This is a genomic window from Arcobacter sp. ISO1 (assembly GCF_058105185.1).
The window spans coordinates 403,572-461,242 of record NZ_CM176573.1 but is presented as its reverse complement, the minus strand read 5'-3'; the positions used below and the strand labels follow the sequence as shown (position 1 = coordinate 461,242).

At 29.5% G+C, this 57,671-nt stretch carries 55 protein-coding genes and 1 pseudogene (2 of these 56 cut by a window edge); 27 read left to right on the top strand and 29 right to left on the bottom strand.

Annotated features, from left to right (window positions below):
* From AC2TY9_RS02260 to AC2TY9_RS02250, 3 genes are all read left to right on the top strand, one after another.
* Nucleotides 1-168, top strand: the end of a protein-coding gene (locus tag AC2TY9_RS02260; RefSeq protein ID WP_489779229.1) for an SAM-dependent methyltransferase. The gene continues 429 nt to the left of window position 1, outside the view; the window shows 168 of its 597 coding nt (coding positions 430-597); the start codon falls outside the window, past its left edge; it ends in the stop codon at nt 166-168.
* Nucleotides 169-258: 90 nt separating this feature from the next.
* Nucleotides 259-3,729 (top strand): methionine synthase, encoded by a 3,471-nt coding sequence (gene metH, locus AC2TY9_RS02255; RefSeq protein WP_489779227.1) that lies wholly within the window; start codon nt 259-261, stop codon nt 3,727-3,729.
* A 171-nt stretch (nt 3,730-3,900) separates the two neighbouring features.
* Nucleotides 3,901-4,752 (top strand): DMT family transporter, encoded by an 852-nt coding sequence (locus tag AC2TY9_RS02250; protein WP_489779225.1) that lies wholly within the window; start codon nt 3,901-3,903, stop codon nt 4,750-4,752.
* Here AC2TY9_RS02250 and AC2TY9_RS02245 read toward each other — a convergent pair.
* Nucleotides 4,726-5,334 (bottom strand): DUF2238 domain-containing protein, encoded by a 609-nt coding sequence (locus AC2TY9_RS02245; RefSeq protein WP_489779224.1) that lies wholly within the window; start codon nt 5,332-5,334, stop codon nt 4,726-4,728. The genes AC2TY9_RS02250 and AC2TY9_RS02245 overlap by 27 nt on opposite strands.
* A gap of 88 nt (nt 5,335-5,422) precedes the next feature.
* On the opposite strand from AC2TY9_RS02245, the gene AC2TY9_RS02240 reads away from it, so the two are divergent.
* The 4 genes from AC2TY9_RS02240 to AC2TY9_RS02225 all read left to right on the top strand — a co-directional run bounded on the left by AC2TY9_RS02240 (nt 5,423) and on the right by AC2TY9_RS02225 (nt 9,488).
* The gene (locus tag AC2TY9_RS02240; RefSeq protein ID WP_489779223.1) at nt 5,423-5,920 is read left to right on the top strand and encodes a hypothetical protein; all 498 of its coding nucleotides are present in this window, start codon (nt 5,423-5,425) and stop codon (nt 5,918-5,920) included.
* A gap of 73 nt (nt 5,921-5,993) precedes the next feature.
* Nucleotides 5,994-7,073 (top strand): carboxylate-amine ligase, encoded by a 1,080-nt coding sequence (locus tag AC2TY9_RS02235; RefSeq protein WP_489779222.1) that lies wholly within the window; start codon nt 5,994-5,996, stop codon nt 7,071-7,073.
* Nucleotides 7,070-8,587, top strand: a complete 1,518-nt coding sequence (gene ggt / locus AC2TY9_RS02230; RefSeq protein ID WP_489779221.1) for a gamma-glutamyltransferase — start codon at nt 7,070-7,072, stop codon at nt 8,585-8,587. The genes AC2TY9_RS02235 and ggt overlap by 4 nt, the downstream gene beginning before the upstream one ends.
* Nucleotides 8,588-8,666: 79 nt before the next feature.
* Nucleotides 8,667-9,488 (top strand): bacteriohemerythrin, encoded by an 822-nt coding sequence (locus tag AC2TY9_RS02225; RefSeq protein WP_489779219.1) that lies wholly within the window; start codon nt 8,667-8,669, stop codon nt 9,486-9,488.
* Here the strand turns inward: AC2TY9_RS02225 and AC2TY9_RS02220 are convergent.
* From AC2TY9_RS02220 to AC2TY9_RS02205, 4 genes are read right to left on the bottom strand one after another with little or no spacing between them, the layout of a single operon-like run.
* Complete coding sequence (locus AC2TY9_RS02220) at nt 9,457-10,290, bottom strand: hypothetical protein (RefSeq protein ID WP_489779217.1); 834 nt, start codon at nt 10,288-10,290, stop codon at nt 9,457-9,459. The genes AC2TY9_RS02225 and AC2TY9_RS02220 overlap by 32 nt on opposite strands.
* The gene (locus tag AC2TY9_RS02215) at nt 10,283-11,014 is read right to left on the bottom strand and encodes a tRNA (5-methylaminomethyl-2-thiouridine)(34)-methyltransferase MnmD (protein ID WP_489779216.1); all 732 of its coding nucleotides are present in this window, start codon (nt 11,012-11,014) and stop codon (nt 10,283-10,285) included. The genes AC2TY9_RS02220 and AC2TY9_RS02215 overlap by 8 nt, the downstream gene beginning before the upstream one ends.
* A gap of 11 nt (nt 11,015-11,025) precedes the next feature.
* Complete coding sequence (gene luxS / locus AC2TY9_RS02210; protein ID WP_489779215.1) at nt 11,026-11,541, bottom strand: S-ribosylhomocysteine lyase; 516 nt, start codon at nt 11,539-11,541, stop codon at nt 11,026-11,028.
* A 51-nt stretch (nt 11,542-11,592) separates the two neighbouring features.
* A complete protein-coding gene (locus AC2TY9_RS02205; protein ID WP_489779213.1) occupies nt 11,593-12,141 on the bottom strand; it encodes a DUF1439 domain-containing protein in 549 nt (182 codons plus the stop codon).
* Between the two features lie 201 nt (nt 12,142-12,342).
* Between AC2TY9_RS02205 and AC2TY9_RS02200 the strand changes: the two are divergent.
* Nucleotides 12,343-14,367: pseudogene (locus tag AC2TY9_RS02200) on the top strand (HAMP domain-containing methyl-accepting chemotaxis protein); the annotation flags it as partial.
* A 255-nt stretch (nt 14,368-14,622) separates the two neighbouring features.
* Here the strand turns inward: AC2TY9_RS02200 and AC2TY9_RS02195 are convergent.
* From AC2TY9_RS02195 to rpsT, 17 genes are all read right to left on the bottom strand, one after another.
* A complete protein-coding gene (locus tag AC2TY9_RS02195; protein WP_489779211.1) occupies nt 14,623-14,976 on the bottom strand; it encodes a hypothetical protein in 354 nt (117 codons plus the stop codon).
* A gap of 39 nt (nt 14,977-15,015) precedes the next feature.
* The gene (locus AC2TY9_RS02190) at nt 15,016-15,396 is read right to left on the bottom strand and encodes a hypothetical protein (protein ID WP_489779210.1); all 381 of its coding nucleotides are present in this window, start codon (nt 15,394-15,396) and stop codon (nt 15,016-15,018) included.
* A 137-nt stretch (nt 15,397-15,533) separates the two neighbouring features.
* Nucleotides 15,534-19,112 (bottom strand): pyruvate:ferredoxin (flavodoxin) oxidoreductase, encoded by a 3,579-nt coding sequence (gene nifJ, locus AC2TY9_RS02185; RefSeq protein ID WP_489779209.1) that lies wholly within the window; start codon nt 19,110-19,112, stop codon nt 15,534-15,536.
* A 238-nt stretch (nt 19,113-19,350) separates the two neighbouring features.
* The gene (locus AC2TY9_RS02180) at nt 19,351-20,004 is read right to left on the bottom strand and encodes an HAD family hydrolase (RefSeq protein ID WP_489779208.1); all 654 of its coding nucleotides are present in this window, start codon (nt 20,002-20,004) and stop codon (nt 19,351-19,353) included.
* Between the two features lie 38 nt (nt 20,005-20,042).
* The gene (locus AC2TY9_RS02175; protein ID WP_489779207.1) at nt 20,043-21,551 is read right to left on the bottom strand and encodes a peptide-binding protein; all 1,509 of its coding nucleotides are present in this window, start codon (nt 21,549-21,551) and stop codon (nt 20,043-20,045) included.
* 148 nt (nt 21,552-21,699) lie between these two features.
* Complete coding sequence (rpsI, locus tag AC2TY9_RS02170; protein WP_489779206.1) at nt 21,700-22,089, bottom strand: 30S ribosomal protein S9; 390 nt, start codon at nt 22,087-22,089, stop codon at nt 21,700-21,702.
* 5 nt (nt 22,090-22,094) lie between these two features.
* Nucleotides 22,095-22,514, bottom strand: a complete 420-nt coding sequence (rplM, locus tag AC2TY9_RS02165) for a 50S ribosomal protein L13 (protein WP_489779205.1) — start codon at nt 22,512-22,514, stop codon at nt 22,095-22,097.
* A gap of 76 nt (nt 22,515-22,590) precedes the next feature.
* Nucleotides 22,591-23,967 carry a sensor histidine kinase gene (locus AC2TY9_RS02160; RefSeq protein ID WP_489779203.1) on the bottom strand — a complete coding sequence of 459 codons (1,377 nt, stop codon included), beginning with the start codon at nt 23,965-23,967 and terminating at the stop codon, nt 22,591-22,593.
* A complete protein-coding gene (locus AC2TY9_RS02155; RefSeq protein WP_489779201.1) occupies nt 23,961-24,635 on the bottom strand; it encodes a response regulator transcription factor in 675 nt (224 codons plus the stop codon). Before AC2TY9_RS02155 ends, AC2TY9_RS02160 begins: the two co-directional genes overlap by 7 nt.
* 60 nt (nt 24,636-24,695) lie before the next feature.
* Entirely contained in the window at nt 24,696-25,364 is a 669-nt protein-coding gene (locus tag AC2TY9_RS02150; protein ID WP_489779199.1) for a phosphate signaling complex PhoU family protein, read from the bottom strand.
* Entirely contained in the window at nt 25,364-26,134 is a 771-nt protein-coding gene (gene pstB / locus AC2TY9_RS02145) for a phosphate ABC transporter ATP-binding protein PstB (protein WP_489779198.1), read from the bottom strand. Before pstB ends, AC2TY9_RS02150 begins: the two co-directional genes overlap by 1 nt.
* 20 nt (nt 26,135-26,154) lie before the next feature.
* Nucleotides 26,155-27,339: a phosphate ABC transporter permease PstA gene (pstA, locus tag AC2TY9_RS02140; protein WP_489779196.1), complete on the bottom strand. Its 1,185-nt coding sequence runs from the start codon at nt 27,337-27,339 to the stop codon at nt 26,155-26,157.
* Complete coding sequence (gene pstC, locus AC2TY9_RS02135) at nt 27,336-28,229, bottom strand: phosphate ABC transporter permease subunit PstC (protein WP_489780447.1); 894 nt, start codon at nt 28,227-28,229, stop codon at nt 27,336-27,338. The genes pstA and pstC overlap by 4 nt, the downstream gene beginning before the upstream one ends.
* Nucleotides 28,230-28,323: 94 nt before the next feature.
* Nucleotides 28,324-30,045 carry a GGDEF domain-containing protein gene (locus AC2TY9_RS02130; RefSeq protein ID WP_489779195.1) on the bottom strand — a complete coding sequence of 574 codons (1,722 nt, stop codon included), beginning with the start codon at nt 30,043-30,045 and terminating at the stop codon, nt 28,324-28,326.
* A 76-nt stretch (nt 30,046-30,121) separates the two neighbouring features.
* Nucleotides 30,122-31,174 (bottom strand): PstS family phosphate ABC transporter substrate-binding protein, encoded by a 1,053-nt coding sequence (locus AC2TY9_RS02125; RefSeq protein ID WP_489779193.1) that lies wholly within the window; start codon nt 31,172-31,174, stop codon nt 30,122-30,124.
* 168 nt (nt 31,175-31,342) lie between these two features.
* On the bottom strand, nt 31,343-32,410 hold the full coding sequence (gene prfA / locus AC2TY9_RS02120) for a peptide chain release factor 1 (RefSeq protein WP_489779192.1): 1,068 nt from the start codon (nt 32,408-32,410) through the stop codon (nt 31,343-31,345).
* A gap of 49 nt (nt 32,411-32,459) precedes the next feature.
* On the bottom strand, nt 32,460-32,720 hold the full coding sequence (rpsT, locus tag AC2TY9_RS02115; protein ID WP_489779190.1) for a 30S ribosomal protein S20: 261 nt from the start codon (nt 32,718-32,720) through the stop codon (nt 32,460-32,462).
* A gap of 107 nt (nt 32,721-32,827) precedes the next feature.
* Between rpsT and glmM the strand changes: the two genes are divergently transcribed.
* From glmM to AC2TY9_RS02050, 13 genes are all read left to right on the top strand, one after another.
* Nucleotides 32,828-34,162, top strand: coding sequence for a phosphoglucosamine mutase (gene glmM / locus AC2TY9_RS02110; protein ID WP_489779188.1), 1,335 nt, complete (start codon nt 32,828-32,830; stop codon nt 34,160-34,162).
* Nucleotides 34,163-34,165: 3 nt separating this feature from the next.
* A complete protein-coding gene (gene lspA, locus AC2TY9_RS02105; RefSeq protein WP_489779186.1) occupies nt 34,166-34,630 on the top strand; it encodes a signal peptidase II in 465 nt (154 codons plus the stop codon).
* A gap of 66 nt (nt 34,631-34,696) precedes the next feature.
* Nucleotides 34,697-35,977 carry a 3-isopropylmalate dehydratase large subunit gene (locus tag AC2TY9_RS02100; RefSeq protein ID WP_489779185.1) on the top strand — a complete coding sequence of 427 codons (1,281 nt, stop codon included), beginning with the start codon at nt 34,697-34,699 and terminating at the stop codon, nt 35,975-35,977.
* Nucleotides 35,978-35,979: 2 nt separating this feature from the next.
* Nucleotides 35,980-36,546, top strand: a complete 567-nt coding sequence (mobA, locus tag AC2TY9_RS02095; protein WP_489779183.1) for a molybdenum cofactor guanylyltransferase MobA — start codon at nt 35,980-35,982, stop codon at nt 36,544-36,546.
* Nucleotides 36,547-36,644: 98 nt separating this feature from the next.
* Nucleotides 36,645-38,129 carry an NAD(P)/FAD-dependent oxidoreductase gene (locus AC2TY9_RS02090; protein WP_489779182.1) on the top strand — a complete coding sequence of 495 codons (1,485 nt, stop codon included), beginning with the start codon at nt 36,645-36,647 and terminating at the stop codon, nt 38,127-38,129.
* An 11-nt stretch (nt 38,130-38,140) separates the two neighbouring features.
* Nucleotides 38,141-38,710 carry a c-type heme family protein gene (locus AC2TY9_RS02085; RefSeq protein WP_489779181.1) on the top strand — a complete coding sequence of 190 codons (570 nt, stop codon included), beginning with the start codon at nt 38,141-38,143 and terminating at the stop codon, nt 38,708-38,710.
* Between the two features lie 16 nt (nt 38,711-38,726).
* On the top strand, nt 38,727-39,389 hold the full coding sequence (locus tag AC2TY9_RS02080; RefSeq protein WP_489779180.1) for a c-type cytochrome: 663 nt from the start codon (nt 38,727-38,729) through the stop codon (nt 39,387-39,389).
* 47 nt (nt 39,390-39,436) lie between these two features.
* Nucleotides 39,437-39,664: a hypothetical protein gene (locus tag AC2TY9_RS02075; protein WP_489779178.1), complete on the top strand. Its 228-nt coding sequence runs from the start codon at nt 39,437-39,439 to the stop codon at nt 39,662-39,664.
* A gap of 50 nt (nt 39,665-39,714) precedes the next feature.
* Complete coding sequence (locus tag AC2TY9_RS02070) at nt 39,715-40,836, top strand: cytochrome b/b6 domain-containing protein (RefSeq protein ID WP_489779176.1); 1,122 nt, start codon at nt 39,715-39,717, stop codon at nt 40,834-40,836.
* 168 nt (nt 40,837-41,004) lie between these two features.
* Nucleotides 41,005-43,458, top strand: a complete 2,454-nt coding sequence (locus AC2TY9_RS02065; RefSeq protein WP_489779175.1) for a molybdopterin-dependent oxidoreductase — start codon at nt 41,005-41,007, stop codon at nt 43,456-43,458.
* Complete coding sequence (locus AC2TY9_RS02060; RefSeq protein WP_489779173.1) at nt 43,455-44,108, top strand: 4Fe-4S dicluster domain-containing protein; 654 nt, start codon at nt 43,455-43,457, stop codon at nt 44,106-44,108. Before AC2TY9_RS02065 ends, AC2TY9_RS02060 begins: the two co-directional genes overlap by 4 nt.
* Before the next feature lie 2 nt (nt 44,109-44,110).
* The gene (gene nrfD, locus AC2TY9_RS02055; protein ID WP_489779172.1) at nt 44,111-45,373 is read left to right on the top strand and encodes an NrfD/PsrC family molybdoenzyme membrane anchor subunit; all 1,263 of its coding nucleotides are present in this window, start codon (nt 44,111-44,113) and stop codon (nt 45,371-45,373) included.
* Nucleotides 45,374-45,386: 13 nt separating this feature from the next.
* Complete coding sequence (locus tag AC2TY9_RS02050) at nt 45,387-46,571, top strand: rhodanese-like domain-containing protein (protein ID WP_489779170.1); 1,185 nt, start codon at nt 45,387-45,389, stop codon at nt 46,569-46,571.
* 132 nt (nt 46,572-46,703) lie between these two features.
* Here the strand turns inward: AC2TY9_RS02050 and rplT are convergent, their stop codons facing one another.
* The 4 genes from rplT to thrS all read right to left on the bottom strand — a co-directional run bounded on the left by rplT (nt 46,704) and on the right by thrS (nt 49,866).
* On the bottom strand, nt 46,704-47,063 hold the full coding sequence (gene rplT / locus AC2TY9_RS02045) for a 50S ribosomal protein L20 (RefSeq protein WP_489779168.1): 360 nt from the start codon (nt 47,061-47,063) through the stop codon (nt 46,704-46,706).
* A gap of 105 nt (nt 47,064-47,168) precedes the next feature.
* Entirely contained in the window at nt 47,169-47,366 is a 198-nt protein-coding gene (rpmI, locus tag AC2TY9_RS02040) for a 50S ribosomal protein L35 (RefSeq protein ID WP_138152094.1), read from the bottom strand.
* A gap of 158 nt (nt 47,367-47,524) precedes the next feature.
* Nucleotides 47,525-48,031, bottom strand: coding sequence for a translation initiation factor IF-3 (infC, locus tag AC2TY9_RS02035; RefSeq protein ID WP_489780446.1), 507 nt, complete (start codon nt 48,029-48,031; stop codon nt 47,525-47,527).
* Nucleotides 48,032-48,057: 26 nt separating this feature from the next.
* Nucleotides 48,058-49,866 (bottom strand): threonine--tRNA ligase, encoded by a 1,809-nt coding sequence (gene thrS, locus AC2TY9_RS02030; protein WP_489779166.1) that lies wholly within the window; start codon nt 49,864-49,866, stop codon nt 48,058-48,060.
* A 111-nt stretch (nt 49,867-49,977) separates the two neighbouring features.
* On the opposite strand from thrS, the gene AC2TY9_RS02025 reads away from it, so the two are divergent.
* On the top strand, nt 49,978-50,490 hold the full coding sequence (locus AC2TY9_RS02025; protein WP_489779165.1) for a hypothetical protein: 513 nt from the start codon (nt 49,978-49,980) through the stop codon (nt 50,488-50,490).
* Nucleotides 50,491-50,544: 54 nt separating this feature from the next.
* On the opposite strand, the gene AC2TY9_RS02020 is transcribed toward AC2TY9_RS02025, so the two are convergent.
* The 3 genes from AC2TY9_RS02020 to AC2TY9_RS02010 form a co-directional block, all read right to left on the bottom strand.
* Nucleotides 50,545-52,080, bottom strand: coding sequence for a DUF3373 family protein (locus AC2TY9_RS02020; protein ID WP_489779163.1), 1,536 nt, complete (start codon nt 52,078-52,080; stop codon nt 50,545-50,547).
* 213 nt (nt 52,081-52,293) lie between these two features.
* Nucleotides 52,294-52,623: a cytochrome C gene (locus AC2TY9_RS02015; protein WP_489779161.1), complete on the bottom strand. Its 330-nt coding sequence runs from the start codon at nt 52,621-52,623 to the stop codon at nt 52,294-52,296.
* Nucleotides 52,624-52,790: 167 nt separating this feature from the next.
* Nucleotides 52,791-53,120 (bottom strand): cytochrome C, encoded by a 330-nt coding sequence (locus tag AC2TY9_RS02010; RefSeq protein ID WP_489779159.1) that lies wholly within the window; start codon nt 53,118-53,120, stop codon nt 52,791-52,793.
* A gap of 95 nt (nt 53,121-53,215) precedes the next feature.
* Between AC2TY9_RS02010 and AC2TY9_RS02005 the strand changes: the two genes are divergently transcribed.
* The 5 genes from AC2TY9_RS02005 to AC2TY9_RS01985 form a co-directional block, all read left to right on the top strand.
* The gene (locus AC2TY9_RS02005; RefSeq protein ID WP_489779157.1) at nt 53,216-54,544 is read left to right on the top strand and encodes an NFACT RNA binding domain-containing protein; all 1,329 of its coding nucleotides are present in this window, start codon (nt 53,216-53,218) and stop codon (nt 54,542-54,544) included.
* A 345-nt stretch (nt 54,545-54,889) separates the two neighbouring features.
* On the top strand, nt 54,890-55,423 hold the full coding sequence (locus tag AC2TY9_RS02000; RefSeq protein WP_489779155.1) for an REP-associated tyrosine transposase: 534 nt from the start codon (nt 54,890-54,892) through the stop codon (nt 55,421-55,423).
* A gap of 361 nt (nt 55,424-55,784) precedes the next feature.
* Nucleotides 55,785-56,543, top strand: coding sequence for a phosphatidate cytidylyltransferase (locus tag AC2TY9_RS01995; protein WP_489779154.1), 759 nt, complete (start codon nt 55,785-55,787; stop codon nt 56,541-56,543).
* The gene (gene dxr, locus AC2TY9_RS01990; RefSeq protein ID WP_489779152.1) at nt 56,540-57,607 is read left to right on the top strand and encodes a 1-deoxy-D-xylulose-5-phosphate reductoisomerase; all 1,068 of its coding nucleotides are present in this window, start codon (nt 56,540-56,542) and stop codon (nt 57,605-57,607) included. Before AC2TY9_RS01995 ends, dxr begins: the two co-directional genes overlap by 4 nt.
* Nucleotides 57,597-57,671, top strand: partial view of a hypothetical protein gene (locus AC2TY9_RS01985; protein ID WP_489779150.1) — the 5' portion only. It continues 204 nt past the right edge of the window; only the first 75 of its 279 coding nucleotides appear in the window; it begins with the start codon at nt 57,597-57,599; its stop codon lies beyond the right edge, outside the window. Before dxr ends, AC2TY9_RS01985 begins: the two co-directional genes overlap by 11 nt.

Below are 57,671 nucleotides of genomic sequence, written 5' to 3'. Positions count from 1 at the left end.
TATAATAGTGGAGGACCTAAAGATTTAGACCTTTTATACAAAGTTGAAGATTTTAAATCACACTATACTTTTAGTGATGGGGAAGTTAAAGAGCAAATTACAATTTTAGATGAGGGTAAAGGTCACCAAGGTGAGGCATGTGTGATAAGGGTATTTTTAGAAAAATAGCCTAACACCCCTTTACAAAATTTTAATCTAGTTTTAAATATACTATTAACCTTTTACAATAACAAATTTAATAAAATTTAAGAAGATTTAATGACAGAAAAAATAAAAAAATTAATTGAAGAAAAAGTTTTAATTATTGATGGAGCTATGGGAACACAGCTTCAACTTGCAGATATCAAAAATGAACAGTGGCAATATGAAGGTAATGATTTAGAAGGTTGTAATGAACTTTTAAATTTAACTGCTCCAAATATTCTACAAACTATTCATGACAATTATGCTAAAGCTGGTGCAAATTTTTTAACTACAAATACTTTTGGTTCAATGCCTTGGGTTTTGGATGAGTATGGGATTCCTGAAACCTCTTATGAATTATCAAAATTAGGTGCCCAAATTGCTAAAAAAGCTAAAGAAAAATATAGCACTCCTGAAGATCCAAAATTTGTTTTTGGCTCAATAGGTCCAGGAACAAAACTTCCATCATTGGGACATATAAAATATGATGAGATGTTTGAAGGGTATAAAATCATGGCTAAAGGATTAGCTGATGGTGGAACAGATGTATTCTTATTAGAGACTTGTCAAGATCCATTACAGATAAAAGCTGCCTTACATGCTTTAACTGAAGTAGCTCCTCATATACCTATTATGGTAAGTGTTACTATTGAGATGTCAGGAACTATGTTAATTGGAACTGATGCCATGACAATTGCAGCGATATTAGAGCCTTTTAATATTTTATCTTTAGGATTTAACTGTGGTACTGGGCCAAAACAAGTTCATAAACATGTTAAAGCTTTAAGTGAGGTTTGTAAATTTCCAATATCTGTTCATGCAAATGCAGGACTTCCTCAAAATAGAGGTGGACAAACTTATTATCCAATGGGACCAGATGAGTTTACAAAATTACAAAAAGAGTTTCTTGAGATAAATGGGGTTAGTTTTCTAGGTGGTTGTTGTGGTACAACACCAGAACATATCAAGGCTTTAAGTGATGGTGTTAAAGGAATGAAACCTTTAAAACCTTGTGGATTTTTAAAAGCATCATTGGCTTCATTATTTAATGTTGTTCCTTTAAAACAAGACCCAGCACCACTTTTAATTGGTGAGAGGTCAAATGCTACTGGATCTAAAGCCTTTAGAGAGCTTCTAAAAGCAAATGATTATGAAGGAACACTTTCAGTTGGTCAACAGCAAGTAAGAGCAGGTGCTCATGTTGTTGATGTAAGTGTTGGTTTTGCTGGACGTGATGAGACAGGTGATATGGATAAAGTAGTAGAGCTTTATTCTCAAAAAGTTTCACTACCACTTATGCCAGATTCTACTCAAGTTCCAGCCTTGGAAGCTGCATTAAAACAAATTGGTGGAAGATGTATAATTAACTCAGTAAACCTTGAAGATGGGGAAGAGAAATTTGATATAGTTTGTAAATTAGCAAAAAAATTTGGAGCTGCACTTGTTTGTTTAGTTATTGATGAAGTTGGAATGGCAAAAACAAAAGAGCGTAAGCTTGAAGTTGCTGAGAGAATCTATGACTTATGTGTAAATAGACATGGCTTTAAAGGTGAAGATTTAGTATTTGATATGCTTACCTTTACAATTGGTTCTGGTGATGATGAATATAGAACTGCAGGGATTGAGACACTTGAAGCTATTAGAGAGTTTCAAATTAGACACCCAGAAGTTGGAACTACCTTAGGACTTTCAAATATCTCATTTGGATTATCTATAAATGCAAGGATATATTTAAATTCTATTTATTTGGACCATTGTGTAAAAGCTGGATTAACATCTGCAATTGTAAATGTTAAGCACATCTTACCACTAAATAAGATTTCAGAAGAAGATAAAAAAGCTTGCGATGATTTAATTTTCAATAATCAAGAAAACGGTGATCCATTATTTAAATTTATTGAACACTTTTCAAATGTTGCTGATATGGAAGAGCAAAGTGATGAGGAATATCAAAAACTTGAACCAATCGATAAAGTTAAAAAACTTTTACTAGATGGTGACAAAGATAGAATGCTTCCACTAGTTGAAGAATTAAGATTAACTGTTAAGCCTGAAATTATTGTAAATGAATGGCTGATTGATGGTATGAAAGTTATTGGAGAGCTATTTGGAAGTGGACAAATGCAATTGCCATTTGTACTTCAAAGTGCTGAAACTATGAAAGCAACAGTTGATGCGCTAAACCCATATTTACCAAAAGAGGAAAAAGCCAGTGAAACAGTTTTAGTTTTAGGAACTGTTAAAGGTGATGTTCATGATGTTGGTAAAAATTTAGTTGATATTATTTTAAGTAACAATGGATTTAAAGTTATAAATATTGGTATTAAAGCTGATTTAAATGACTTTATTATAGCTGTTAAAGAGCATAAAGCCCAAGCAATTGGTATGAGTGGTCTACTTGTAAAATCAACTGCTGTAATGAAAGAAAATTTAGAAACACTTCAAAAAGAGGGTATTGATATCCCTGTACTTTTAGGTGGAGCTGCACTTACAAAAGGTTTTGTAAACGATTATTGTAGACCAATTTATGATGGACCAATTTTTTATTGTAGAGATGCCTTTGATGGTGTAGTTTCTATGCAAAGAATTGAAGGTGGTGAGCTTGATAATACAGCTTTAGCAGCAGACTTAGTTGATGAAGAAGAGATTGCAAAAAAAGAAGAGATTGAAGTAAAAATTGATGAGGCTGATGTAGTTTTACCAGAACCAGGAACTTTTACTTTCCCTCCTCTTTGGGGAAGAATTGCTTTATATGGGGATTCTGTAGATCAGGAATTAATTTATAAATGGATAAACCATAGGGTTTTATTTAGACAAAGATGGGGATATAAAAGAGGTAAACAAGATTCACAAAAGTTCTTAGAACATGAAGAAAATGTTGTAAAACCACTTTATGAAAAACTAAAAGATGAATTTTTTGAAAAAAAACTTTTTGACCCAATTGCCATTTATGCATATTATCCATGTATCTCAAAGGAAAATAAACTTTATATTTTTTCAGAAGAGTATGCTTTCCATAGTGAAAAGGAAGCAAAAAATATTCCACCACTTGAAAAAGCAATTAAGATTATGGAATTTCCAAGACAAAAGAAAAAACCACATAGATGTATAGCTGATTTCTTTGCAAATGATAGACTTGATGTAGTTGCCTTTTCATTTGCAAGTGCTGGAATGAAGTTAAGCCCTTATGAGGCAGAACTTTATAAAGAAAGTAAATTTACAGAGTATTATCAAGTTCATGGACTTGGAGTTGAGTTAGCTGAAGCTTTAGCTGAGGTGATTCACAAACAAGTTAGACTTGATTTGGATATAGTTCCAAAGGAAGGAAATACCTTACATGACGTTCAAATGAAACAATATGTTGGGTGTAGATACTCTCCTGGATATGCAGCTTGTCCTGATTTAGAACAAAGTAGGGATATGTTTGATTTATTAAATCCTGAAGAATTTGGAATAGAGTTAAGTGAGACTTTCCAAATCCATCCAGAACAATCTACATGTGCGATAATAGTTCCTCATCATAAAGCTAACTACTACAACATATAGCAGAAAATATCCATTTTACGCGTGAAGTTTTCCTTGTGCTTTTTGGCACAAGGTAAGCTTCTTTCTTCGTTGAAATTGTAAATTTACAACTTCAATTAAACCAAAATTGACTATTTTTGGTTTTAATAATATGAACAACAACAGTTTTGAAAACATTTTAAGAGAGAATATATGAACAACAACACTAAAGGTATATTAATGACCGCTTTGGGTGTTTTAATAATGAGTTTTGAATCTTTATTTATAAAACTTACTACTATCTCACCTTTTACTTTTTCTTTTTATCTTGGAATATTTATGTTTATTTCAATGTTTCTAGTACTTATTACAAAACAAAGAGATATTATTAGGGAGATTACTAAAACATCTTTTTATATTTTTCTTTTATGTTCAGTATTAATGGGTAGTGCAAATATTTTCTTTATTTGGGCAATAAAAAGTACAACGGCTGCAAATGTTGTACTTATTATAGGAACGGGAGCTTTATTTACATCTTTCTTCTCATATCTTTTTTATAAAGAGAGAATAAGAATGAATGTTCTTATTGCTTCATTTTTTATGATTCTTGGTCTTTTTATAATTTTTAATGATAAGGTAGGATTAGGTAATTTAAAAGGTAATCTCTTAGCACTTTTATGTACTATGACTTTTTCTTTATCTTTTGTCTTAATGTCAAAATATACAAGAATAAATCGTGTAGCATTGACAGGAATGACTGGAATCACACTAGCTATAATAGCTTATTTTGCTAGTGATACAATTCTTATTGATTTATATAATCTCAGCTTAGTAGCAGTCATGGGATTAGTTATTACATCATTTTCAAGGGTTTTAATCTTCAATGGTACAAAATTTATAAATGCAAGTGAAGTAAGTCTTTTAATGATTATTGAAACAGTTATGGGACCTATTTGGGTTTGGATGGTTTTAAATGAAGTACCGAGTTCTTATACTTTTATAGGTGGGAGTATTATTTTATTAACTTTAATCGTAAATTCAATGTACATCATGAGAAAAGAATAAATTTAGTTGTTTATCATGATATTTACTAAGTAAAATTAGGGCAACAATACTTCCAAGTAATGCAAGTCCCATATCACTTTGGGTATCCCAAACATAACCTTGTGTTCCTAAGAAGGCTTGGGCATCTTCACCACTTAATAATGCAACCCACCACTCTATTAGTTCATAAAAAGCAGAAAAACCTAAGCAAAAACATATTATGAAAAAGTTTCTCCATTTTGCTAATGGAATGATATTTTTTCGTATAAGTATCTCCCTTGCAACCATTGCTGGAATAAAACCTTGGGCAAAATGTCCTATTTTGTCATAATTGTTTCTATCTTGATTAAAAACCTCTTTTATATAATCAAAAAAGGGAACTTGGGCATAAGTATAGTGCCCACCAATCATGAGAATAATACAATGAATTAAAATTAATATATAAACAAGTGTTGTTAATTTAAAGTTTTTATATGTAGCCATTAGTATAATTATCCCAATAATTGCAGGTAAAACTTCTAAAAACCAAGTAAATTGGTCTTTTGGATTAATCCCTGACCATAATAAAAAAGAAAAAAATATCAATAAATAAAAATACTTCATATAAAATTCTACTCTTTTTAATATTTAAATTAACCCATTGTTATCTTTTTTTAGATAAAATTAAAACCATTAAACTCAGGAATTATGGATGAAACAAGAAAAAACATTCACAGATAAAATCATTGATTATATTTGTGTATTATCAAAACAACCAATATTATTAAGAGATTTATTAGAAGTTAATAGACAATTTAATGAAGGAATGCATGTAGAACCTGCAAAATTAGGGTTTAGATTAAAACTAAGTAGGGCATATTTAGTATATATTATGATTGTACTAGCTGTATTAGTTCCAACTTCAACACTTTTGCATTATCCTTTGGCAAATATTGATCCTCATATTTCTATTTTAGGTGCAATGGTTATTACTGCTGTAATTTTTATGGGATTTAATTTTTTTCATTCAAAACTTAGGGATATTGTTTCTTATAGACAGATAAAAAAATCTTGGCAGTTAAGGTTCCCTTATTTCCCTTACTCTGAATATAATAAAAAGATTGAATCAATTTATCTTCAATCACTTAAAGAAGAGGTTTCAAAAAAAGATTTAGAAAGATATATTTTAGATAACTTATCAGAAGACTAAAATAATAAAATTTAACTTTTCAAAATAAGTAAAAAACAAGTACAATATAAAATCCCATAAAAAATGGATTTTTATGAAGTTTGAAAAGTTTGAAACAGGAAACCATTTCTCAATAGGTATAGAGTTAGAATTACGGATACTAGATAAATTCACTTTATCTCCTAAAGATGAGTTTGACTATTTTTACTCAAATCTAGATGAAAAATTCAAGGCAAATATTGCAAAAGAGTTTTTAGGGTCTATGATAGAGATTAACACTCCCATATTTCATTATGAAAAAGATTTAATTGAATATCTTAAAAACATAATTGGTGAACTTTCAAACTTAGCTTCACAAAAATCTCTATGCTTACAAACAAGTGGAACTTATGCCCAAAAAAGTGATGAGTTTAATCTAAGCAATAACAAAAGATATGAAAAAATCTATGAAGAACATAAGGTTTTATTAGATGATTTTTCTATTTGTGGAACCCATGTTCATATAGGTTTTGAAAATTTTGATAAGGCCTTGAACGCTTATAATTATTCAATTTATTATTTGCCACTTTTTTTAGCATTAAGTGCATCTTCTTTGTATTATAATGGCATAGATACAGGTATCCATTCATATAGAACAAAGATTTTTTCTAGGCTACCAAAGGCTTCTATACCTGAATATTTTGATAGTTATGAACAGATGAATAACTTATATCAATTATTAAAAAAATCAAAGGTAATTGATTCCACAAAGGATATTTGGTGGGATGTTAGAATTCAACCCCATTTTAAAACAGTTGAATTTAGAATTTGTGATGCAGTTAATGATTTTGAAAGACTAGAACTTATAATTAAACTTTTTAAAGTGATGTGTCAATTATCTCAATTTTTCGATTTTGAAAAAGTTCCAATGCAAATATTAAAACAAAATATGTGGAGTGCAACAAGATATTCCATGGATGGGGAAATAGTAGATGCAAATGGAAAAGTAAAAAAAATAAGAGATGAATTAAAAGATTTACTAAATAAAGCTTTTAGTAAAAATTTGATTGATAAGAGTTTTTTAAAGAAAGCAGAAAATTTAATAGAAAAAGAATCTATCTCAAAAAAGATGGAAAATTTATATAAAAGAACAAATAGTTTAAAAGAAGTAGAAAGGTTAGGTGTATTTGAATGAAAGGTGTAGTAGCAGCTGGAGATAAAAACTCTGCCCAAGCTGGAGCTGATATTTTAAGAGAGGGTGGAAATGCTTATGATGCAGCCTTAGCTGTAATGTTAGCTGCTCCAATTTGTGAGCCATTATTTACAAGTTTAGGGGGCGGAGGCTTTTTATTAGGTTTAGAAGATGGTAAGAAGCCTGAACTTTATGATTTTTTTGTGGAAGTTCCTAAGAAAAGATTGGCAGAACCAGAGTTTTATCCTATTTATGTAGATTTTGGAGCAGCTGTTCAAGAGTTTCATATAGGAGCTGGTAGTGTTGCCATTCCAGGTTTAATCAAAGGGATTGAAAAAGTTCATAAAGAGAAATGTACACTACCACTTAGCAAAATTATAGAACCAGCTGTAAAGTATGCAAGAGAAGGTATCTATTTATCTAGTATGCAAGCAAGTTTTGTGAAGCTTCTTGAACCAATTTTTACATCAACTAAATCATCTATGAATGTATATGGAGTTGATGATAAAAACTTAATAGATGAAACACATCTATTCAAAAATCCTCAATATGCAGACTTCTTAGAAGCCTTTGCAAAAGAGGGAGCAAGACTTTTTTATGAAGGTGAAGTAGCTCGTGAAATTGAAAAAATATCAAAAGAGAATGATGGACTTATTTATAAAGAGGATTTAAAAAACTATGAGGTTATAAAAAGAAAGCCAATAGATTTTAGATATAAAGATTATGAAATCGTTACAAACCCGCCACCTAGTGGAGGTGGTATATTAATCGCCTTTACATTGAAACTTCTTGAACAATATGATTTAAAAGATTTTAGAAGTTATGAGTATGTAAAAGGTTTAATAGAAAGTTTCAATACAACAAGTGATTTTAGACGTGAACATGTTGATGAGTTTTTACATGATGAAAAATTAAAAGAGATATTATTTAATGATAGACTAATAAAAAATTATTGTACAACAATGAATAGTAGACTTAATCTTTGGGGAAATACAACCCATTTGTCTGTAATTGATGAAAAAGGAAATGCTGTCTCTGTTACAACTACAAATGGTGAAGGAAGTGGCCATGTGATACCAAGTTCTGGAATCATGCTTAATAATATGATGGGGGAAGAAGACTTAAATCCCCATGGTTGGTTTGCATGGGAAGAGGGGATTAGATTACCATCTATGATGGCACCTACAGCTGTTTTAAAAGATGGACACCCTGAATTAATACTTGGAAGTGCAGGAAGTAATAGAATACGTTCAGCAATCACTTCAACAATAATTAATAATCTTGAATATGGAATGAGTCTTGATAAAAGTATCAACTCTCCTAGAATCCATTTTGAAAAAGGGGTTGTTTGTGTTGAACCTGAATTAGATATTGCCATTAGAAATGAATTAGAAAGACATTATAAACTTCAATATTTTGACTCTTTAAATATTTTCTTTGGTGGTGTTCAGGCCGTAAATGGGAACCTTGAAGGTGGATGCGATAGTAGAAGAGGAGCTTGTGTAATAAAAATATAATAATAAAATAACTATTTGAGACATTACTGAGACATTCTTCTGTTACAATAATAATAGGTGATTTTAGGGGAGGTGTTTTATGAATGCAAAGCTTGACAGTTGTTTTATTTCAATATGGAGTAATGCCTATTCAATAGGTGATGCAAAAATTGATGCTGAGCATCAAAAACTTTTTGATATTGCAAATGAATTAAATGTTTGTTCAACTAAAGTACATTTAACAGCTATTTTAAAAGAGCTAATTAAATATACCAAGTTCCATTTTGCAAATGAAGAGAGGTTTATGAGAGAATTAAACTTTTCAAAACTATCTCATCACAAAGGTTTACATAAAAACTTAGTTAATGCACTAAATGAGGTCTTAAAAAAGATTAGTAATCAAGATGTAAAAGAAACAATTTCCCAATTAAGTATATTAGTAAATAAAAATATTCTACAACATATATTAATCGAAGATAAGAAAGTACACCATGAAATCAAACCAAGAGAACACTTAAGGGAAAGGTTTAAATGGAATGTAGAGTATCAATTAAAAAACCAATTATTAGATAAAGAGCACGAAGGCTTATTTGATATAGCTTTGAAATCTTTAAATTATCATGGAACTAATATAAAAACACATGTAAAAATCACAATCAATGAATTATATGAATATATGAAAACTCACTTTGTCCATGAAGAAGAGTATTTAGTTCAAATTGCTTATCCATTATTGGAAGAACATAGGGCAATTCATGAAGATATCATTAATCAAATGAATGGTTTTATCAAAAAGTTACCAACTCTATCAATAATTGATTTTGAAAAAAAATTAATTGAATATATGGATATTTGGTTGATTAATCATATATTATATGAAGATAGGAAAATTATTGATTTTGTTCAAAGGAATCAAGTTTAGGAAAGTTGATTTCCAAATGAACTTCTAAAAATTTTGTCAAGGCAGAAACAAATGCTTTGGCACACATTAGTCTATTCTCTTTTGTATCTCTACACTTTACATAAGGAAATTCTATTTGAATACCACTAATATTTTTTTTATCTAAAGAGCCATGTAGATAAGTATTGTAAGCTCCTTCATAATAGTTATTATCAGCTGCATATGGAAGTTTAACTGAAGGAACTGAATCAAAACCTAAGTTTGTCATCAAGCTTCCCATAGAAGAAGGTCCTTTTAGTTGATCAACAAAAGATTGTTTTGAAAATTTAGCTAGATTTTTTATACTTGATTGTTCTTGATACTCTTTAAGTTGTGTTTCGTGTAGATTTAAAACTGAATTATCAAGCATATACCCAAACTCTAGATAATTGTGAGGATGGGATTGTCCATGGATATCAATATAAATCCCTTTTCCAAAATTTTTTTCAACTTCATTTTTAGAAAATTTAATTAGATTGTGAAATGTGTCATATATTTTTGATGCTTTTTTATCTTCAAAGGCTTCTTGCTTTTTTCTATTTAAATCGATTTTTTCTCTTGAAATAGAGGCAATTACAGAATAAGGAGTTTTACCTAAAGTTTGTTCAAATTCTTTAATTATTTCTAATGTTAATTCTTTTGTAAAATCATCTTTTTCAAAAACACCTGATGTTCTTGTTTCAATTTCATTTGGAAGTTTATCTCCACCATGGGGAGCAGATAGAATAATAGGTAGAGTTCCTTCATAAAACTCTATATAATTTTGTGAGTTAGAATTAATCATATATAGCTTTTGCTTCTTTATTTCTTTGTTTTTTTAGTTGCATATCAATATATTTTCCATCAATATTTTTTTTATTTTTTAATGCCAATGTTTGTTTCTTTTTTCCAGGTGGTTTTATTTCATAAATCTCAAAACCTGCTTCATTTAGGGATAATCTAACAGAAGTAGCTATAGAGTAGGTGCTTAAAACACAATCTTTAGAACTAATTTTATATATATCTTTAAAATACTCTACACTCCACAATTCACGATTAACTTCAGAACTAAAAGCATCTTGGTAAACAACATCTATTGAATCAAGTGTTTTAATATATTCTCTTGCATCGCCAATAAAAAGTTCTATTTTTATATTTTTATCTTCATATTTAAAGTTTTTTGATAGTTCAAAAACTATATGTTTGATATCATCAAACTCCTTTGGATAATCAAATTCTATAAGTGATTTTATCAAATCCAAGTCAAGTTCAGGTGAGAAGATTTCTAGTTGGATATTTAAAGAGTTTTTCTTAATATAATATATTGTACTTAAAGTGTTGTACCCCAAACCAAAACAAATATCAAGTATTTTTAGTTTTGATTTATTTTCATGATAATCAAATGCAGGGATTATATGTTTTATTAAAGACTCTTTGATGGCTCCTGTTTTTATATCATGAAAATGTTGTTTGTACTTTTTTGAGTATAAAGTATTTGAGCCATCAATAGTCTTAATAAATTCATCCATATCTTAGATTATTAGCAACCTAGCGATTTTAATTTTTCTTCTGGTAAGTAAAGTTCTTTATTTGACATTACACCAATGTCGCTATCAATAATATCTTGAGCTATTTGTTTAGCCTCTTCAAGTGAATGCATTTTATAAGTACCACATTGGTATTCATTTAATTCTGGGATCTCATTTTGAGATTCAACTTTTAAAACATCTTCCATTGAAAGTTTCCAAGCCTTCGCAACCTCTTCTTCTGAAGGGTTTCCTAATAAACTCATATAAAAACCTGTTCTACAACCCATTGGAGATACATCAATGATTTCAACAGAATCTGAATTTAAATGCTCTCTAATAAAACCTGCAAAAAGGTGCTCTAAAGTATGAATACCTTTTTCTCCTAACATTTTTTCATTTGGAACACAAAATCTTAAATCAAATACAGTAATAACATCACCTGAAGGGGACTTCATAGTTTTTGCAACTCTAACTGCTGGAGCTGGCATTATAGTATGGTCTACTCTAAAACTGTCTAATAATGGCATGATTTATCCTTAATTTTTTTGTGATTTTATCGAAAATTCTTTTTTAAGTGCTTAAATTCCATAAGTAACTAAAAGTTTAGAGTTTCCTATTTTAATATCTTTGATAAAACTTCCTAAAATAGAATCTTCTGGCACTTTATAAACGGGATATTCTTTAAAGATTTTATTTACGAGTGGCTCCATTGTAACTACAAAAGTATTTGAAAATTGTTCACTCATTTTTAGTTTTCCAAAATGAAAATTTTCAATTTTTACATTTTTTAAATAAATAGAAGAAACATTTTCTCTAAATTCTGGTTCACCACTTATTATAAAAGAACCCTTTATCGGATTTGTAAATAAGGTTTTTAAACCTAGATTTATACCAACTTTAACTCGATTTTTTACCTTATACATTTTAATAGTTGGCTTGTTAAGTATAAGTGAACCAAATACTAGATCTTTTTCAAATGGGAATGATTCCTTAAAAGATTGTGAAAGCTCATATTCCGAAACGCTTAATACTAAGCCTTTCTGTGATAGATTATTTACACATCCTGTAAGTAAAAAAACTATTAAAAAAGCCTTCAATATAAGAGCAAATGTGTATTTCATGTTCATGGCTATTATAAATCCTTTAGTTAAGTTTGATATTCTATAGTATAATGGATTAATTTGCAATGGATCTAAAATATTATATACAATTAAAAAATAATTTCTATTATTTAAATAATAATTTTATAAAATTTTAGAATTAGTAATATTAGTTAAAGTTATTTTAACATATAATTGAATCACAATTCATAAATAATAAGACGGGAGATGAAAATGTTGGGGGATGTTTCCATAAAAATGAAGCTTATTGTTTCATTTACAATTATCGCATTATTAGTTGTACTTTCTTCTATATCAAGTATATTTGATTTATCTAAAAGTTCAAAAGGTTTTCAAAATTACAAAAGTAGTGTAAAAAATAGTTTGCATTTTATTCAAATAGAAGAAGAAGTATTACTTCTTAATAATAATCTAAAAAGCTATTTAAATAATCCAGAAAAAGAAGAAATTGAAAAATTTAGAAATCACTATAAAAGTGTTCAAAATGTAATTAATGAAGCTAACAAAAACAGTAACAGAACTCAAAAGAAACAGCTTTCTTTAATCACTAAAAAACTAAATAGTTATAAAAATAATTTTGATACATTAGTATCTTTAATGGAAAAAAACAATGGAATTTATGAAAAAAATCTATCCATAAATGGAAAAAGTATTGAGGAGTTACTTAGTTCTATAATGCTTACCTCAGAAATTGATGAGAAATATGAGGTTTCTGTTCAAGCAGGTTATGCCGTTAGGTTTATGTTATTAGCAAGACTTTATACATTGAAGTTTATAGATACAAGTTCTAAAGATGATGTAAAAGAGATAAATAAAGAGTTTGACTATCTTTTAGAGCAATTATCTGATTTAGATGATTTAATAGAAAATGAGATTAGAAAAAACAAATTAAACGAAGTTAGCAAACTTATTCCTATATATAAAAATGGGGTTGATGAGATTGTAAAAATTATCAATGACAGGGATAAACTGATTTTGCAAAATGATACTTTAGAAAATGATATTGATAAAGTAATCGAAGATTTAAAAAATCAAAGTGAAAAAGCCCAGAATTTAATAGGAGAAGAGGTAAGTAGTTTAAATGAAGGGATAAAAAATAAAACGATTATTATAGGACTAATTGTATTGATTTTAGTAGTCTCATTTTCCATTACAATTGCAAAGGGGATTACAAATGGTTTAGAAAGCTTGAATAATGGAATACTAAACTTATTAAATAGTGATGATACTTCTTCAAGGGTTGAAGTTAAAAATAAAGATGAAATTTCAAAAATTGCACAAAACTTTAATAGTTATCTTGAATCTATAGAAAATGGTTTAAAAGATGATGAAAAAGTAATTGAGGATGTAAAAAGAGTAGTCTCTTTAGTAAAAGATGGAAAAGTAAATCAAGAGGTAAATATAAAATCTAATAACAAAAATTTAAATGAACTGAGAGTTTTATTTAATGAGATGTTAGAGGTTTTAAGTTCAAAAATCTCTAATGATATTAATAAAATAGAAAAAGCTTTAGAAACTTATTCAAGACTTGATTTTAGACATAGAATTGAAAACGCAAATGCAAAGGTTGAAGTTGGTTTAAATCAATTGGCAAATACAATAAATGAGATGTTAGTAGAAAATAAAACAAATGGATTAACAATTGAAGATAGTGCAAAAAAAGTTGTTGAAAATGTTCGTGTTGTAAATAATGCTTCTAATAATGCCGCATCATCTATTGAGGAAACTGCAAGCGCTTTAGATGAAATAACAGCAACCATAACAAGTAATACTCAAAATATATTAAAAATGGCAAATTTTGCAAAGGAATTATCAAACTCAGCAAAACAAGGGAAAGATGATGCAGGAAGAACTGCATCATCTATGGATGAGATTAATGAGGAAGTAAACGGTATACATGATGCAATTTCAGTAATTGACCAAATTGCCTTTCAAACAAATATACTTTCACTTAATGCTGCAGTTGAAGCAGCAACTGCTGGAGAAGCAGGAAAAGGTTTTGCAGTTGTAGCAGCTGAGGTTAGAAATCTAGCTAGCAGAAGTGCCCAAGCGGCAAATCAAATCAAGAAATTAGTTGAATCTGCAACAAATAAAGCTAATATTGGTAAAGATGTATCTACACAAATGATAAATGGATATGATGTTTTAAATGAAAATGTTTCTAAGACACTAGAACTTATAGTTGAAGTTGAAGGGGCATTTAAAGAACAAAAAGATGGAATTGAACAAATAAATTCAGCAATAAACAATCTTGACTCACAAATTCAAAAAAATGCATCAATTGCAAGCCAAACAGAAAAAATAGCAAATGTAAGTGAACAGATTGCTTCTGTGATTTTAGAAAATGCAAATGCAAAAGAGTTTATTGGAAAAGATAGTTCAGAGAAAAGAAAAAACCTTATTGATACAAAATTTGAAGGTGTTGAAAAAAGAGCTTTAGAAAAAAGAATTAAAAATCAAGATGATTGGGAAAGTTTTTAGACTTTCCTAAAAGTGAAGGTACTTTCTTACCATTTTTTTATAGGCTTTCATATGTACCTTTAGCATATTTGGTATAATATCCTCTTTACAAGCATGAACAATGTTTGCAAACTCAGGTTTTGAGAAAATTGTATCTCTATTTCTAGCTAATAAAATTAATCTATTCATATCATCATTTAGTTCAATATCGTCTCTATCACAAATAGCATCATATACAAAAAAGAAAGTTTTTCTATCTTCATGGGTCATTTGACAAGAGTCATCTAACATTTTTAAAGCAAGTTTTGCTGCATATTCAATCTCTATAGGTTCAAAATTGTGGCTAAGTGCCCAATTATAAGCTTTTGTATTTATATCCATTTGCATATCCTTTATAAAAAGTATGCAAGATTTATACCTTTATTCTTTTGGTATATTGTCTAAGAGATTGTTTAGATATTTAGTAGTAACTGTTTTTTGATAAAAAACATAAATTATAACTAGGATTACTCCTATTCCATAGGTGAATAAAATCCCTGTAACAACAAGAATAACTAGTATCCAAACATTAAGTAATTCACCGAAAATATTTAAGGAGATGTTTCTTTTTGATTTTTCAATATCAATGTTTAAATCATAGGTTAGAAGAGAGCTTTTAGGTTTGAAACCTTTAAAGAATAAAGTTTTATTATTAATTGTTGAATCTTTACAAAAAGGAGTTAGCTTATTTTCTAGATATTTTATAACTTCATCTTTTTGGGTTTGTATATCTTTTTTTATTTGAATATCAAAAAGTCCCATCATTTTCCTTAAAATATTTCAATAAGTATAACAAGAGTTGAAGATTTTATGTAAAGATTTATGTGTATAAAATATACAGTTGTATAATGAGTTGTTTTAGATTAAACAAAGGAGTTTTACTCCTTTGTTTGGTTTTATTAAGCGTCTTGATCTTCTATTTCATCAGAATAATCAGCAGCTGCCATTCTAGCTAGTTGTCTATATCTGTATTGTGCTTCTTTTTTATTTTGCTCTAATAAGAAATCAGCTTTTTCTGGATTTAACTTTTTAAGAGATCTATATCTATTTTCTCTTAATAAGAATTCTTCATATGTATCCCATTTTGGTTTTTTACCAGCAATTTTAATTGGGTTTTTACCCTCTTCAATTTTTCTTGGGTCAAAGGTATAAATTGGCCAATATCCACAATCTGTTGCCATTTGCCCTTGGTCAACTGAGTTCATTAATCCACCTTGAATACCATGGGCAATACAAGGAGAATACGCAATAATTAATGATGGTCCATCATACTCTTCTGCTTCTTTCATAGCTTGTACAGCTTGTTTTTGTGAAGCTCTTGAGTTGATTTGCGCAACATAAATATTTCCATAAGTCATAGAGATATAACCTAAATCTTTTTTCTTGTTTGGTTTACCATCATTAGTAAAGTCTGCAATAGAACCAGTTCTAGCTGATTTAGAAGATTGTCCACCTGTATTTGAATAAACCTCTGTATCAACTACAAGCATATTAACATTTTCACCAGTTGCTAATACGTGGTCAACCCCACCATAACCGATGTCATAAGCCCAACCATCTCCACCAATAATCCATTGTGATTTTCTAACAATATATTTTTTAAGAGATAATAAATCTTTAACACCTGGTAAATCTATATTTTGCTCTAATTGTGGAACTAATTTATCTCTAATCTCTTGAGTCATTTTTCCATTTGATCTATTTGCTAACCACTCTTTATATAAAGCTTTTAGTGGATTACTTGCAGTTTCCATAGTCTCTTCCATGATTCTACCAACTCTATTTCTGATAGTTTCATTTGCTGCATGCATACCATAACCAAACTCTGCTGCATCTTCAAATAATGAGTTTGCCCATGCTGGACCTTCACCTTTTGCATTTTTAGTAAATGGTGTTGATGGAGCTGATGCTGAGTAAATAGAAGTACATCCTGTAGCATTAGAGATCATCATTCTATCACCAAATAATTGAGTAGCTAATGTGATATATGGTGTTTCACCACAACCTGGACAAGCAGAGTGGAACTCAAATAATGGTTGTGCAAATTGTGAACCTTGAACAGTGTCATCTTTTACAAGATGGTCTTTATATGTTACATCATTAAATAGGTAATCAGCATTTTCTTGCTCATTTTTCTCATCTTCAACTTCATAAGGAACCATTTTAAGAGATTTTTCTTTTGTTGGACAAATATCAACACATACATTACATCCTGTACAATCCATAATTGAAACTTGAAGTTTGTATTTCAATCCTTGGTCTTTAGTTCCCTTAGCTTTTGCATCTAAAGAGTGAGTTTTTACACCATCAGGAGCTTTTTCGAACTCTGTTTCATCAAGTAAGAAAGGTCTAATTACTGCATGTGGACACTCAAAGGCACATTGGTTACATTGGATACAAGTATCTTCATTCCATTGTGGAACCATGGTAGCGATTGATCTTTTTTCAAACTTAGTAGAACCATTTTCAAATGTTCCACCTTCCATACCCATATTTATTATTGATGAAACTGGAATCTCATCACCTTTAGCTGAATTAACGATTTTAGCGAAGTTCTCAACATATTCTGTACCTTTATATGCTGAATTTACTACTAAGGCTCCACCATCAAGATTTGACCACTCTTCTAATACTGGAACTTGTTCTAATCCTGCTTCCCCAGAATCAATTGCTAAATAGTTCATTTTAACAATCTCTTCACCTTTGTTCCCATATGCTTTTTCAGCATATTGTTTCATATATGTTTTAGCTTCTTCATAAGGAATAATATCAGCAAGTTTAAAGAATGCCGCTTGCATGATTGTATTTGTTCTTGTCCCAAGTCCAATATCCCTTGCAATTTTTGTTGCATTGATTATATAGAAATTGATTTTTTTATCTGCTAAGATTTTCTTAACTCTATCAGGCATTCTTTTTTGAACCTCTTCAACTGTGTAAATTGAATTAAGTAAGAAAGTTCCACCATCTTTTAATTTATCAATAACTTCATATTGTTCTAAATAAACCTCTTTTGAACATGCAACAAATCCAGGATTTGATACAAGATATGTTGATCTAATAGGGTTTTTACTAAATCTTAGGTGTGATCTTGTATATCCACCAGATTTTTTAGAGTCATATGCAAAATATGCTTGTGCATATAAATCAGTTTTATCTCCAATAATTTTTACTGAGTTTTTATTAGCCCCAACTGTACCATCAGCACCAAGACCATAGAATAGACACTCATTTACCTCTTCTACAACTGATACATTTTCACCAACATCAATTGATGTATTAGTTACATCATCAATAATACCAACTGTAAATCTATCTTTTGGTGTTTGTGATGCTAAGTTATCATATAAAGCAATAATTTGTGCAGGTGGAACATCTTTTGAAGATAATCCATATCTACCACCAATAATTTTTGGTTGTTTATCTGTTCCATAAAATACAGATTTTACATCTAAGAATAATGGCTCACCAAGAGAACCAGGCTCTTTTGTTCTATCAATTACACAAATTCTTTCAACTGAATCTGGAAGAACGTCCATAAAATATTTAGTTGAGAAAGGTCTATATAGATGAACAGTAAGAAGTCCTACTTTTCTTCCTTCAACTTTTGTTAAGTAATCAATAGTCTCTTTAATAGTTTCTGTAACAGAACCCATAGCAATAATAATATCAGTTGCTTCGCTATCTCCATAATAAGTAAATGGAGCATAATTTCTTCCAGTTACCTTTGAAATCTCTTGCATATAATTATTTACAATATCAGGCACTGCATCATAAAATTTATTACATGCTTCTCTACCTTGGAAATAGATATCATCATTTTGTGCAGTACCTCTTGTAACAGGAGATTCTGGGTTTAAAGATGTATCTCTAAAGTGTTGAACCGCATCATAATCAATTAGTTTATCAAATACATCATAATCCATTACTTCAACTTTGTTAATCTCGTGTGAAGTTCTAAATCCATCAAAGAAGTGTAAGAAAGGTACTCTTCCTTTAATTGCTGCAAGGTGAGCAACCCCACCAATATCCATAACTTCTTGAACTGAACCAGTTGCAAGCATCGCAAAACCAGTTGCTCTTGCACTCATTACATCTTGATGATCTCCAAAAATTGAAAGTGCATGAGCAGCTAAAGCTCTAGCACTAACATGAATTACACCAGGTAGTAATTGACCAGCAACTTTATACATATTTGGTATTTTTAATAATAATCCTTGAGATGCTGTGTAAGTAGTTGTCAAAGCACCTGCTTGTAATGATCCATGAAATGTACCTGCAGCTCCTGCTTCAGACTGCATTTCAATAACTTTTACCGTAGAACCAAAAAGGTTTTTCTTACCTTGTGTAGCCCACTTTTCAGTGTTATCACCCATTTGAGAAGAAGGTGTAATAGGATAAACCCCAGCTACTTCAGTGAACGCATATGATACATATGCAGCCGCTTCATTTCCATCCATAGTTGCAAATTGTTTTGACATAAACTATCCTTATCAATTGTTTTTATTGTTCATACTAATTAAAATAAACTTAGACTATCTTGAATATTACTCTAAATAAGCTTATATTAATTAATTTTAAGAATTATTTAAAGCGATTTTGCTAATTCTAAGTTTAATAAAAAAATATGATAAACATATGACAATTAAAAGTCCCATTTTATGGTCATATGTTTATTATTATGATAAGTGTATAGAAAGTATATTGTATAAGTATAAATTATAGTTTAGTTAAATCTTTAATAAGTTTGACTGCATCAAGTGCGTTTTTAGCTATATATGGTGTATGCTTCTTAAGAATTGATTCTTCTCCATAACCACATAAAACTCCTACACTTTTAATACCTGCTTTATTTGCAGCAATTAAATCAAGTTCTGTATCACCTACCATCCAAACGTCTGAATTTTTTTCTACATTCATTAAATCAAGAGTTTTATTTATTGGCTCAGGATGAGGTTTTGGGTTTTGAACATCTTCTCTACCTGTTAAATGTTCAAAATAATGCATAACTTCCATATGCTCTAAGAGTTCTTTTGAGTAAGAGCCAGTTTTTGTAGTAACCACTGAAAGTCTTGCAAAGGTACTCGCAAATTGTAAACCCTCTTTGGCATTTTCTAAAAGTTCAGTTTGTTGTTTTGAAATCACCTTGTATCTTTTTTTATAAGTATCAACAAAGTCCCAAACAAACTTTTCTTTAATTCCAAGCTCTAAATACATAATATCAAGGGGGTAACCAATTAAAGATTTGATATCTTCATTAGTCCCTTTAAAATCGTAGTTCATCTGTGTAAATGAGTGCTGAAAGGTTGATAAAATGGCATCCGTTGAATCAATTAGGGTACCATCTAAATCAAATAATATAATATTCTTCAAAATTCACCTTTAAATTTAATGGGAAATATTATAGTGTTTTAGGGTTTAATCCAATCTTTTTGGTTATGCATTATTCCTATAACTGATGGCTCTACATTTTTTATTTGTGAGTTAACAACAGAGATAGAATTTGGAATATATAAAAATAGATATGGTAAATCATCTGCAATAGTAGAGTAAATCTCTTTATATATTTTTGCAAATTTTTCTCTATCTATTGTACCGGCACCTTTATCTATAAGAGCATCTATTTTTTTATTTCTATAACCAACTAAGTTAAATCTTCCTAGCTTATCAGAGTTACTGTGCCATAGAGCATAGGCATCAGGCATTAGAGTTGTTGACCAACCAAGTAAAATTGCTTCAAATTTTCTAGGGGTTACAATTGTATTTAAAAATGCTTGCCACTCCATAACTCTAATATTCATGTTTATATTAGCTTTTTTCAATTGGTATTGAAGTATCTGAGCTGCATTTGCTCTAATTGAATTTCCTGTATTTGTAATAACTTCAAAACTGAAAGGATTGTTTTCATCATATCCTAACTCTTTTAGTAACTTTTTTGCTTTTTCTAAATCATATCTATAAGGTTTAAACTTTTCATCAAATACAAATGACGTTGCTGGAAATGGGCCATCACATATTTCTCCATGACCAAAATATAAAATATCAATCATCTCTTTTCTATTTGTTGCATATGCTATTGCTTGTCTAATTTTTTTATTTTGAAATTTTTTATCTTTTAGATTAAATCCAAGATAAGAGTAGGCAAGAGAAGGTCTTTCTATAATTTTAAAGTTTTCTTTAAACTTTTTATCTATTTGCCTTTCATATTGTAAGGGAGTTAATCCACCTACATCAAGTTTTTTTTGTTTTAAAAATAAAAAAGAGGTATTAGTATCAGGAATAAATTTATAGTGTATTTTGTCAATCTTTGGTTTTCCTTCAAAATAATCGTCGTTTGCAATTAGTTCTATATCCGCATTATTTTTAAACTCTTTTAATTTGTATGGACCTGTACCTATTGGTTTTTTATTAAACTGTGAAGTCATAAGGTTTTTTTCATCTTTTAAAATATGTTCAGGTAAAAGACTAACCATCCAAGTAACTAAGGCTTTAAAATATGGTTTTTTAAATATTATCTCAACTGTATATTTATCAAGAGCTTTTACACTTTTTACTTCATTAAAGTTTGATCTAAAGCTTACATATACTTTTGGATCAATGATTTTTTCGTAAGTAAAGATAACATCTTTTGAAGTTACTTCAACTCCATCATGCCACAGAACACCTTTCTTAATTTTTATTATTAGTTTTGTAGGTGTTTCAAATTTATATGAACTAGCTAAATCAACTGTAGGGTTTCCATCTTTATCATATTTAAGAAGTCCATTAAAAATCCATTGACTAATTTGTGAACTAGCACTATCGCTTGATAAAATTGGATTTATTCTACTAGGACTTGATGACATTGATAAATTTAAAGTACTTGCATTTGCAAGGTATAAAGTAAAGTAAATAGTTAATAATAAAAAAATCTTTTTCATGTAGTATTGTAATATCTTTTTTTAATAGGATTACTTAATAATGAATCTATAATATTATTGTATTTTTTAAAGACATAAAAAAAGGAGCAACAATTGTTGCTCCTTTGATAATCGTATATATTTGTATATAAAATTTTGAATTTGCAGATTATCTTTTTGAGAACTGAGTTGATTTTCTCGCTTTTTTCTTCCCGTATTTTTTTCTTTCAACAGATCTAGCATCTCTTGTTAGTAAACCATAAGGTTTTAATACAGCTCTAAATTGCTCATCATAAGCAACTAATGCTCTAGAAATACCATGTCTAACAGCGTCAGCTTGTGCAGAATATCCTCCACCAAGAGTTGATACTACAATATTAACTGAAGTTTCTTGTTTAGCTACTTCAAGTGGTTGAGTAACTCTTTTTTTAACTGCTTCATGTCCACCTAACCATGCGTCTAAAGATAGACCATTAATTGTAAGTTGACCATTTCCATTTTCTAACCATACTTTAGCGATGGCAGATTTTCTTCTTCCTGTTGCATATACTTTTGCCATTAGTCTTATCCTTTAATTTGCGCAGTGTGTGGGTGTTCTGAATCTGCGTATACTTTTAATTTTTTTAACATCTCTTTACCAAGTTTTGTTTTTGGTAACATTCCTCTAGTTGCTAATTTGAATAGTTTTTCAGGATTGTTTTCTAGCATGTCAGACATTTTGTGTGTTTTAGTACTTCCAAAGTATCCTGAGTGCGTAAAGTAATTTTTGTCTTCTAATTTAGCACCAGTAAATCTAGCTTTTGATGCATTGATAATTACTACATAATCTCCACAATCTACGTGAGGAGTGAATGTAGGTTTATGTTTACCTCTTAGAAGTGTAGCAACTTCAGTAATAATTCTACCAAATACTTTATCTGTTGCGTCAATTACTACCCAATCTCTTTCGATTTCGTTGGCTTTAGCCATTTTAGTAAATTTCATCTATTTTCTCCGATTTTGTTAATGAGGTGGAATAATAGTGTAGTGATGCTTAATATTTACTTAAATTAAGTATCTTTTAATATTTTATTATGAATTCTGAACCTTCAAGAGGTTTACTTTTAATTTCTAAGTCAAATTGGTGTAATTTTAATATAGAAGTAACAATAAAAAGTCCCAATCCTAAAGAGTTGTTCCAGCCATTTTCAGAGACTCTATAAAATTTTTGATTGATTTTATTTAAATCAGTTTCATTAATACCAATACCTCTATCAATAATACTTAGAGTAGAGTTTTCAATTTTAATCACAACTTCATCTTCTGAATATTTTAAAGCATTTTCAACAAGGTTACTTATTGCTAATGAGAAAAGAGTTTCATCTACATAAAGTTTTTTATCTTCTCCAATTATTGATATTTCTCTATCTTTATATTTCTCATTTAAATCAGAAACTATCTCTTTAGCAAGCTCTCTAACAGAACACTCAGTTGTTATAACCTGTTGTTTTCCTTCTTCAAGTTTTAGTGTTAGTCTTAATTTATCAATAATTTTTGACATCTTCACACCATTATTTTGAATCTTTCTAAGAAATTTTTCTTGCATTGATTTTGGTAGTTCATTATCATTTAAAATAGTTTCAGCATATCCTGAGATAATTGCAATAGGGTTTTTGAATTCATGGGATAAAGCAGAGATGATTTCATCTTTTTGTCTATTGGCAATTTTTAATTTTGCAGTTTGTTTAGACTTTTGTTTCTCTCTTTTGGATAGTTTGCTAGCAACTTTATTTAAAAGTCTTGTTATCTTGTTAAACTCATCAGAAAATTCAGAATGTATCTCTTTTGTTGGTTTTTTATTACTCATATCAATTAAAAACTGTAAAATAGAATTTGTTTCATCTTTTATTTTTATACTTATAAAATAAGTGAAAATCAAAGCAACTATTATAAAAGCGGTAATAAAAGCAATAATTTGATAACTTAAAGAAGTGAAGTTCTCTTGTATCTTTTTAGTGTAATCAGCAAGTCTTATATAATATATATTATCATCAATTGCAATTTTTTTTGCTACGTATAAAAGCTCTTCATTTAATGTGGTTGAATATCTAATGATTTTCCCATAGCCATCATATTTTGCATGAATTATTTCAAACCTTTTAGAGTGGTTTTCCATTATCTTTTCGTCTTTATCACTATCTGCTATAACAGTTCCATCTTCGTCAACAATTGTAATTCTAAGACCTGTCTTAGCTTTAAATGTTTTAACTATATAGTTTATATTATCTAAGGAGTGAATTGCAAACGAGATTGAGTCTATGTTTTGTGAAAGGTTTTTTTCAATTTGATCTAGATATATATTTTTTGACCAATAATAAGTAGTAGTACTTAAAATAAGAAGTAAAAAAATAAATATTAAAAGGAAGGTTCTAAAAAAAAGTTGATGAAGTTTTAACAAAACAGGTAACCTTCTCCTCTAACTGATTTAATATATTCTTTTTTATTCTCTGGGTCAATTTTAGCTTTTAATCTCTTAATTGCAACATTAACAGTTTTTAGTTTTTTATCATATGAATCTTCCCATACGGCTTCAAGCAAGTGTTCTCTACTCATTAAGATATCTCTATTTTTTATAAACTCTAAAAGTAGATCATGTTCAAGATGGGTTAGTTCTACTTCATCTTGTTCTATATAAAATTTCTTTTTTGCTGCTTTATAAACGATATCTCGAACTTTTATAACATCTAAGTCTTTAGTGGTTCTTCTAATAACCGCTTTAATTCTTGCAACTATCTCTTTTATATTGAAAGGTTTTGTAATATAATCATCAGCAAAAGATTCAAATCCTTCAAGAATATCTTCATCTTTATCCTTTGCTGTTAGATATATTACAGGGGCTGTATAACCTTTCTTTTTTATATCATTGATAAAACTAGTACCATCAATTCCTGGAAGATTTCTATCCATGATGATTAAATCTATAGTTTCTTCATCTAAGACTTTTTCAAGTTTTTCATTTACACTTAAAAAGCCAATTGTTTCATAACCTTCTTTTTGTAAACTATATTCAAGAAGCTCTAAAATATCCTCTTCATCTTCCACTATTAGTATTAGTTTATCGTTCATTTCTTCTCTTTGTTAATTGATGTTGTATTTTATTGCATATAACTTAAAAAAAGCAATTTTTTAAGCTTGTTCTATTATACCACCAACTTCAGCAAAAACTAATAGATTAGATATTGATGCTGCTCTATCTGCAACTTTTTCTAATCTTCTTAAGCTACTTAATACTTCAAAGTAATCTTTTGAAAGTTCAATGTTTTCAGATGCAAGTTTGAAGATATTTTTTTCAACCATTGCATATAAATCATCAGTTTTACTCTCTTCAACAGTTACTTTTTTGTATCCCAGTTCAACGTCTTTATCAACTTTTTCTTTTACTAAATTAACAGCAGTCTCAAGTGCACTATTTGATGCTTTTAATAAAGGGATTGCATATTCTAAAATTGTATGTTGGTCTAATTCTTCATTAAATGATTTTTTAAATGTTTTAACAAATGACTTAGAGTTTGTTCCTGCTCTTAAAAGTTCATTTGTAACTTTTAAAAATGAAACCATCTCCCTTAAATCTCTAGCCTCTGGTGAATATAAAGCTAAAGTCTTAACAATTAAATTATCAATTTCATTTGCTTTTACTGATAATGACTTAATCGATAAACTTACGTCTTTTAACATAGATAAATCATTTTCTTTTAATGCAGATAAAGAGATTTTATTTGCATGAACAATCTCTTCTCCCATTGAATAGATTTCATTTTTTATCGTTTCAATATTTTCTTTGTATGGTTTTAACATTACCCAAACCTTCCTGTAATATAATCTTCTGTTTTCTTATTAGATGGATTAACAAAAATTGTTTCTGTCTCATCATATTCAATTAGTTTTCCAAGGTGGAAAAACGCTGTATAATCAGCAACTCTTGCTGCTTGTTGCATATTGTGTGTAACTGTAATAATTGTATATTTCTTTTTAAGCTCTAACATCAATGCTTCAATTTTTTCAGTTGAAATTGGATCAAGTGCAGAAGTTGGCTCATCCATTAAAATAACTTCTGGTTTAACTGCAATTGTTCTAGCAATACATAATCTTTGTTGCTGACCACCTGAAAGTGAAGTTCCAGGGTCTGTTAATTTATTTTTAACCTCTTCCCAAAGTCCAGCATCTTTTAATGACTTTTCAACTAATTCATCACAAGCTTTACCTTTTTTTACTAATCCGTGTTTTAAAGGTGCATAAGCTACATTATCATAAATTGATTTTGGAAATGGATTTGGTTGTTGAAATACCATACCAATTCTTTTTCTTACTGAAACTTCATCAACATCTTTGTCATAAACATTTTTCTTATCAATTACAACAGAACCATCAATCTTTACAATTGAGATTAAGTCGTTCATTCTATTTAAACATCTTAAAAATGTAGATTTACCACATCCAGATGGTCCAATTAATGCTGTGATTTTATTTTCATATAAAGGTACACTAATTCCATGAAGTGCATGGTTATCTCCATACCAAAGATTTAAATCTTTTACATCTACTTTTACGTTATTATCTTTTGCCATTTTTATTCTTTCCTTAATTTTTACCATTTTACTTCATATTTCTTTCTAAGATAAATTGCCAATGAATTTAGCGAAATTAAAATTGTCAATAGTACCATAATACCTGCAGCTGTTTTTTCTATATACATTCTTTCTGGCATACCAGCCCATGTAAATAACTGTGCGGGCATAACTGTTGCAGCTTGAAAAATTGAACCTGGTGCATCTGGAATAAATGCAATCATACCAATAATAATTAGTGGTGCAGTTTCACCCATAGCTTGTGCTAAACCAATAATTGAACCTGTTAAAATTCCTGGGAATGCTAAAGGTAAAACGTGGTCTCTTGTAACTTCAATTTTTGTAAGTCCCAATCCATATCCTGCTTGTCTAATTGAATCAGGAACTGATCTTAGTGCTGCTCTTGAACTTACTATAATAATTGGTAAAGTCATAAGAGCTAATGTTAAACCACCAACTAAAGGAGAAGATCTTGGCAGACCAAATAGGTTAATAAAAATTGCTAAACCTAAAAGACCAAATAAAATTGAAGGAATAGCTGCAAGGTTATTGATATTTACTTCAATAGTTTGTGTAAATTTATTATCATCTGCAAACTCTTCAAGATAAACGGCTGTCATAACTCCAATTGGAAAGGCAAATAACATTGTAATAATTAATGTTAAAATAGAACCAATAATTGCAGAGTTTAAACCAGCAAATTCGGGTGTTTTAGAATCTCCATTCTTGAAGAAAATCTCATTAAATTTTAACTGGGCAGTTCCATCTTGTTTCATTTGGTCAATAAGTTTTTTATCTTTTGATTTTAACTTATAATAGTGACCTTTTAAATATTGGTCTACATTATCATCAGCAATCACCCATGTTTTAAGGGTTTTTCCAACTAAATCAGGGTTCTTTTTCATCTCCATAGGTATTGTTCTTAGAAATGCTCTTGAGACTACTCTTACATACTTTCTGTCAACTGCTTTTCTATAGTTTTTCTTTGTTACTTCTGAATAAGTTACATCAACTTGTAAATAAGCTTGTTGAAAAGCAGGAGCTCCTTTTGATATAATATCATATAAAAAGAAAGCAAGAAAAGCCATTGTAAACACTAAAGATGTTATTGTAAAGGTTTTAAACCTCTTCGATTTTCTATGTCTTGCATTTAATGTAGGATCATAAAATGGATTATTTTTATTATTTTTATTTCTTTTAATCATAATGTATTCACTTTATATTTTTCTTTAAATTTTCTAATCATCATTAATGAAACAATATTTAGAGCTAGAGTAACAACAAATAGAATTAGTCCCAGAGCAAAGGCAACTAAAGTTTCAGGTGAATTAAATGCTTGGTCACCTACAAGTGCATCTACAATTCTAACTGTTACTGTTGTCATATCTTCTAAGGGGTTAATTGATAAGTTTGGTCTTAACCCTGCTGCCATTACAACAATCATTGTTTCACCAATTGCTTTTGAAAAACCCAATAAACAAGCTGAAATAATTCCTGGTAGTGCAGATGGTAAAATAATATCTTTGATAGTCTCACCATGAGTCATACCAAGACCAAAGGCAGCTTTTCTTTGAGAATCTGGAACTGCTCTAATAACATCATCAGATAATGATGAGATTACAGGGATAATCATGATTCCCATAACAACACCAGAAGCTAAAGCAGAGTTAAATGTAGCTTCTAAACCAAAAAATGCAGCAGCCTTTACAACAAAAGGAGCAACTGTAATAGCTGCGAAGAAACCATATACAACAGTTGGAATACCAGCTAAAATTTCCAATATAGGTTTTATATAGTCTCTTGTTTTATTTGAAGCATATTCACTCATGAAAATTGCACTTCCAAGTCCAATTGGAATAGCAACTGCAAGAGCAATAATTGTAATCATAATTGTACCTGCAAATATTGGTACTGCACCAAACTGACTTCCTACTTGTCCAGGAGACCAAACCGTTCCTGTTAAGAAGTACCAGAAGCTTCTAAGTTTAAAAAACTCGATTGCTTCAAAAAGAATTGAAAAAAGAATACCAAAAGTAGTTAGAATAGAAATAGTTGATGCAACTATCAATGCTAACTTAATTAATCTCTCTTTCATTTCATTTGATTTATTTTTTGATTCAAAAGAATGCAAGTTTTACCTTTATCATATAATTTTGTACGAATTTTATAAAATTTAGGTTACAGATAAGTTACATGCTAATTGAGATACCATAAGGTAACTTGCTTAGCTTAGATTGTTTTTTGATTTTTCCTAGATTTTCGTTAAATATCTCTTCTGAAGATTTCTCACAAATCTCTATAATAGCAGCACTAATACTAAGTAGGTTAAATTCTCTTTGCACACCGAATCTATCATTAGCAATAATATATTTTCTATTTAAATCCTCTTTTGAATACAAACTTGAAACATTAACTTCAAAGCTTTCTATGAGAAATCTTACAATTTCATAAACCTCTTCATAGTTTTTATCAATAAAGCCTATAAAAAAATCATCACCACCTATATGTGCAATCAAGTTTTCACTTGGTATTATTTTTTGTAGAAGCTCAGAAAAAATTAATATTGCTCTATCACCTTGTCTAAATCCATATTTATCATTAAAGGGTTTGAAATCGTTAAAGTCAAAATAAACAATATGAACATTTAATTTTTCACTAAATATTGTATGCAGATAAATTTCAATTTGTTTATTCCCCGGTAATTTAGTTAGTGGGTTTTGATTTTGTGCAATTTCTAAGTTTCTTTTATAAGAAAGAGACAAAAGATTATTAAGGCTTATAAAACCACAATATTTATTTTCTTTAGTAACAAAGATACCCTTTGCATCATTCATCATATGGAAGATTTCAAGTGCTTTATCAATTCCCCATTTTATATCAATTTGAGGGACAGGTTTTATGAAATGTTTTAATTTTGTTCTAAAAGCATCATTTTTAGATAATGCTAAACCATATTGTGAGTAAGATATTTTCTTGATATCAACTTCATAAATAGCACCTAAAATATTTAAATTTTTGTCAATTATTGGAACAAAAGTATTTTGTGTATGCTCTTTAAAATATATAAATAGGTCATGTAAAGATGAGTCATCATTTAAAGGGTCTATTCTGTCAATGTATGATTTATCAATCTTATCACTATTAATTACTCTTTTATCCTCTTTTATAAATTTAAATTTTGAATAGTTCTTTTTTACTTCATTTATATTTAGAGTTGGTTTTGCAATAAGATATCCTTGAATAAAATCTACTTTCAAATCTTTACAAGTATAGTATTCAGAAATATTTTCAACCCCTTCTGCAATAACTTTTATCCCCATTATATGTGCCATATCTACTAATGAAGCACAAAAAAGTTTTTTCTTATGATCTGTGTTTATATTTTGTATAAAGAATTTATCAATTTTTATAAAGTTGGTATCAGAGATATAAAGTAAATGAAGTCCTGAAATTCCAGTACCAAAATCATCAATTGCAATACTATAACCATATTTTTTATAGGTATTTATAATATCTACAAAAAGTTTTTGGTCATCAAATTTAAAATGTTCTGTTAATTCAAAACAAATCTTGTCTGAACCTATGTCAAGTTTTTTTAAAAGTTCAAGTGTAGTACCAAGTTTAAAATCTTTTACAGTGAAAAATCTATTATCAACATTATAAAATAGTTTTAAATCTTTTATCCCTATAGCTTTATATTTTGTAAGTGCTTTCTCTCTTAGTAGATTATCTATTTCAAATAACATATTTTTTTTATATATATAATTAAAAAAATCAGAGATTTCATTAAATCCTAGTTGATTAGTATTTCTAATAAGTGCTTCAACCGCAAAGGTTTTTCCTGAATAGGTATTAATAATTGGTTGAAAAGCAAAATCCAGCTTATCAATATTTGCTAGTATATTTCTCATGAAACTTCCAAGTTAAAAGGGATAAAAAAAGAGAAGGCTTATGCCTTCTCTTTATAAGGTAAGTGTGATTATTTAATTAGTGTTTTTTTAAATCATCTAAAGTTAATTTTTTACCTGCAGTAACAGATTTTCTTAATTCTGTTCTTTGTGCATCTGGTAAAGCAATTAATCCAATTTCAGCTAAGATTCCTTCAGAACCAATCATATTTTCAGACATAAACATATTTACATATTTATTCATCGCTGGAACATCTTTTTTGTGAGAGTTTTTAGTATAGAAGAATAATGATCTAGCAATAGGGTATTTACCAGATGCAATTGTTTCTGGGTTTGGTTGAACACCATTTACAGAAGCACCAGTTAATTTGTCATCATTTTCCATTAAGAAAGAGTATCCGAAGATTCCAAATGCATTTTTGTTTTTAGTTAATTTTTGAACGATAATATTATCGTTTTCACCTGATGGCACATAAACACCGTCAGTTCTTATTACAGAGTATTTTTTATATTTTTTGTTAGCTTTTTTATCAGCTTTATAAAGGTCAGTATATACTGCCATTTTTTTGAATGTACCTTGCATTACCATTTCTTCGAAAGCATCTCTAGTACCAGAAGATTTTGGTGGTCCATAAACGATGATTTCTCTATTTGGTAAAGAAGCATCAATTTGATTCCAAGTTTTATATGGATTTTTTACTAATGATTTACCATCTTTAGAAGGTACTTCTTCAGCAACTGCTAAAGCTAATTGAGCTTTAGAAACTGTAAATGCACCATTTGATTTATCTTGAGCAAATGCAATACCATCATAACCGATTACTGCTTCAGTAATATCTGTAACACCATTTTTTTCACATAATGCGAATTCTTTAGTTTTCATTCTTCTTGAAGCATTAGTGATATCTGGAGTATTTAAGTCATTTCCAGCACAAAATAATTTCATACCACCACCTGAACCAGTTGATTCAACTACTGGAGTTGGGAATTTAGTTGTTGCACCTAATTCTTCAGCAACAGCAGAAGAGAATGGATATACTGTAGATGAACCTACGATTTTGATTTGATCTCTAGCAGATAGAGAAACAGTTAAGGCTGCAGATGCTAATAAAGCAATTGAAGTTTTTTTCATATGATTGTCTCCGTAAATAAAATTTATGGTGAAAGTTTAATCACTTCCGATTACATTTTGGTGACAACTTAGGTTTCATTACTATAAATGGCAGTATATGGAACTTTTTTGATTTTTTTATATGTGTGTAGGCTTGTTTTGTAAGTGTTTTAAAAGAAGTAAATGGGATTATAACCCATTTGCTTCTATAAGTTTGGTTTGATAGTCAGTAATTAATGGGTCAATGATTTCATCAAAAAATCCATCATTCATAATTGCATCTAATCTATATAGTGTTAAGTTAATTCTGTGATCTGAAACTCGTCCTTGTGGATAATTGTATGTTCTAATTCTTCCACTTCTATCTCCAGTACCAACTTGCTCTTTTCTATCAGCTCCCTCTTTCTGCATTTTTTCTTGCAGTTCTAGGTCATAAAGTCTAGCTTTTAAAACTTTCATAGCTCTATCTTTATTTTTGTGCTGAGATTTTTGATCTTGGTTTGTAACAACAATACCTGATGGAATATGAGTAATTCTAACTGCTGAGTCGGTTGTATTTACTGATTGCCCACCATTACCACTTGCTCTCATTACATCAATTTTTAAATCATTTGGATTTATATCTATTTCTACATCATCAACTTCTGGCATAACTGCAACAGTAATAGCTGATGTATGAACTCTTCCTTGAGATTCAGTTGCTGGTACTCTTTGAACTCTATGGGTACCACCTTCAAATTTTAACTTTGAATAAACATGGTCACCTTTAAATAAAGCTACAATCTCTTTAAATCCACCAGCTTCACTCTCATTTTGGTTCATAAGTTCTACTTTCCAACCATTTGATTCTGCATATCTTAAGTAGGCTCTAAAAAGGTCACCAACAAAGATTGCAGCTTCATCTCCCCCAGTTCCTGCTCTTAATTCTAAATAGATATTTTTATCATCATTAGGATCTTTTGGAATCATCAAAAATTTGATATCTTCTGCAAGTACAGGTAGTTTTTGTTCTAGCTCTCTTAGCTCTTCTTTAGCTAGTTCAGCCAATTCATCATCATCAAGCATCATTTTATTATCATCAATATCTTCTAGAGTTTTTATATACTCTTTAGCTTTGTTAACAATCGGTTCAATACTTGATTGCTCTTTTGAAAGTGCTGTCATTTTTTTTATATCAGATATGATATCAGGAGAGATTAACAATTGGTTAATCTCCTCATATCTGTCTATAAAAGGCTGTAATTTATCTTGTAGCATATTTGTTTAAATTTATTTGTTATAGACTAATTAATATTAAAAAATAAAATTATATAGCATTAACTTTTGTTTGTAATCTAGAAACTTTTCTTGCTGCAGTACCTTTTTTAAGTATACCTTTAGAAACACAATGGTGAATATACTTGTTTGCAGCTTTGATAGCTTCGCTTGCTTTTTCTTTATCAGCACCTTCAACTGCAGATAATACATCTTTTGTTACGTTTTTGATTCTAGTTTTATAGAATCTGTTTCTTTCAGCTCTAACTTTAGTTTGTCTAGCTCTTTTCTCAGCAGATTTGTGATTTGCCATTATTTTTTAACCTCTTTATAAAATTTTTAAGGGTAGAATAATATCTAATTTTCTTTAAAATTGACTTAAAATAAGCAAAATTTAATAAAAAACATTGAAGGACTTTTATGAAACTGTTTGGAACAGATGGAGTTAGAGGTAAAGCAGGGGATTTTCTAGACGCTATTACTGTATTGAAGTTAGCAAAAGCTGCGGGTATTTATTTTAGAAAGAACTCAAGTACAAAAAGAATACTTGTTGGTAAAGATACCAGAAAAAGTGGCTATATGATAGAAAATGCTCTAGTTAGTGGTTTAACATCTGTTGGATACAATGTAATACAAATTGGTCCTATGCCAACACCTGCAATTGCATATTTAACAGAATCTATGAGATGTGATGCCGGAATTATGATTAGTGCATCTCATAATCCTTATGAAGACAATGGTATCAAGTTTTTTGATAATCATGGTGACAAATTAGGAACTAGCGCTGAAAAAGAGATAGAAAATATTTTTAAATGTGACGAAAAACTAATGAGTGAGCAAGTTACAGGAAGAAGTATTGGTTCATCAAAAAGGATTGATGATGTTATTGGAAGATATATTGTATCTATCAAAAGTACTTTCCCGCAAGATTTATCCTTAGCAAACATGAGAATAGTATTAGATTGTGCCAATGGCGCAGCTTATAAAGTTGCTCCTACTATTTTAGATGAGTTGGGTGCAGAGGTTATTACAATTAATGATAAACCAAATGGTTACAATATTAATGATAATTGCGGAGCTTTACATCCAGAAAATGTAGGGAAACTAGTTAGAGAATATAGAGCTGATTTAGGAATTGCCTTAGATGGTGATGCCGATAGATTGGTTGTAATTGATGAAAATGGTGAAGTTATAGATGGAGATAAACTTTTAGGTGCTTTAACTTTATTTTTGAAAAATGAGGGGCAGCTCAAAGGTGATGCTTGTGTTGCTACTGTTATGTCAAATAAGGCATTAGAAGATTTTTTAAATTCACATGATTTAAATCTACTTAGATCAAATGTTGGTGATAAAAATGTTTTAGAACTTATGAAAAAAGATAATATTAATTTTGGTGGAGAACAAAGTGGACACATAATTTTTGCAGATGCTGCAAAAACTGGTGATGGACTTGCTTCTGCTTTACAAGTTTTAGCACTAATTATTAGAAGTGGTAAGAAAGCCAGTGAGGTTTTAAATCCATTTGATTTATATCCACAAACTTTAGTTAATCTAAATGTAAGTGAAAAAAAACCAATAGAAGAAATTGAAGGATTAGAAAAATTACTTCAATCAATTAGAGCTAAAGGGATTAGAGATTTAATTAGATATTCTGGAACTGAAAATAAAATAAGACTTTTATTAGAAGGAAGAAATCAAAAAGAAGTAGCTGAATCTATGAATGAATTAGAGGCATTTATAAAAAAAGCATTATAAAATATGGAAAAAAAATTAAAAATTAGTTTTACTATATTTATATCTATATTTATTTTTGATCAGATTATAAAATATGGATTTGCCAATTATGATTGGAATGTAGAAGGTCCTTATATGTCTTTACAATTAGCATATAATTATGGAGTGGCTTTTTCAATGTTCTCTTTTCTTGATGAATATCTAAAGTTTATTCAATTGGGACTAGTAGCAATTGGTTTTATTTATTTATATATAAATAAAGATGTATTTATACAGTATTATATTCCAATTGCATTGTTGTTTGCAGGTGGTTTATCAAATATTTTAGATAGATTTACCTATGGTGGAGTTGTTGATTATTTTTATTGGCATTATGGTTTTGAATTTGCAATTTTTAATATTGCAGATGTGATTATAAATTTAGCTGTTGCTATCATTATCTATATGCAAATAAAACAATCTAGATTAGAGAAAAAAAACAAAGTTTAAACTCTTAAAAAGAAATTAGCTATAATCCAAGGCTAAAAGAAAAAGAAAAATTAAAAGTAGGTATTTATGGGTCAAACTATTACGGAAAAAATTTTTAGTGAACATGTAGGAAAAGAGGTATTTGCAGGAGAAATTGTAAGAAGTCCAATTGATATGGTAATTGGAAATGATATTACAACTCCAATCTCAATTAGAGCATTTGAAGAGGGTGGTTTTGAAAAACTAGCAAATCCAGAAGGATTTGCAATTGTTCTTGATCACTTTATTCCTGCAAAAGATATTGCATCAGCTAACCAAGCGAAAATCTCAAGAGATTTTGCCCTGAAGTATGATTTAAAATATTTCTTCGATGAAAAAGATATGGGAATAGAGCATGCACTTTTGCCTGAAAAAGGCTTAGTATTACCTGGTGATGTAATTATTGGTGCAGATTCACATACTTGTACACATGGAGGGTTAGGTGCATTCTCAACTGGTATGGGAAGTACAGATATCTCATTTGGTATGATTACTGGTGGAAACTGGTTTAAAGTTCCAGAGTCTATTAAAGTAGTAATGACTGGAAAACCTAGCGAATTTGTATCTGGAAAAGATATTATACTTGAAGTTATTAGACAATTAGGTGTTGATGGAGCTTTATATCAAGCTTTAGAGTTTACTGGTGATACAGTAAAACATTTAAGTATGGATGATAGATTTTCTATTTGTAATATGGCCATTGAAGCTGGAGCTAAAAATGGTATTTTTGCATATGATGAAACAACTGAAGAGTTTTTAAAGAAAACTGCTGAAGCAAATGATGGATTAAGAGCAGAACCAAAAATTCATTATTCTGATGAAGATGCAACATATACAAAAGTTATTGAGATTGATGTAGCTGCTTTAGAGCCAGTAATTGCATATCCATTTTTACCAGATAATGGACATTCTGTTTCACAAGCAGTAAAAGACAATATCAAAGTAGACCAAGTATTTATTGGATCATGTACAAATGGTAGATTAAGTGATTTTAAAATTGCAGCAGAGATTTTAGAAGGTAAAAAAGTAGCACGTCATGTAAGAATGATTTTAACTCCAGGTACTCAAAAAATCTTAAGAGATGCTACAAAAGCAGGCTACATTGATATTTTAGTTGATGCAGGAGCAGTTGTATCAAATCCAACATGTGGAGCATGTTTAGGTGGATACATGGGAATCTTAGGTGATAATGAAGTTTGTATCTCTACAACAAATAGAAACTTTGTTGGTAGAATGGGAAGTAGATCATCTAAAATTTATTTAGCTAATAGTGCAGTTGCTGCAGCAAGTGCAATCTCTGGCTATATTACTGACCCAAAAAGTATCTAAGTATGTTTAATTTACCATGCGTAATTTTATGCGGTGGTAAAAGTTCAAGAATGGGAGAAGACAAAGCTCTTCTTCCCTTCTCTTCTTCTAAAACTCTCACAGAATATCAATACAAAAAATTAAAACCTCACTTCAAAGAGGTGTATTTATCATCAAAAACTGAAAAGTTTAGTTTTGATAATAAATTAATTTTAGATAAAGAAAAAGAGTATTCTCCTATAGTTGCTTTAAAATCAATATTTGAATTTTTTAAAGATGAAAGTAAACTATTTATTATAACAGTGGATACCCCACTTGTAGAAATCTCAACAATAGAAAAATTGATAAGTAAATCAAAAGATTATGATATAACTCTTGCAAAAACAGTAAATAGAGAACATAATTTATGTGGAGTATTTTCTACAAAAGCAATTATTGAAGTTGAAAATATGCTAAAAAACGACATCCATAAAGTTGGTTACCTTCTTAAAAAAATGGATACTACTTTTATAGAATTTGAAAATGAAGATGAATTTATAAATCTTAATAATAAAGAAGAATATAATAGGGCAAAGTCTATTATAAGATAAAGTAATAATTATAATTTATTTATTCAGCATAATTTAAGTTTCTTATTATCAAACATTTGGTATCTTAATGAATACAATTTAAATTAAGGACTTTTATAATGGGAAATAATGAGGAGCTAAAAAAAGCACTTGACATTCTAGATAGTGAGCTTAAAAAGAAAGGGATATCTAGAAGAGATGCACTTAAACTTGCTGGACTTGGTTCAGCTTCGTTTTTAATGGGAAATACAACTGAAGCTGAGGCAGCAACAATTGCAAAAGCTAGTGAAGCAAAAGGTAAAATAGTAATTGTTGGTGGTGGACTAGCTGGTATAGCAACTGCTGCAAAACTTTCAAATAACTTATCAAATCCAGATATTACTGTTATTGAACCAAATCCTATTTCTGTTTCATATCAACCTGGGCAAACTTTAGTTGCAGCTGGGATATGGGAAAAATCAGACATTGTTTATAACACTAAAGATTTTGTTCCAAGTGGTGTTAAAATGATTAAGGATAAAGTTGCAGAATTTGACCCTGAAGCAAATAAAGTAAAGACTGAAAGTGGACAAGAGATTTCATATGATTTTTTAATTGTTGCAACAGGATTAGTCCTTGATTATGGAAAAATTAAAGGTTTAGAAGGTGTTGGTTACTCTGCTGAAGCAAATAAAACTGTATCACAAAAAGTTGGTAAAAATGGAGTCCATTCAATTTATTATGCTGATGGAGCTGTTAATACTTGGAAGGGTATGCAAGAGTTTATTGCTGATGCAAAAACAGGTAAAAAAGTAAAAGGATTATTTACTCACCCAAATACTCCAGTTAAATGTGGTGGAGCTCCAAAGAAAATCATGTATCTAACTGATGCTAGATTAAGAGAAGCAGGGGCAAGAGACAATGCTGAATTATATTTTTATCCAAATGGTGGAAAAATGTTTGGTGTTCCAGAATATCATGAAGCGATTGTAAAACAATTTGAAGCAAGAGATATGAAGTGGGAATATAAAAACAATCTTGTTGAAATAGATGTTGACAAAAAAATTGCAACTTTTGATAAAAAATGGTTAGAGAAAGGTGAATATGACGACATCATTGAAGATTATGAAATGATTCCTATGTCTAAAAAAGTTGAAAGAGAATATGACTTTATTCACATTACTCCTCCAATGAGAGCACCAGATGCTGTTAAAAACTCTTCTTTAGCATGGCAAAGAGGAAGTGCTGCAAAAGGTGGATGGGTAGAACTTGATAAAGAAACTTTACAACACACAAGATATCCAAATGTATTTGGTCTTGGGGATGTTGCTGGTATTGCTATGGGAAAAACAGGTGGTAGTGCAAGAAAACAATATGCAGTATTAGTGGACAACTTAATTGCTGCAATGGAAGGTAAAGAGATGACTTCTAAATATGCAGGTTATACTGTTTGTCCATTAATTACTGGAATTGGTACAGTTATGTTAGCTGAATTTAATTGGACAGCAAAACCAACTCCATCATTTCCATTAGACCCAACAGTTGAAAGATATATTTGGTGGCTATTAAAAGTTTATGCACTTAAACCTATGACGGTTTATGGAATGTTAGCTGGACGAGCATAAAAGAGTAAAAATTGAAAAATTTTTTAATAAGTGGTTTGATTTTATCAATTAGCCTAAGTTCTTTTGCACAAGAGTTTACGAAACAAAATGCTCAAAAATTAGCTCATAATGTAATAAAAGAGTATAACTCTACACTAAAAAAAGAATTGAAAGATTCAAAAAGAGCTAAGAGATTAGAGGGAATGGTTGATTATTGTATCAATGATTCAAAAAAGGTTGCAAAAAAACTTAATGAAAAATATGGCCCAAAAGTTTTAGTAAAAAGAGTTAGTCTTAATAATAGAAATGAAAAAGCTAAAGCTGCCCAAAGTGAAGAAAAAATTTTAAAAGCATTTGAACTAATTGCAAAATCTGATGCCTATCAGCCAGATGAAATTGTTCAAATTATTGATGACAATACTTTTAAGATTTATTCACCTATTACTATGAATAGTAGAGACTGTAAAAAATGTCATGGGGTCGATAAAAAGGTTGATAAAAAATCAAAGGATAGATTCTTCGAGATTTATAAAAATAACAATGCTTATGGATATAAAAGTGGAGATGTGAGAGGTGCAGTTGTTGTCACCATCTTTAAATAGGGGAAAGGGATTTATTATGGAAATTAAAAAAACAATTTTTTTAGGCTTTTTAGCAAGTTTAATAACTATCAGTGCGAGTGCTGCTGAAAAAAGATATACAAATGCAGAGATTTATACAAAAATGTGTTCTAATTGTCATGGAGTTTTTGGAGAAGGAAATCCTGCAAAAAAAGGACCTGCTTTAAATGATATGACAGCTCATGAACTTGAGATAAGTCTTTTTGATCTAAAATCTGGTGGTTTAAATCAATCATCTGGAACTGATCATGATGTAATGGCTCATAATATGAAAAAAATTATTGAAAAAGGTATGGATTATAAAGCAAATGCAATGGCCGAATATATATTTGTTGCCTTTAATCCAGAAGCAAAATACTTTAAAATTGATAATGCTAAAAAATCATATACTATTTCAGAGATTTATACAAAAATGTGTTCTAAATGCCATGGCGCAAATGGAGAAGGAAATCCTGCTAAAAAAGGTCCCGCATTAAATGATATGACAGCTCATGAAATAGAAATGGAACTTTATAATATTCAAAACTCTGGTGCTGACCAATCTTCAGGTACAGATCATGAAGTAATGGAACATAATCAGAAAAAGATTGAACAAAAAGGTATGGAGTATAGTCCAAAAGAGATGGCAGAATATATAGAAGGTAGATTCTATAAAAATTAAGTAAAGGGAGTTTCTCTTTACTTATTATTTGAAAATAGGGGAAGGTATTGGTAAATTTAAAAAAAGAGATTACAATTTATTTTGTTTTATTTATAATCTCATCATTAGTTTTTCATAATAGTATTTGGTTTTCTCATCCAATAGCGCATATAAGTGCTCTTTTTTCTCATGGAATGCCTTACCATCCTTTTTTATATGCATTTTTAATCTATTTAGTACTTGGTATTATAAGACTTGTTTTTACACTTATAAAAAAAATATTTAAAAGAAGGTGATTTTTTTTACTCGACTTTTTTGAATGAACAATCATTATATTGGATAAAAGATGAAAATTGAAAACAAAACATATGTATGGTCTTTTTTAGGAAGACTTAGTCATTGGATACTAGTAGTATCATTTTTTGCATCTTTTATTACCTCTTTTTATGAAAATCTTTTAATCTTACATGTAACTTTTGGAATTATTGCTCTTGGTATGTTTATTAAAAAAATTGTATGGGGATTGATTGGTCCAAAATATGCAAGATGGAGTGATTATCATTTTGCTTTTAGTGATTTAAAACTTTATTTTATAGAAAAAATTAAAAATAGATATAGACAAATACAAGCAGGACATAATCCTGCTTCTTCTTGGTTTGCTTTTTTAGTAACATGGCTTGGTATTATTTGTTGCTTTGTTGGGCTTGTTTTATATGGAGTTCAAGAGGGTAATGGAATTTTTTCTTTTATGAATGATAAATATTACATATATATGGAAGAGTTTTTTACTATTCATGAAGTTTTATCATATATACTATTATTGATGATAATTACACATATAACTGGAGTATTAACTGAACAGTTTTATCATAAAACATCAATGGTATTTGCTATGATAACTGGATATAAAAAAGCAAAGGGTGAAGATATTAAACCAACATATAGTATGAAGTTTTATGGCTCTATTTATATTGTATTTGTTTTAGCTTTAGCATCTTACACATATTACATACCTAATAACTATATAGTAAAAAGTAAATTTGAGAAGATTGATTACAAAAAATTACACGCTGATTTTCAATTTGAATGTTCCGATTGCCATAACTTGATACCTCCTTTCTTATTACCAAAGGAATCTTGGAAAAATTTAATGGCAAATCAAGAAGATCATTTTGAAGAGGATTTAGAGCTAGATAACTCAATGGTAAAATCAATAGAAAAATTTTTAATAATAAATTCTTCGGAGACATCAACAAGAGAATCTTCATATAAAATAACTAAAGAATTAGCAAATTCAAAAAAATTTATTATAACAAAAACTGATTATTGGAAGAAAACGCATAAAAATATTCCCGAAGAAGTTTTTAAAAGTGACACAATAGAAACAAAGTCCAACTGTATCGGATGTCATAAAGATTTTGAAAAGGGAATTCTTTCTGACTCAAAAATTACATTTTTATCAAAATAGTGGTTATTTTGATAACTTATTCTTATAATACAATAAAAAAATCAAAAAATCTTATAAATTTAGTGAATATTCATTCAAGAATAAGAATAATTTATTAAATATCATGTTAAAATTATACAATTAATATAAAATAATAAGTAAATATTAATAGTAAAGAGGAGAGAGAAAATGCAAGTTGAGATTTCAAGAAGAAAATTTCTTCAAGGTTCAGTTGCCTTATCAGTTGTAGCTGCATCAACTTCTGCACTTTCAAGTACAAAAACACATGAAGATAAAAAAACATTAGGAACAACAAAAGTTTCAAATGAAAAAGGACTAAGATTAGTTCCAACTTTATGTGAAATGTGTGTTAATAAGTGTGCTGCTTATGCAAGAGTAGAAAATGGAGTAGTAACTAAACTAGATCCAAATCCACACTTTCCAAAATCAAAAAACATGCTTTGTGCTAGGGGAAATGCAGGAATACAAGCCTTATATGATCCAGATAGATTAAAATATCCACTTATTCGAACTGGTGAAAGAGGTGATGGTAAATATAAAAGAGTTACATGGGATGAAGCTTATACTTATATAACCAAAAAGATGACAAAAATCCTAGATGAAGAAGAAGACAATAGATCATGCATTGGTTATTGTGCTGGTGAAGGTATGGCTGAACATACTTTTAAAACATTTATGTCTGATAAAATAGGTTCAAGTAACTTTGTAAACCATGCATCTATTTGTATTCAAACAGCAGTATCAGGATATGCACTTACAATAGGTGGATATGGTCAAGCTGATTTAGAAAATGCAAAATATGTTATTATGGCTGGAGCTAATAGAGCAGAAGCATTTATCACTCCAGATACTATGGATATTTTTAAAAGAACAAGAGGTAAAGGTGTAAAACTAACTGTAGTTGACCCTAGATTCTCAAATACTGCAATCCATGCAGATACATATTTAGCAATAAAACCAGGTACAGATTTAGCATTTGTTTTAGCTTTAACTTATCATGTAATTAAATATGAATTATATAATAGAACTTATGTTAAAAATAACTTCTCAAATTTTGATAAATATAAAGAGCATGTATTAAGTAGTAATTATACTCCAGAATGGGCTGAAGAGATAACCGGAGTTCCAGCTTACGAGATTAAAAAAGTTGCAGAAGAGTTTATGGCAAATGCTCCTCAATCAATATATTATCAAGGTAGAAGATCAACATGGGCAGGAAATGATTTCCAACTTAGACGTGCTCAAGCAATTTTCTCTGCACTTGGTGGAGGTATTGATGTTAAAGGTGGAATTGTATTTGGTAAAAAACTTCCTTTAGATTCACATGGAACAAATGCCCCTATGTATGCAAATGCATTAGGAAGAATCGAGAAAGATGCCGCTGCAGTAATTGGTGGATCTGGTTCTTGGATTGCTTGGAGAAATAAAATTTTAGAAGGTAAATCTCCATATCCTATTAGAGCATTTTTCATTTATAAACAAAATCCGATGTTATCAGTTCCAAATATTGAAAAAACTAAAAAACTGTTAGAAAAAATGGATTTAGTTGTGGCAATTGATACTATGCCAAGTGATACAGCAATGATGGCAGATGTTATTTTACCTGAGTGTACATACTTAGAAAGAGAAGACCCAGTTAAATCTTTTGCAGGTGTTGAACCATCTATTGCCATTAGAAGAGCTGCAGTTAAACCAATGTATGAAACTAAACCAGTCTTAGAAATCGTAAGAGGTTTAGGTGAAAAATTATCACGTCCTTTATGGGAAATAACAAAAAAATATGATGAAGATGTTCAAGATGAAATTGATGGAATGTCTAAAGAAGAGATTGAAGAATATTATGAAGAGAATGGATTTTATTTAGCAGATGTTTATCATCATACACAAGAACAAATAAATAAAGATATGTTTGTTCCAAAATATGGTGAAAAAGCATGGAATATGTTAAGAGAAAAAGGTGTTTATTATCCTAAATTCTCAGAAAGTTTTAAAAAACTTGATAATAACAGTTTTCAATACTACAATGAAAAAGATAAACTTTATACAGTTGTAAAACTTGAAGATGATTCTGACCATGAAGATATTGATACTTGTATTAATCCAAAAGATATTGCAGAAATAAAAAGATTATTTAAAACACCAAGTAAAAAAATTGAGTGTTATTTAGGAAATATGGCAAAAAAAGGTGTAGACCCAATGCCAGTATGGAAAGATGAACTTGTTAAAAAAGTTCCAAAAGGAAAATTCAAATTTATTTGTGGAAGACATGCACAGTTTACTCAAAATGCTACACAAAATAATGTAATGCTTCTAGAACTTATGCCAGAAAACTATGTTTGGATAAATCACAAAGAAGCTGAAGAGTTAGGTATAAAACACGGAGATTTAGTTGAAATCGCAAGTAGTGTAGGAATTGTAAGGTTAAAAGCATTTCCAACAAATAAAATTATACCAGAAACAATTTTTTATGTTCATGGATTTGGTGCACAGTCAAATGCTTTAACATTTGGATATCGAAATGGAGCAAGTTGTAATCAAATAATTGAAGATGATATAGAACCTGTATTTGGGAGTGCAGTTATGCATGAAACTATTGTTACAGTAAGAAAGGCTTGGCTATGAATTATGCAATGGCGTTAGATTACCAAAACTGTATTAATTGTAAAGCTTGTGAGACAGCTTGTAAAGAAGAAAATGGTGTTCAACTAGGAGCAGACAAACAAAGAATCTGGGTGGGGATTGTTGAAGGGTCAATTTTTGATAAACCTTTTGTGAATTTATACCCATCTCAATGTAATCATTGTGTGGATGCACCATGTGTTAGTGTTTGCCCAACATTTGCAAGCCATGTTATTGAAGGTGGTATTGTAAAGGTAGATGCAGATAAATGTATTTTATGTAAAGGTTGTATGGAAGCATGTCCATATGATGCTAGATTTGTTGATGATACAAAACTAGCTGTGGACAAATGTACTTTCTGTGATCATAGAATTGAAGAGACAGGAACAACAGCTTGCCAAGCAACATGTCCTACAAATGTAAGAATGTTTGGTGACTTAGATGATGAAAATAGTGATTTAGTAAAACTTCTAAAAAAAGAAAAGTTTTTCTTCCAAAAAGAGAATGCAGGAACTTTACCGAAACTATTTTATATTGTTCCAAGAACTGATAATTATGCAAGACAAAGTATCTCTCATGATACTAAAATATATACTTGGGACAGCTTTCAAACAGAGTTTTACCAACGAAGTTTAAAGAATAAAAGGAGCTAACAATGGAAAAATATACTATTGCAGGGCTTGAAATTAATAAGGTGTCATTTAAAGAACTTTTCTTTAATAAAACAATGTTTATGGCATATATTTTAATAGTTATTGCCATTGTTGGTGTTGTTGAGATTTTTGAATTAAGATACTTCTCTGAAGTTGCAACTGCGCATTCTTTGGGTGTGGAACCTATTACTGATGAACTAAGACATGCTATGAAAAATGCAATATTTGGTAATGTGGGCGAGATTAGTAGAGAAAACCCATGGACTCTTTTTATTGCAAACTATATGTATATGATTTATACTGGAAGTGGAGTGATTTTTTTAGTTGCTTTAGCAGAATTATTAAATTTCAAAGTAGTTGAAAAAGTAGCTGCATCATTTATGGTAGTTGGTTTAGCAATGGTTTTTGCAGGACTATTCACTATTGCTACAGATTTAAATTTACTTAATATGCACTGGATGTTTTTAAGTCCAAATGTAAATACTGGTATGTGGTTGATGTTACCTTTATATTTGACATATATACCTTTTGTTATGTTTGAGATATATTTGATTTTAACTAATAAAAGAGATTTAGCAAAAAAATTAGCATTTCCAATTTTAGTTATGAGTATTGGTGTCGACTTAGTAGAATATTATATTCAAGCAAAACTATTTTCTATGAATACAGCAAGACATTTATGGACTGAGTTTCCTGCTTTAATGTTCTATTTTATTATTTCAGCATTCGTTTCATCTTTAGGTGTAATGGGAGTGCTTACTTATTTAGTTCATAGAAATAAAAGTGGGTATCAAAAATTAATGGCTTTAATTAGAAAAGCTATGTTGTTTTTTATATTTTTATTGGCAATATATGAAGTTATTGGGTATTTAATAATAGACAAAGATTGGGCATTTATTATATTATTTGGTGAATTTAGATTATTATACTTTGGTGGATATATATTATTTACATTAGTATTACCATTCTTATTATTATTTAGAATATTAAAACATTACATACTTCCTGCTTGTATTTCAGCAATTATAGGAGGTTTTATTGGTAGATATTTATTTGTCTATGGTGGTAATGCAAACCCAATGTCAGATAGATTTGGTGTAGGTTATGAAAAATATAATTTTTATGATCTTTCAACAAACTTTAATTATGTTCCACCACATTTAGGTGAAATTTTAATTGTTATTGGCTCTATTGGTATAATAATAGCAGCATACAAATTATTAGATACTTTATTTTCAATTAATAAAGAAAGAGAATTACATTAATAAGGAGAAAAAAATGAAATTAATTCTAAAAAGCTTAGTAGTAGTTGGATTACTAACTACAGGTGTATTAGCAAACGACCCAGGGACTTTAACAAAGCCAAGTGCAAAAGTTCAAGGAATGATTGACAAGTTTGGTTTAAAAATGGTTGATTATAACTATGTTAAAGCAAGATTAGGAAAAGGAACAAAAAATACTGCAAAAGTTGTATTAGTTGATGCTAGACCAGCAAAAAAATATATGGGTGGTACAATTCCAAGTTCAATAAATATTCCAGATACTGATTATGCTAATTTTGTTGGACAATTAAAAGATACACCAAAAAATAAAGAGATTCTTGTTTATTGTGGTGGATGGAAATGTGGTAAATCACCAAAAGTAGCAAATATGCTTAAAAAAGATGGTTTTACAAATGTTAAATTATATCAAGCAGGTGAGCCTGAGTGGAAAAAACTAAATTATAGAGAAGTAGGACTTCCTGTAATTAAATCTGTTCAATCTAAAAACAGTGGTGTTATAATTGATGCTAGACCATTTGCAAAATATTTACAAGAAACAATTCCTGGAGCAATTGCTATTCCAGATACAAAGCTAGAAGAGTTAAAAGGAAGATTTCCTGTTAATCATAGTGAAAAAATCATTACTTTTTGTGGTGGATTTAAATGTGCGAAATCTCATAAAATTGCTAAAAAATTAATTTCAATGGGATATAGTGATGTTAATGTATATGCTGCAGGTATGCCTGCATGGAAAAAAGCGGGATTAGCTACTACTAAATCAGCTTCAAAAGCTAAACCGGCTGCCGCAGTTGAAGGACCAAAATTTACTAAAAATGGTGCTAAATTAAGTATTGATGAAGGCGGTGTTGATGGTGAATGGTTCTATGCATTATACAAAGATGGAAAACTACCAGAGTATATTCAAATTGTTGATATTAGAGACGCAGTAGAGTATAAAGAGGGACACTTAAAAGGTGCAATTAATATACCTGCTGAAAAAGCAACAGCAAAAGAGATTGTTGCAAAATTACCAAAAGGTAAAACAATTATTTTCCATTGTTCTGCAGGTGGTAGATCTGTAGAAGCTTGGCAAAAAGTTCAAGCAGGTGGATTTGATGTATCTGAAGTCTTATATTTTGATGCAAATATAGATTGTAAAGGTACTGAGTGTAAAGTTGAGGTTAATGAACCTATTGGTTAATTATTAATATTTTACTTATTTAAAAAGGGGAGAGTTTAGACTTTCCCCTTTTTTTATTATTTATTTTAGGTATAAAAAAAGGGTTGAAGTAAAACTTCAACCCTTTTCATTATTATTGCAAATTTATATAAATTATGCTGCTAATGCTTCTTTAGCTTTAGTTACTAATAAAGTGAATGATTCAGAATCATTGATAGCCATATCAGCTAAGATTTTTCTATCAAGTTCAATGTTAGCTAATTTTAAACCGTTCATGAATCTTGAATAGTTGATATCATTTAATCTACAAGCAGCATTGATTCTAACGATCCAAAGCTTTCTAATATCTCTTTTTTTCTGTCTTCTATCTCTGTAAGCATATACTAATGAATGCTCTAATTGTTCTTTTGCTTTTCTAAAGTGTTTTCTTCTTCCTGAGAAAAATCCTCTAGCTTGCTTTAAAACTTTTTTGTGTCTTCTTCTTCTAACTACACCAGTTTTTACTCTAGGCATATTGTTTCCTTTCTTTACTCTATTTGTTTAATAGGTGTCAACTTCTTTGGTTGAACTTGTCCATTTTTTAGGTGGAGGGACTAAAAATTAAGTTTATTTACTTAATTAGGCTTTGTTTAACATTAATTTAACTCTACCAGCATCAGTGCTAGCAACAGTTTGTGGTCCTCTAAGATTTCTTTTTCTTTTTTGAGACATTTTTGTTAAGATGTGGCTTCTAAAAGCTGATCCTCTTTTGATAGAACCATTCTTTTTTACTTTAAATCTTTTTAAAGCTCCACTGTTAGATTTCATCTTTGGCATCGTCACAGTTCCTTTCTTATAAATTTGCATTTTCAATCAATTTAAATATTGAAAAAGTTTGAGATTTTACTTAAATATTGCTTTAATTAAGTTTAAGTGAATAATCAATACGTGTGTGAGTGTTAAGAAAAAGAGAGAGTAGATTCTCTTTTTCTTGTTTAATTTTTACTATGTTCACCTTTTGGTGTTACATACATATTTACAAATCTTCCCTCTTGTTTAGGTAAAGCTTCTCTAACTCCATACTCTTCTAGCATAGGCCATACTCTTTCAAGTACTTCAGCTCCAGCTTCAGGATGAGCCATTTCTCGACCTTTTAAGAAAACTCTACATTTTACATGATAACCTTTTTCAAGGAATTCAATTGCATGTTTAACTTTATAGTTGATATCATTTTCTGCAATTTTAACAGAAAATTTTACCTCTTTAACAACAATGATTTTTTGTTTTTTCTTAGCTTCTTTTTGTTTCTTTTCTTGTTGGTATTTAAATTTACCATAATCCATGATTTTAGCAACTGGTGGCTTCCCATCAGGAGCAATAAGAACTAAATCTAATCCTAAGTCATCTGCAGTTTGTTGTGCATCTCTTGTTGAAATAATACCATAGTTAGTACCATCATCTCCCGTACATCTTACTTCACTTGCAGTAATGTTCTCATTCATTATTGCTTCTTGTTTTTTCCCTCTACTCAAATCTTGCTCCCATTATTTATATCGTTTAACATTTTTATGAACTCATCTTTGCTCATATTTGATTGCTCTCTTTTTCTTCTATCTCTAAGAGCTACAGTTTTATTTTCAACCTCTTCATCACCAAGAACTAAAATCATAGGTACTCTTTTTTTCTCTGCCATTCTAATTCTTTTGTTTAATGATTCATTCATATCAAAGATTTCTGAATCAATTTCATCATAAAGTAATTCTTTTTGAATCTGTTTTGCATACTCAACATGTGTATCTGCAATTGGTACAATAATTACTTGTGTTGGTGCAATTACAAATGGAAATTCTCCTGCAACATGCTCAGTTAAGATTCCAATAAATCTTTCAAAAGATCCAAGGATTGCTCTGTGAATCATAACAGGTTGTTCTTTTTCACCTTTGTCATTGATATATTCCATCTCAAAAGATGTTGGTAAGTTCATATCAACTTGAACAGTACCACATTGCCATTTTCTTCCAATAGCATCTAAGATTTTAATATCAATTTTTGGACCATAAAATGCTCCTCCACCTTCATCAATTCCATATTTTAAACCTTCTGAATCAAGAGCATTCATAATAGCTTGTGTTGTTGTTTCCCAGAATTCATCTGAGCCAATAGCTTTTTTAGGTTTTGTTGAAACTTCCATTTCATATTTGAAATCAAATAGTTTCATTAATGAATCAACAAATTCAAGTACATCAATAATAACATCTTTTACTTGTGAAGGCAAGCAGAAAATATGTGCATCATCTTGAGTAAACTCTCTTACTCTAAACAATCCATGCATAGCTCCACTTAATTCATGTCTATGAACAACACCATATTCAAAAAATTTCTTTGGTAAATCTTTATATGATACTAAGTCATTTTTATAAATTTGAATATGACCAACACAGTTCATAGGTTTGATACCATACTCTTGCTCATCAATAGTAGTGAAATACATATTTTCTTTATAGTTTGCATAGTGACCAGATTTAACCCATTGATTTGCTTTTAAAATCTCTGGACCTCGAACTGGTTCATAACCTCTTACTCTATGTGCTTTATAAAGAAGTCTTTCAAGTTTTCCTCTAAGTCTTGCACCATTTGGAAGCCATAAAGGAAGTCCTGCTCCTATATCTTCATTAAAAGTAAATAGTTCAAGTTCAGTTCCAAGTTTTCTATGATCTCTTTTTTTAGCTTCTTCAAGCATTCTTACATAGTCATTTAGCTCTTTTTTATCAAAAAATGCAATTCCATAGATTCTAGTGATCATTTCATTTTCTTCATCACCACCAAGATATGCCCCAGCTACTCTTGTAAGTTTAAAAGCTCGAATCATTCTAGTATTTGGTAAATGTGGACCTCTACATAGGTCTTCAAAATCACCTTGTTTGTAAACTGTTAATGTATCATCAGTAATATTTTTTAATACAGCTTGTTTTAATTCATCATCCGCAAACTTGCTTTCAATTTCTTCTCTAGATTCTTGAAATCTTTCAATAGGAAGTTTTCTATTTGCAATCTCTTTCATCTTCTTTTCAATGGTTGGAAGATCTTCATCTGAGATTTTTGAATCTACTTTAAAATCGTAATAAAACCCTTCTTTTACAACAGGTCCTACAAAGAATTTTGCGTCAGGGTATAACTCTTTGATAGCTTGCGCCATCATGTGAGCACATGAGTGTCTGAGAATCTCAAGAGACTCAGGCGAATTATCAGCTTTAATTTCATCACCAGTGATGTTTAAAGCTTCAGCAGTCTGAAGGTCATATATATTCCCTTCACTTAAAACACCAATTTGTTCCAATAATTTCCTTTTTTTTAGTTTATTTTTCGTAAATTTGCTACATTTTATCTTAAATGAACTTAAATTTATTCTTAAGTGTTATTTTTCAATATATTTTTGATAGAATTAATTATGATTTTAAATTTATCTAAAATAAAAACTGAGAGCTTACTATTGTTTTGTAAAGATTTAATTGCATCTTATAAAGATAAAGATGAAATTATTTTTGAAATTGATGAAGATATAAATAGATATATTGATGATATTTCAAATGATATGTTCAAACAAATAGAAAAATGTACTTTTCCAAGTGAACATTATATAAAGAATAGAAACCATTATAGAATTAAAGCTGTTTTGCAAGGGTATGATTTTATAAATAAAAAAATATCAAAAGAGCTTGAAAATGGAAAGTTATTTAATCCTGCGATGCTTTATTTTTCTATGCTTGCAGTTTGGTTTAAAGAATTAGATAAAGAATCAAAATCAAAAGAATACATTTACTTTACTATATATCCATATGCAAATGTCTATGATAAACTGCTTGTAAATATAAAAGATGAAAAATTTAAAAGATTAAATATTGAGATGATTGAATTAGCTGAAAAAGTTGTTTTTGATTTAGATAAGGTTTCTTTTAGATAAAGAATTTAATTAAGTAAATAAAAAGAGGAAAACCCCTTTTTATTTTTTAAATTCTTAGAATTTATATCTTACGTAAGCTTTAATATCAGTTGCTTCTGTAACATACATTGGATTATCAGGATTTCCTTCATAACCAAAGAATGAATTTGAACCAGAATAATCATAATCCATATGAGTATAACTCATACCCCAAGATAAAGCATTATTGATTTTTGCATTTCTATAAACTTCCCATGCAGTTCCTCTTGTAGCTATTTTAGAACCTGCCATAGTGTCTTCACCATAAGTCATAGATCTCCAGTATTTAGAACCCTTGTTCCATTCAACACCAATTCTAGCTGAATCAGGAGAAATAGGACATGGTGCATTTATACCAATCCAATATGAATGTCCTGTTTCTGATTCACCAGAACCTAACATACCCAACATGTCATTTGAACTATTTGGACTAGTTTTAGACATAGCATATGAAGCAAAAACAGTAGTATCATCTAAATAATCATTTATTCCATCACCAATACCATATGCTTTAAAAAGAACAGTTGCAAAATCCATATCTCCAACATCTTTAAATTGAAGATTTGCAGCAGCATCCATAATTTCTGAAGGTGTAGTCTTTGGAGCCATTTGATAAGCACCCATTTGATTTGCATCATAACCAATTAAATTCCAAGCATGAGCATAATTTAAGTGAACAGAATACTGCCCATCATCATATGGTACAGCAATAAATCCTAACATATCAACATCTACATTTAAGTCTTCATTTCTAGCATAATCAGTTCCATCCATAGTAAATCTAGGATTTGCATTAGTTAAACCTCTACCACCACAAATTTTAAACCAAGAACCAGTTGCCCCAGTTACTTTTTCTAAGTCAAATTTTGCAGAAAATCCATCAAATTCTACATCAACCACATGTGAAAGAGGAGAGTTTGCTTTTTGCATATTTCTCATATTAATTGGTAATCCATCAGTTGAAGGTCTTCTCCCAACTGAAATAGTCCATGGAATTTGAGCTTCTCCAATAGTATCATCTTTATATAACCAATATGCTTCTTTAAGTTTTAGTTCATTATCAACTGCATTTTCATTTGTAACCCAATCAAAATCCGCATAACCAACACCCATAGCTGAATTTGATTGAGAGTGGTTTGCTGTATCCCCCCAAACTTTGTTATAAGAGATTTTTCCCTTAAACACTGTATTGTCATTTGGAGCATATGCTGCACCTAACCACAATCTGTTAGTTAATAGAGCATTGTTTTTAGGATTTTTCCCATCTACTGTTTTATATTGAATATTATCAATTTGTGTTCTAAAATCAATATCCCATTTGATATTGTCTCCAGCACTTTGAATTTTAGATTTTAATGCAAGTTTTTTATTACTTTGAACTTGTTTTTCTAATTTTGTGAATCTTTCATCACTTACTACTTTGTCAGTTTTATCAAATTTACTTTCTAATGCGGCAATTTGAGCTTTAAGCATCTCAATTTGTTTTAGCATAGCTTCATTACTAACATCTGCAGCGAATGAAGTTGTTGATAATGCAGCTATTGCTGATAGCACAACTATTGATTTTTTCATCTCTTTTCCTTTGTGTTAAATAGTTTAAAAGAATTATATAACATTTTAATTAAGTTAAATTTAAGTATACATAACCATTCATTATGATTATTAAAACTTATACTTATAATCTAAACTTATTTTATAAAAAACTTTTTTTTCAATTAAAAAAGAGAGCTATAAAACTCTCCTTTAATAAATAATGTCAACCTAGTAAAAATTTTATTTATTAGATTAACAAGATGGAACATTTCCTGAATCACTTGCATATTCATATGAGAAATCAAAAATATGTTTAATATATTTATGACCTAAATATTTATTCTCAGGTTTTACATTTGGACAAATTTTCATAAGCTCATCTGCAAATTTTCCTTCATCCATAATTGCTTTCCACTCACCTTGTGTGTGTTTAACTGCAAACTTAGCCCCGTTAAATCCGCATGGCTTCTTGAATTTTTTAATAAAAATCTTTTGTCCCTTTACTGGGTCTGCTGATGCAACAGTTGTTGCAACACCTAAGAATACTGTAGCTGCAAGAGCTAGTTTAAGAAGTCGTTTCATAACTTTTCCTTTTAATTTTAATATAAGCTGATGTAATTATATAATCTAAAAAATTAAGGTAAGATTAATTATGAATAAGTATTCATTATAATTCTAATAAATTAGGAATAAAAAAAGGGAGAAAGTAAAACTTTCTCCCTTTTATAAGTATAAGTTATATTAAGATATTAACAAGATGGAACATTTCCAGAATCACTTGCATACTCATATGAGAAATCAAAGATATGTTTAATATATTTGTCACCTAAGTATTTGTTATCAGGTTTAACCTTTGGACAAATTTTCATAAGTTCATCAGCAAATTTTCCTTCATCCATAAGTGCTTTCCATTCACCTTGTGTATGTTTAACTGCAAATTTTGCACCATTGAAACCACAAGGTTTTTTGAATTTTTTAATAAAAATCTTTTGTCCCTTAACTGGATCTGCTGATGCAGTTGAAGCTGCAATACCTAAAAATACTGTAACTGCTAATGCTAGTTTAAGTAAGTTTTTCATTTAACTCTCTCCTCTTCTAATTATAATTTGGCTACAATTATAGCACATGTTGATAAAAAACTGCTGTAATCTTAATAAGTAAAAGTGAATTTATTGTGAAATACTATCTATTAAAAGAAGTCATTAACTATTTGGAAGAAAATGCCCAGAATATAAAGCTTTGTAAGCGAATTGATAACAATACAATTATAATTGAATTTAATAATAAAAATATTGTTTACTTCGATATGAGTAAGGGAAATAGTTTAATTTATAAAAGAAAAGAAGACCCGAAATCAAAAAAAGATTTCAATGCTCCTTTTGATGTTGCCCTTCAAAAAAGGTTTAATAAAGCAAAAATAGAAGAGATTACTCTTTATAATGATGATAAAATTATCAATATAAAAGTTAGTTCATCCTCTTCCTATAAGAAACTTACAACAATATTGCAACTAGAATTTACAGGAAAACATACAAATATTATTATCCTTGATGAAAATAGGGTGATTATTGAAGCTTTAAGACATATTGATGAATTTTCTTCTAGTAGAGTTGTTAAAGTTGGAATCAAACTTGATGAGATTCCAAAACGAGACTTTATACCTAAAATTGAAAAAGTAGAAAATATAGAAGAGTATCTTTTTAGTGTTTATGAACAAATAGAAGAAAAAAATATTCAAAATATAAAAAAACAAAAAATTACTCAAGTTGAAAAGAAATTAAAAAAATTACAAAGAACTGTAGATTCTTTACCTAAAAAAGAGGATTTAGAAAAAGAGTCAAATGAATTGTATGAAAAAGCAAATCTAATTCTTTCAAATCTTCACACTATTAAGCCTTATCAAAAAAGTTTTAAAACATATGATTTTTCAGGAAATGAAGTAGAAGTAATGTTGGATGAAAAATTTCAAGCTTCAACTTATTCTAATGAGCTATTTAAAAAAGCAAAAAGAGCAAAACATAAAGCTAACAATATAAAAATAGAAAAAGATAATCTAGAAGAAAAAATCGAATTTTTAAATAGGCTAGTTTTAAATTTACAAAACTCTAAATCTATAGATGAGATGGAGTTTTTATATCCTAAGAAACAAAAGAATCAAACAAAAACAAAAAAATCTCAGATGTATGAAAGTTTCTTCTTTGAAGGGTATAAAATTATGCTTGGGACAAGTGAACGGGAAAATATATATTTATTGAAAAATAGCAAGGCTAGTGATTTTTGGTTTCACCTAAAAGATAGACCATCTTCCCATGTAATTGTTCAAAACTCTAAAAAGACAATTCCTGAAAATGTTATTGAAAAAGCAGCAATTATATGTGCACAATTTTCAACAGACCATAGTGGAACATACGAAGTTGACTACACACAAAGAAGAAATGTAAAAATACAAAATGGTGCAAATGTTCTATATAACCCATATACAACAACAGTAGTCAAAACTTAAGACAAGGCAAACTTTAAACCTAGTTACACGGGTTCCCCCATGCTGCACTGGTTCCCAAGCTCCAGCTTGGGAACCAGATGGACGAGCAGATTGGGACTCACCCTCGTTCCCAATCTCTAGATTAGGAATGCATACTTAAAATAAAATCACCACAATTATAATCTAAATACACATTCCAAAGCTAGAGCTTTGGAACAACTGTAGTGTAAACTAGAGCAAAAAAATATAACAAAAAACATTACAAAATGTAATTGATTTAACTTGTATTGAAAAACTTTGTTAGACTTTCATTACCAAGCTGGAGCTTGGGAACGAGAAGAAGCTTGTAACTAAGAGGAGTTTATCATGGGACGCAGTAGATATAAAATATATGAACCTACATATCCACATTTTATTACTTGTACTGTTTTGCATTGGATTCCAATTTTTACGCGAGTTGAGAGTACAGATATCATATTTGATTCTTTAAAGTATCTTCAAAAAAGTGATAATCTTAAAATCTATTCTTATGTAATACTTGAAAATCATCTTCATATGGTAGTAAGTAGTGATGATATATCTAAAACTATGTCAAAGTTTAAATCTTTTACTGCAAAAGAGCTTTTAAAACTTCTTCAAAAATCAAATGCAAAAACCATACTTGAGCAATTAGCCTTTTATAAAAAAGCACATAAAACACAAACTTCATATCAAGTTTGGCAAGAAGGAATTCAGCCAAAACTTATTAAAGATGAGAAAATGATGATTGATAAAATAAATTATATTCATGATAATCCAGTGAAAAGAGGATATGTAGAAGAATCAAAACATTGGAGATATAGTAGTGCAAGGGATTATGAGGGGAGAAAAGGTTTGATAGAGATTGAGAGGTTTTGGTAAGGTATGTATTCCAAAGCTGGAGCTTTGGAACGAGGGCTTAGGTTGGAGCTTCATCTCATTCCCAATTCAAACTAATCAAATACTTCCCTTCGTTACGATGGCAATGCATATATCAAATCAAATTATCAAAAACTTTATTTATAATCTATATTTTATGACATAAAATTCCATATTAATTCCAAAGCTGGAGATTGGGAACTAGATGGTTGGAAGGAACAGGAAAACTAGTAAAGCTTTAGTTTTGGGACTAGGCTTAATGGTGCAAATGTTTTATATAACCCTTATACAACAACAGTAGTAAAAACTTAAGACAAGGCAAACTTTAGTATAATCAAGCTTTATTTTAATAATTAGGTTTAATATGACAGAGATAATAAAATCAAGTAGTACTAGGATCAAAACAGGTGTAATCCTAATCTTAGCAGTATTGTTAATTGGGTATATTGACTCATTTTTTATAATGTGGCTATTATTTGGAGGACTTCTTGTAATTTCAATTAGCGAATCAAAAAAGCTTTATAAAACAGAAATTGACTTTGTTTATTTATACAGTGGAGTTTTGTGGTTTCTAGCATATTTTTATCCAAATCCTGAGGATTTAATATTTGTATTAGCTATTGTTTATGCTTCAGTTTTAGCTTATAAAAAAAACATCGATACAAAAGCATTTTTAATTCTTCTATATCCAACTGCTTCATTTTTATTTTTATTTTCACTTTATATTGAATATGGAGTAATGTCTTTATTATGGTTACTTGTAATTGTTGCGGGCGCTGATATTGGAGCATATTTTGTTGGTAAAAGTATGGGAAAAACAAAGTTTTGTGAAACAAGTCCAAATAAAACTATTGAAGGTGTAATTGGTGGTTTAGTTGTAGCAACTGTTTTAGGAACTATTTTTTCAATTGATAATTTATCAACTTTTGGAGCAATAGTTATCTCACTTATTGTCGCCTTATCTTCAGTTTTTGGAGATTTATTTGAATCTTACTTAAAAAGAGAAGCCAGTGTAAAAGATAGTGGAGATATTTTACCTGGACATGGTGGAATTTTAGATAGAACTGATGGTTACCTTTTTGGTGGCGTAATTATGTTAGTTCTTTTACGAGCAATAATGTGATAGTCTTAGGAAGTACAGGTTCTATTGGGGTAAATACCCTAAATATTGCAAGAAAATTTAATCTTAATATTGAAGTATTAGTTGCTGGAAAAAATATTGAAGTTTTAAATAAACAAATTTCTGAGTTTAAACCTAAAAAAGTAGTTATTGCATCTCAAAATGATATTTCAAAGGTGAACCATAAAAATGTATCCTTTGGTGAAGATGCTATTTTAGATGCTATTGAAGAAAGTGAAGCTAAAACTGTTGTAAATTCACTTGTTGGTTTTTTAGGTCTAAAACCAACTTTAAAAGCAATTGAATGTGGTAAAAAAATTGCCCTTGCAAACAAAGAATCACTTGTTGTTGCTGGGAAATTTATAGACCAAACGAAACTTAGTCCAATAGATAGTGAACATTTTGGTTTGTGGTATTTATTACAAGATAAAAAAATAGATTCCATGACAATAACTGCAAGTGGTGGTTCTTTTAGGGATTATCCATTAGATGAGCTTAAAAATGTTTCGATCAAAGAAGCTTTGAATCACCCTAATTGGTCAATGGGAAATAAAATCACAATCGATAGTGCAACAATGACAAACAAAATGTTTGAACTTTTAGAAGCTGCTTGGTTATTTGATATAACTAAGTTAGATGCAATTATTGAAACAAAATCACTTATTCATGCAATGGTAAATTTCAAAGATGGAAGTACAACAGCTCATATTGCTAATGCTTCTATGCAACTTCCAATTGCTTATGCAATTTTAGGAAAGTGTGATGAAGAGATCTTAAAACCTGTAAATTTACTTGAAGTTGGAAGTTTAGAATTTAAACAAATTGAAACTTGTAGATATCCAATATGGGAAGCAAAAGATGAGATTTTAAAAAATCCAGATTTAGGGGTTGTTTTAAATGCAGCAAATGAAGTTGCTGTTTACAAGTTTTTAAATGGGGAAATAGGATTTTTAGATATTTCGAAAACAACTTTAAATGCATTAAATAAATTTAATAGTGTAAAAGCTCAAAATATAGAAGATATTTTTGAAATTGATAAGCAAGTTAGGAGTTTTTGTGAGTCTTGATTTATTAATTCCATTTGGAATATTACTAGCTTTGGTAATATATTTAATTTATACAAGAACTAAA

Excerpts from the sequence above, each read along its gene's own strand:
- metH (WP_489779227.1), top strand. The coding sequence starts at position 259 with ATGACAGAAAAAATAAAAAAATTAATTGAAGAAAAAGTTTTAATTATT.
- AC2TY9_RS02250 (WP_489779225.1), top strand. The coding sequence starts at position 3,901 with ATGAACAACAACACTAAAGGTATATTAATGACCGCTTTGGGTGTTTTA.
- AC2TY9_RS02245 (WP_489779224.1), bottom strand. The coding sequence starts at position 5,334 with ATGAAGTATTTTTATTTATTGATATTTTTTTCTTTTTTATTATGGTCA.
- AC2TY9_RS02240 (WP_489779223.1), top strand. The coding sequence starts at position 5,423 with ATGAAACAAGAAAAAACATTCACAGATAAAATCATTGATTATATTTGT.
- AC2TY9_RS02235 (WP_489779222.1), top strand. The coding sequence starts at position 5,994 with ATGAAGTTTGAAAAGTTTGAAACAGGAAACCATTTCTCAATAGGTATA.
- ggt (WP_489779221.1), top strand. The coding sequence starts at position 7,070 with ATGAAAGGTGTAGTAGCAGCTGGAGATAAAAACTCTGCCCAAGCTGGA.
- AC2TY9_RS02225 (WP_489779219.1), top strand. The coding sequence starts at position 8,667 with ATGAATGCAAAGCTTGACAGTTGTTTTATTTCAATATGGAGTAATGCC.
- AC2TY9_RS02220 (WP_489779217.1), bottom strand. The coding sequence starts at position 10,290 with ATGATTAATTCTAACTCACAAAATTATATAGAGTTTTATGAAGGAACT.
- AC2TY9_RS02215 (WP_489779216.1), bottom strand. The coding sequence starts at position 11,014 with ATGGATGAATTTATTAAGACTATTGATGGCTCAAATACTTTATACTCA.
- luxS (WP_489779215.1), bottom strand. The coding sequence starts at position 11,541 with ATGCCATTATTAGACAGTTTTAGAGTAGACCATACTATAATGCCAGCT.
- AC2TY9_RS02205 (WP_489779213.1), bottom strand. The coding sequence starts at position 12,141 with ATGAACATGAAATACACATTTGCTCTTATATTGAAGGCTTTTTTAATA.
- AC2TY9_RS02195 (WP_489779211.1), bottom strand. The coding sequence starts at position 14,976 with ATGGATATAAATACAAAAGCTTATAATTGGGCACTTAGCCACAATTTT.
- AC2TY9_RS02190 (WP_489779210.1), bottom strand. The coding sequence starts at position 15,396 with ATGGGACTTTTTGATATTCAAATAAAAAAAGATATACAAACCCAAAAA.
- nifJ (WP_489779209.1), bottom strand. The coding sequence starts at position 19,112 with ATGTCAAAACAATTTGCAACTATGGATGGAAATGAAGCGGCTGCATAT.
- AC2TY9_RS02175 (WP_489779207.1), bottom strand. The coding sequence starts at position 21,551 with ATGAAAAAGATTTTTTTATTATTAACTATTTACTTTACTTTATACCTT.
- rpsI (WP_489779206.1), bottom strand. The coding sequence starts at position 22,089 with ATGGCAAAAGTATATGCAACAGGAAGAAGAAAATCTGCCATCGCTAAA.
- rplM (WP_489779205.1), bottom strand. The coding sequence starts at position 22,514 with ATGAAATTTACTAAAATGGCTAAAGCCAACGAAATCGAAAGAGATTGG.
- AC2TY9_RS02155 (WP_489779201.1), bottom strand. The coding sequence starts at position 24,635 with ATGAACGATAAACTAATACTAATAGTGGAAGATGAAGAGGATATTTTA.
- AC2TY9_RS02150 (WP_489779199.1), bottom strand. The coding sequence starts at position 25,364 with ATGTTAAAACCATACAAAGAAAATATTGAAACGATAAAAAATGAAATC.
- pstB (WP_489779198.1), bottom strand. The coding sequence starts at position 26,134 with ATGGCAAAAGATAATAACGTAAAAGTAGATGTAAAAGATTTAAATCTT.
- pstA (WP_489779196.1), bottom strand. The coding sequence starts at position 27,339 with ATGATTAAAAGAAATAAAAATAATAAAAATAATCCATTTTATGATCCT.
- pstC (WP_489780447.1), bottom strand. The coding sequence starts at position 28,229 with ATGAAAGAGAGATTAATTAAGTTAGCATTGATAGTTGCATCAACTATT.
- AC2TY9_RS02130 (WP_489779195.1), bottom strand. The coding sequence starts at position 30,045 with ATGAGAAATATACTAGCAAATATTGATAAGCTGGATTTTGCTTTTCAA.
- AC2TY9_RS02125 (WP_489779193.1), bottom strand. The coding sequence starts at position 31,174 with ATGAAAAAAACTTCAATTGCTTTATTAGCATCTGCAGCCTTAACTGTT.
- prfA (WP_489779192.1), bottom strand. The coding sequence starts at position 32,410 with ATGCTACAAGATAAATTACAGCCTTTTATAGACAGATATGAGGAGATT.
- rpsT (WP_489779190.1), bottom strand. The coding sequence starts at position 32,720 with ATGGCAAATCACAAATCTGCTGAGAAAAGAGCTAGACAAACTAAAGTT.
- glmM (WP_489779188.1), top strand. The coding sequence starts at position 32,828 with ATGAAACTGTTTGGAACAGATGGAGTTAGAGGTAAAGCAGGGGATTTT.
- lspA (WP_489779186.1), top strand. The coding sequence starts at position 34,166 with ATGGAAAAAAAATTAAAAATTAGTTTTACTATATTTATATCTATATTT.
- AC2TY9_RS02100 (WP_489779185.1), top strand. The coding sequence starts at position 34,697 with ATGGGTCAAACTATTACGGAAAAAATTTTTAGTGAACATGTAGGAAAA.
- mobA (WP_489779183.1), top strand. The coding sequence starts at position 35,980 with ATGTTTAATTTACCATGCGTAATTTTATGCGGTGGTAAAAGTTCAAGA.
- AC2TY9_RS02090 (WP_489779182.1), top strand. The coding sequence starts at position 36,645 with ATGGGAAATAATGAGGAGCTAAAAAAAGCACTTGACATTCTAGATAGT.
- AC2TY9_RS02080 (WP_489779180.1), top strand. The coding sequence starts at position 38,727 with ATGGAAATTAAAAAAACAATTTTTTTAGGCTTTTTAGCAAGTTTAATA.
- AC2TY9_RS02070 (WP_489779176.1), top strand. The coding sequence starts at position 39,715 with ATGAAAATTGAAAACAAAACATATGTATGGTCTTTTTTAGGAAGACTT.
- AC2TY9_RS02065 (WP_489779175.1), top strand. The coding sequence starts at position 41,005 with ATGCAAGTTGAGATTTCAAGAAGAAAATTTCTTCAAGGTTCAGTTGCC.
- AC2TY9_RS02060 (WP_489779173.1), top strand. The coding sequence starts at position 43,455 with ATGAATTATGCAATGGCGTTAGATTACCAAAACTGTATTAATTGTAAA.
- nrfD (WP_489779172.1), top strand. The coding sequence starts at position 44,111 with ATGGAAAAATATACTATTGCAGGGCTTGAAATTAATAAGGTGTCATTT.
- AC2TY9_RS02050 (WP_489779170.1), top strand. The coding sequence starts at position 45,387 with ATGAAATTAATTCTAAAAAGCTTAGTAGTAGTTGGATTACTAACTACA.
- rplT (WP_489779168.1), bottom strand. The coding sequence starts at position 47,063 with ATGCCTAGAGTAAAAACTGGTGTAGTTAGAAGAAGAAGACACAAAAAA.
- rpmI (WP_138152094.1), bottom strand. The coding sequence starts at position 47,366 with ATGCCAAAGATGAAATCTAACAGTGGAGCTTTAAAAAGATTTAAAGTA.
- infC (WP_489780446.1), bottom strand. The coding sequence starts at position 48,031 with ATGAATGAGAACATTACTGCAAGTGAAGTAAGATGTACGGGAGATGAT.
- AC2TY9_RS02025 (WP_489779165.1), top strand. The coding sequence starts at position 49,978 with ATGATTTTAAATTTATCTAAAATAAAAACTGAGAGCTTACTATTGTTT.
- AC2TY9_RS02020 (WP_489779163.1), bottom strand. The coding sequence starts at position 52,080 with ATGAAAAAATCAATAGTTGTGCTATCAGCAATAGCTGCATTATCAACA.
- AC2TY9_RS02015 (WP_489779161.1), bottom strand. The coding sequence starts at position 52,623 with ATGAAACGACTTCTTAAACTAGCTCTTGCAGCTACAGTATTCTTAGGT.
- AC2TY9_RS02010 (WP_489779159.1), bottom strand. The coding sequence starts at position 53,120 with ATGAAAAACTTACTTAAACTAGCATTAGCAGTTACAGTATTTTTAGGT.
- AC2TY9_RS02000 (WP_489779155.1), top strand. The coding sequence starts at position 54,890 with ATGGGACGCAGTAGATATAAAATATATGAACCTACATATCCACATTTT.
- AC2TY9_RS01995 (WP_489779154.1), top strand. The coding sequence starts at position 55,785 with ATGACAGAGATAATAAAATCAAGTAGTACTAGGATCAAAACAGGTGTA.